The sequence below is a fragment of the Candidatus Nitrotoga arctica genome, from assembly GCF_918378365.1.
GTDB classification, from domain to species: Bacteria; Pseudomonadota; Gammaproteobacteria; order Burkholderiales; family Gallionellaceae; genus Nitrotoga; species Nitrotoga arctica.
In genome coordinates, this window is record NZ_OU912926.1 from 920180 (window position 1) to 977001 (window position 56822).

Below are 56822 nucleotides of genomic sequence, written 5' to 3' on the forward strand. Positions count from 1 at the left end.
GGATTTACGGTTTTTATTTAATTATGATTGCGGAGGGCTGTTATGGACGTGAAACGTAAAACAGTAGGGGACTTTCATCCTGAAGTATTGAAACTATTCGATAAGTATGTACATGGTGATATTTCTCGTCGAGGTTTTTTGCAATCGGTCGCCCAGTTCGCAGGTGGCGTCACAGCCTTAAGTTTGCTAGATGCGCTGAATCCACGCTTCGCCGACGCATATCAGGTTGCAAGCAATGATTCACGTATTACAACAAACTATGTGGAATATCCTTCGCCGCAGGGTTACGGGAAATTGCGAGGTTATCTGGCGCAGCCTGCCAAAGCCAAAGGTAAATTGCCTGTCGTGTTGGTGGTACATGAGAATCGCGGGCTTAATCCGCATATCGAAGATATAGCACGCCGTCTCGCGCTGGATAATTTTATCGCTTTTGCACCGGATGCGCTGTATCCATTAGGCGGTTACCCAGGAGATGAAGACAAGGCACGAGAACTCTTTTCTAAACTTGATCAGACCAAGACTAAGGAGGATTTTGTTGCTGCGTTTGGGTTTTTGAAAAAGCTTCCCGAAGGCAATGGCAAAGTTGGCGTGGTGGGTTTTTGCTACGGTGGCGGAATCGCTAATTTTCTGGCGACGCGTTTTCCCGATCTGGATGCTGCCGTACCTTTTTATGGTGGTCAGCCATCAAATGAAGATGCAATCAAGATCAGGGCACCGCTGTTGTTGCACTATGCCGAGAAAGACGACCGCATCACAGGTGGATGGCCGAAATATGAGACTGCGCTGAAGGCTGCTGGCGTCAACTATCAGGGGTTCGTCTACCCGGGTGTGCAGCATGGTTTCAACAACGACACCACGCCGCGCTACGATGAAGCAGCTGCGAAGCTGGCGTGGCAACGCACAATCACCTTTTTTGATACTCATCTGCGCAGATAATGCAGAGACATTAGAGAGATAAAAAATTTAGATTAAAAAGACTGGCGTGGTTGGACATGAGGCTAGTATAACAACCCATTAATTACAAAACATAATGTCTAGCCATTTTTGTATCTGCATCCTGCCGAGTGAACGTCCACTCAATGCCACGTTGCTCCATGTTACGGCGCAACTGCCAAGCATTCACTTCGGCGGTGAGCGTAACACGGTCTGGCAGGCGTCGATCAAGGCACTGGCGGTCAAGAATACCGATTTCGATTTCAGCCATGTTGAGCCAACTGGCATGTTTCGGCGTGTAGTGAAAGACTACACGTCGCAGCAGTGCCTTTGCTTCCTTGGCACCGAGCACTTCCTCGAAGCACTTGCGAAAGTGGGTGTTGAGATTGTCCATCACCAGATGGATACGCTGCGCCGTGACATAAACCTGCTTGTGATCACGACCGTCCGCCGACCTCCTTTTGGCTCGACCGCCACGAACAGGTTGCAAGTACCGGCGCGGACATACTCGTAATCCTGCTTCGCGGACGAGTTGGGCTGGGTTGGCAAAGGGGGCCGCGTATCCTTGAGCAGCTGCTTGCTCTTCTCGTCCAAACAGACCACGGGTTCTTCCGCCCGGAACGGACGGGCATAAAGATCGAGCAGGTCATACATTCGCTGCCGGTATTCTTCGGTCAAAGCGCCAATGCACCACATCACCTTGCACCATGGCTTGAGACAGTTTTTTTTAGCAGCCGGCGAATAGTCTCGCGGCTGATCGGACCAATATCCGCCTGCCTCTGCGCTGCCTGTTCCAGCAACTCGAGCGTCCAGCGCCTGGCACCTTCCGGCGGCTCCGAGCAGGCCAGAGCGGTAATCTTCGCCTCGACGTCGGTAGCAAACTGCCGAGGCTTGCCGGGACGCGCGACATCGCACAGTGCATATTCGGCACCATCCTCCAGATATGCGCTTCGTGTCCGCCAGATGGCGGTTCGTCCAACGCCGAGAACTGCCATGATCTGGGCTTCGGGGATCCCGCGATCAAGGGCAGATAAAATATGTGCCCGATTGACTTCTCGGGCGTGGTGCAAACCCTTTGTACGATATGTCTCGATCAACTCACGATCCTCGTCGGTAAGATACAGTTCAGTCTGTCGCATGGCAGGCTCCTCATCATGGGATGGGTATGCGACAGTATAATATATGTTTCGTTATTTATGAGTTTAGATACTAGGCTTTTTGATGGTGAGCTTGAATTCGACAAGTCTGATTATCGCTATCCTATAACGGATGAACAGGCCAGCGAGAACGTGTCTGATCATCCGGGTTAAGAGGTCATACTGGATTAATTTTTAGCTTCTATTTTTACTATAGACATCATCCATTTACTATGCTGATGACTGAGTATCAGTAACTTAAGGAGCCCAGCAGCATGAGCCGCTGTAACCAGCGGCAGGTTTAGTTTCGTTCTGCGGGGCGGGAATAGATTTGGCAGTGTCGCTTTGAATTGAAGTACTTGATTGCTTGGAGCTATCAGACATTGAAGTACCAGATTGTCTGGCGTTAGCAGGCATTGAAGTATTTGACTGTCTAGATTTATCTCGCTTTGAGGTATCGGATTGTGTTGCTCTATCAGGCATTGAGGTACGGGTTTGCCAAGAGCTGTCGGGTTTTGAAATCCCAGAACGAACCGGCTCTCCCGATTCCGATACAATGCAACCAGATCCTGAGGTTACACAATCAGCATGCGCTGACATAGCGAATGCAAAGCTGGAAGCTATAGCGAAATTAAGAACAGTTTTTAACATGTAAATCTCCTTGTATAGAATTAATAATTTGATTACTTAAAATTATTGATACGCCCAAATGATGCTTAAAGTGAAAGGTGCCATTACAATTTAACTGGCATATCACGGTCGAACCAATAGTTGCAGTCTGGTTATTTAATATCCTCGAGCCTCACTCATCTAAATAAATAGGCAGACCTTAGATAGTACTTTAACGAGCAGCATATATATTGTCTGTGCGGTCTCCCACATTTTTTAATTTAACCGATCATTAGCAGATTCCTAACTCCGGCATTTATCTAAGGCGGTTTTGGTCTCACTATTGTTTGGTTTAAATTAAAATTAATTGGCTACAATTATTCCCTGTATCTCCAGGAACAGGAACAAATGTATGAGGCTAAAGGAGCGTCCATAATTAACTAATTGCAGAGAGTTTTTATCGTAAAACGATAGGCTATACTAAGCTGGTATGAGCTGTAGCACCTCTAATTTGAATCTGCCTATAGTTGCCTATGACATACCAAAATAAATTTACCTTTCTTACTCATCATGTTGAAATTTTGCGCTCCAGCTATTTACACTGGACTGGAAAATCTTTTTTTGATAAAGGCATTACTCATGAAAATGCTGTAGAGGCCCTTTTTGTGGCTCCGTTCGCAGTTCTCTCTCACGGCATCGGGGGAGACCCAATATTCAATTATGGTAATCAACGAGCGCTGGATATATTCGAAATGAGCTGGGAAGAGTTTACCGTTCTTCCATCACGCTTATCGGCTGAAACAGTAAATCAAAAAGAGCGGGTTAAACTGCTGGATGCAGTTGGCAAACATGGATACATCAATAATTATTCTGGTATCCGTATTTCGAAGTCGGGTCGGCGTTTCATGATCCATGACGCTACGGTATGGAATTTGATGACACCAGAGGGTCAGTTTTATGGCCAAGCAGCACTCATCAGAGACTGGAAATATCTTTAATTTTTTCGATGCAACGTTAAATACTTTACAGGCTTCTTTAACATTGGCGGTCATACCTGCATTGCCACTGTGTCTTTTGTGAATTATTTCCCCGTCTTTGTGACCACATCTTAATATCAATGAGTTTTTATGAGGGATTTTCATCCGATGTGCGGCCTTGCCAAGATTATCCCGCTTACCATTCAATTCAATCGATCGTAAGAAACGAGGCAGGAGATTTTTAACTCTTATGCATAAGGGGCACTGCCTTTTAGGTAAAGTCGAAATACCCACAGCCCGATGGAGTACTGATTAGAAACTGTGACCATTGGAATTCATGGTGACCTCCATTAACAAAAAATATTTCTTAACTTTAAACACGCTAGACCGATAACAAGTTCGTGGATTTCGAACTTGAATCCACTTAAGTAAACTTTAGACAATTAAGGTGCGAGGATTGGATATGGATAGCAAAATTACATTTATCAAAACCAGTAAGGGTGAGGACGAAAGCAATAGGATAACAAATTATTTATCCAGTGAGATCAAGCGTGTTTTTTGTTTAATTGATAATAAATCCACTGTGAAAGAACTGATGAAACGGGCTGCGCCCAGTTTGCGGGAATCGCTTGAATATATGCTACAGGAACTGATCAATGGAGGCTTTATTCAAGATAAAGACAAGGTGAGTTGCGTTGCTAATATTGCGATTCCACGGGACAGACGGGTCAGCAGCGCTCCCAAGATTTATACTGGCCGAGATCGGCGGAGTGCGACACCGTTGCGAGTTACTGAGCGCCAGATAAGCTCACCGAAAATACGGCCTATTTAATTAATGCCGCAGAATCATTATGAATACGTGCCTGATCAAAGTTGTACATTTGCAAAGCCATGAAATTCATGTACTGAAAAATTCAGTGATGGCATTTGTCATGTGGAAGAGAATATTTTCTTGATAGTCAGCTATGTAGTGTGTTTGTTCGTTCAGGCGTTGCAAGTCAGTTTCAGAAACCGGCCAGAAGCAGCCGATCAAGAATCCTCACCTCAAACGAAAACTGCATGTTCTTTTAATGTTCAGGCTGAGCGTTCAATTGCAAAAGAAAGAGATACAACATGTATACGCTTATTTTCTTCGGTATCGTTGCCATAGTATTGATTTACGGCATTAGCTTGTATAACAACTTGGTGAGTGTCAAAAATGCCGTTGCCAAGGCTTGGGCCAACATCGACGTGCTATTGAAACAGCGCCATGACGAGTTGCCAAAACTGGTTGAAGTGTGCAAACAGTACAAGCAGTTTGAGCAGTCCACTCTGCAAAAAGTTATTGAGGCACGATCACAGGTGCAGTCTGCGGGGAACCGTCAAGATATCGACGCCCTGGGGCAGGCGGAAGGGATGCTACGCGCGGGACTGGGCAGAATCTTCGCCCTTGCAGAAGCTTACCCGGAGCTAAAAGCTAATGAAAGTTTCATGCAGCTGCAGAGTCGTATCAGTAATCTTGAGAATGGAATTGCTGACCGCCGTGAATTTTATAACGACGCAGTGAGCATCAATAATGTGCACATTGAAATCTTTCCCGCCAATATCCTTGCGAAGATGTTCGGCTTTGATGAAAAAACCTTGTTGGTATTCTCTGCGGAAGAAAAGATGGATGTAAATCTCCAGCAATTATTTAACTAACGATTACGGCAAATATATCTTGCCTGTTAATGAACCATCCATGCTTGTTTTCCCTGATCTCTGGTGGGTAAGATTCGTGCGAATCGCTGTGCAATATTCACGATAATCCCCATGCTGGATTGGCTACGACGCAAATATGCGCAACTTATTACCTCAGGTGCGCAGCTGTTGCTGCTGCTTGTTGGTATCAACCTGCATTCCCGCGACGGCTGGGTGTCTTGCCTTGCTGCAATTGCCTTGATTAGTTTCTATGCATGGATATCTTCGCTATATAGGCTGCGTACCTTACGCAACACACCTACATCAAAGATTGCTTCTGCCGCACAAGGTTATGTTGAATTAGTGGGAAAGGGTCAACCATTCTGTGATCCTCTATTGTTCAGCACGTTAAGACGAGTTCCTTGCTTGTGGTGCCGTTATAAAATCGAACAGCAAGAGAAAAATGGATGGAAAATAATAGATAGCGGTGAAACTGACGACTCTTTCATACTGCGCGACGACACCGGTGAATGCGTGGTTGACCCGGAGAATGCAGAGATCATCACTCAGGATTATGACCAGTGGCAAGAGGATGGCTGTCGTTACACTGAGTGGAAATTGATCAAGGGTGAAATCCTCTACGTCATCGGGCGGTTTCGTACGCTTGGTGGGAGCAATCAGGAATTTGACCTGCGCGTTGAGTTGAACGCATTGCTGACTGAATGGAAGAAAAGTATGCCCACGTTGCTTGCACGCTTTGATTTGAATAAAGATGGGGAGCTAGGCATAGAGGAATGGGAACTCGTTAGACAAGCGGCCAAGCGGGAAGTAGAGAAAATGAAGGTGGATGTTCTGGCCCAGCCCAGCACCCATATCATCAGCCGTTCTCCTGATGGACAACTCTTCCTTATCAGCAACCTCTCGGGGGATCGTCTGTCACGTCGCTACATGTTCTGGGTCTGGGGGCATCTCATGATTTTCTTTGGATCGCTTGGTGGGTTAGGATTAATGCTGCAAAATGTCAGCTTATAACGTAAAACACAATATTATGGACGGCATCCATGTTCATCAGAATTATCAATATAAAATCCATGCTCTTGGTCAACGGTCATTGATGTGATGCGTTTTAGAAAGATATATGGTCTGACTTTTTTAGAGTCATTCAGGTTTTGGGGAACTAAATATTTATTTTTATCTTTTTATTTTCGACTACTGGTTAAAAAGCTTTACAGGGGCCAAATCGGAATCGCTACTCAAATTTATCGGATAGCAATTCTCTGAAATTAGATTGTTACGTGTGCTACATAGTGGGGTACAGAGATAATGAAGACATCAAAAATGCGTTTGGTTTTAACCTTAATCATCGCCCTGTTGGTGGGGGTTTCGACTAGCGAGGCAGTGTTTGCGGCAGGCGGAGGGCGTGGTGGTGGCTGGCACGGGGGCGGTGGGTGGCATGGCGGCGGCGGGTGGCGTGGAGGTGGCTGGAACGGTGGTGGGCGCGTAGGCATCTATCTCGGTGCGCCGATTGGGTTTAATTTTGGGTATTCTCCGTACTCATACTATGGGGCATCGTACTATGGGTCGCCCTATTATTATTCGCCGGCGCCCGCGTATTACCCCCCGGTGCAGCCTGCGCCGGTAATTTACACCGAACGAAGAGACGACCCACAGATAAGAACACAAGAAGCACCGAGAAATTCGTCGCAAAATGTTCAGGGTTCTTGGTGGTATTACTGCGTAAATTCAAATTCTTATTATCCATATGTTAATAAATGTCCAGGAGGTTGGCTGCGAGTTGCGCCGCAACCTGCACCCGATTCAGATGACCAACCCGCTGTGAGTAATGTATCTGCGCCATGACACATAAATTGCGACTTTCTTTCTTGCTGTTGGCAGTTCTCGTGCTCAATGCTTGTACGTCGTTACCGACTGGTCCAGGTATGCTTGCGCTGCCGGGCACGGGAAAAAGCTTTAACCAGTTCCGATTTGACGAGGCTGATTGCAGGCGGTATGCCAGCACTCAGGTCGGTGGTCGCACGGCCAATGAAGCAGCGGCTGAGAGTGGTGTGAGAAGCGCAGTGGTAGGAACTGCAATTGGCGCCACAGCGGGCGCATTGTTAGGCGGACACAATGGCGCTGGCGTGGGCGCCGGATCTGGATTGCTCATTGGTTCCATGGTAGGAGTGGGCACGGGTGAAAGCTCAGGACTCAACCTTCAGCAGCGTTATGACTTCGCATATCACCAATGCATGTATGCGAAAGGCCATCGTGTCCCAGTATCAGGCCGTTTGGAATATTCACGGCAGCCTGTCCAAAATAGCAAATATGCACCTTCACCGGCTCCAAGCGGAACGCCATCATTGCCTTCTGTTAACTCTTTCGTGCCTCCGCCGCCGCCTCGCGGGGCTCCGCCACCACCGCCTCCGGATGTTTCCACAGCTCCGTTGACCCCTGAAGATATTCAGCAATTAGTGCCTCGTGAGGATGTCCTGCCCCTAACGACGCCTGATGACACTTCTCCACTAGTGCCTTCTGAGGATTTTCAGCCACCCATGCCTCCAAGCGGCAATCCGCCACCGCCACCTCCTGATGCTTAGACATCAACGATGATCCTGAGAGCGTCGGGCATCTAAGAGCCTGTTCACGATCTTCGCAGCAGCAGAACCAGGAAGGCAAGGTGGATGAATTGCAGGCTGGTATTGAGTTTGCGTTCGCAGTTCTTCCATAGCCGTCTGCATTTCTCCAACCAGGCGAAGCTGCGCTCAACCACCCAACGCTTTGGGATGACGGCGAAGGTGTGCAGTTCGTTGCGCTTGGCGATCTGCACCGATGCCCCCAGTATTTCATCGACTGCCAACGCAAATGGTCGACCTACATAACCACCGTCAGCCAGAATACGTTGTACCTGCGCAAGGCCTGGTTTGCACCGTGCCATCGCCTGCAAGATACCTTTCCGATCAGTGACCTCAGCGGTGGTCACCGCAACTGCATGCGGTAGTCCTTGGGTATCCACCGCAATGTGGCGCTTGATTCCAGAGATCTTCTTGCCTGCGTCATAACCCTTCTGACCCGCCGTGTCCGTGTTTTTCACGCTCTGCGCGTCCACAATCAATAGCGTCGGCTGTGCGTTGCGCCCCTGTCTCGTACGGGCCACGCCAACTTGATTTTTTTAACGCCCGCTCCAGCAGGCTCATTCCTTCCTCGTCCTGCTCACTCCACTTGGCAAAGTAGGAGTGCACCGTGCGCCATTTCGGAAACTCCCTCGGTAGCATTCGCCACTGGCAGCCGCTCTTGAGCAGGTACAGTACCGCGCTCCAGACCTCATATAAGTCCACCGTGCGGGGCTTGGTACGCTTGCGCGCCCCTTCCAGCAAGGGCCTAATTTGCTCGAACTGCTCGCGGCTGATGTCGCTTGGGTATTTTTTCTTGCGCATTCGGACATTGTCTCGGATTTCAGCAAGATCGTGAACAGGCTCTTAGTGCATCGTCTGGTTTTACGATAGTCCAGGAACTTGAACTTCGTGAAACGGGTGAATGTGATTTGAGCCAGATTTCGCATTGGCGCACCCAAAAATCAATGAGGCTCACCCACGGTTAGCGAAAGTCCATTATCTTTCGGGCCAAGTCCGAGCAGCCACGGTACCGCAGTTTTAGCCCATCTCTCTGCGTTAGGATAATCCCGTGCTTGCGAACCAAAGGTACTGCGCAGCATGTCCGTATTAATGATTCCAGGATTCAAAGGGGTCGCCGCCATTCCCTGTGGCAGTTCCTGAGCTAATGCTTTGGTCAGACCTTCGATTGCCCACTTGGTCGCGCAATAAGGGGCGACTTCCGCATCGGTTGAGCGGCCCCAGCCAGAGCTGAGATTAACAATGACTCCGCTCCGCTTGGCTATCATGGCCGGTACGAAATGTCGGATAACATTGGCTACTCCCTTTATGTTCACATCAACGACCATGGAGAATTCACTGGCAGGCACTTTCCAAAGCGGTGCATTACGGTTGACGAGTGCGGCGTTATTTATCAGCAGGTCGGGCGAACCGGCCAAGCTCAGGCAATGTTTTGCCCAATCACGCACAGCCTCATCGTTTGTGACGTCTAGCACCTCGAAGCAACTGTCTGGCCCATGAAGGTTATTCAGTTCATGAATCGCAACTTCTGATCGTCCACAACCTAAAACTCGGTGGCCGAGACGAATAAATCCATCGGTCATAACACGTCCCAATCCACGGCTTACGCCAGTAATGACAATCACTTTGGAAGTCATAAGATCACCAGTTTATTCATTTTGCTTGTCTTCCCGTTACGTAGTGTTCAAGTGAATGAGAGCGATAATTTAGCTCGTTGATATTGCGGGGGCCAATGGGCACCGTATCCGTTTGTTCCGTGCCAAGGATATGTTCGGCTTGCATAGCTCGCAGATTAAATTCTAGCTTGTGATAATCAGGTTTCATACATTGACACAGTTGATAGACGGTTTAGTTGTGCTCGCGTTTCTTGATGTGTGCCGCATTGTCTATTCGAAATGAGCACAAACCTGTTATTTAACAACAGGCAGAAACTCAGAGGGTATCGCCCAGAGATGTGCTGCTACTAAAGCGCGCCAAGGCGAAAACTCAGCCAGCCAGCGCTCTGTGAAGTTCTCAGTAACTTTTTCCGTGGGACCAAGTAACAGTTGTAATTTGCGCCGAACGGCCGCATCTCCATGTAGCGAGCCATCGAGCCAGCCGAAACCACGAAGCAGCGCGTAATTGACGGTCCAAGGGCCTATGCCGCGTAAGCTTAGCAGTTGCTTGTGAATTTCCTCAACGGGTATCGTGGTCATCCATGTCTCCAGCGGCAGACGGTTTGCTGCAACCTCGCGGCTCAACATGATCAGCGTTTGAGCCTTGGTTTGCGAGAATCCTGCTTGGCGCAGTTCCGTTTCGCTCAAGTTTGCAACTTTATCTGCATCTGGATAACACGCCAGCCCAGAGGAATCTTTCACGCCAGTCAGCTGAATGAACTTGCGGCGCAGGGAAACCGCTGCACCAATGCTGATCTGCTGTCCGGTAATTGCCCAAGTCAGTGCTTCGAAAGGCGTTGCTGAAAGGGGCACCCGCAACCCGGGTTGCCGGGCAATGAGTAGTCCTAGTTGTGGATGGGTGCGATAGATGGACTCGAAGTCCTCGATTCGTTGCGTCAGGCCAAGCATGCGCCGCACTATCTGTACGAGCGTATCTTGATTGGCGTTCGTTACTCCATCAATGGCCAGTTCCACGTCGGCATGCCCAATCTCCAAGCGAATCGTCAAGGAAGCTGCCTGTCCCTCCCACATCAAGCCTTTTTGCAGACAATGCCCGTCAATTCGTTCAGCTACTGCCAACGTATCGCGGCCGTGGAAATCAAGCACATCATCAACTCGAAAATCATCGGCCAACGGAATCGAACACGATAGGTGTGTTCGCATTACCCGTTCCATTCCTTGACTCTGTACGTCGCATCGTGAAAGATTCGGTCAGTACAAATTCGCCGCTGGCGAAATGCCGTCCGGACTATTGAGCAGCGCGTGGCGATATTCACCGTATTTTCTCGAGCACACATGCCTGCTGCGCCTCTCGGTCAAGTAATGCGCGTTTTCGTTCGACGCCCCAGCGGTAACCGGACAAACCGCCATCGATACGCACTACGCGATGGCAGGGAATCGCCACCGCCAGCGCGTTGGCGGCACAAGCCCCGGCCACGGCACGGACAGCCTTGGGTGCTCCGATGCGTTGGGCGACGTTGGTGTAGCTGACGGTTTCGCCGGCAGGAATTTCTTGCAGGGCCTGCCAGACGCGCTGCTGGAAAGCTGTGCCCCGCACATCCAATGGTAGATCTAGGCCTATCCCCGGCGCTTCGACGAATCCGACTACCTTAGCTACGAGTTGCTCAAATTCTGCATCACTGCCCACCATAATGGCGTGAGGAAAACGGTCCTGCAGGTTACGCACCAACGTATCGGGTTCATCACCCAGGAGAATGGCACAGACACCGCGTTTGCTGGCTGCCACCAGTATCGCCCCGAGCGAACACTGACCGATGGCGAAGCGTATCTCAGTATTGGTCCCCCCGGCTCGGTAGTTGGTCGGTGTCATGCCCAAGATCTGATTCGATTTTTCGTAAAAGTGCCCGTTGGAGTTGTAGCCCGCATCATAGATCGCCTCGGTGACTGTGTTGCTCCGTTTCAGCCCGGTGTGGACGCGAGAAGCCCGATGGGCTGCCGCATAAGCTTTTGGGGTCATGCCGATGACGGACTTGAAGATACGATGTAAGTGGTAAGTGCTGAGTCCGGCATATTTCGCCAATTCATAAAGGCTGGGTGTCTGTTCGGCCGTCTCGATGAATCGACACAATTTGGTCACTAAGGTGGTGTGCGGCTCGGCCATCTGCGGTTGATCCGGCTGGCATCGTTTGCAGGGGCGAAAACCGGCTTGTTCGGCATGGGCGGCAGTAAGATGGAATTGTACGTTTTCGGGCCGGGCAGGACGAGATGGGCAAGAAGGACGACAATAGATCCCGGTCGTTTTGACTGAGTAGAAGAATGTTCCTTCCGCCGCAGGATCGCGAGCGACCACGGCGGACCAACGTGGGTCATTCAGCGTTGCTGCGGCGAGTCGTTCAGTCTTGGTGGCCATGTTCATTGTGTATTTTCAACGGTTTCAGGATGAAGAATTCTAGTCTAGCCATCGCTTGAAAAGGCTGCACTCCGAATCTTGCTTTTGAATTCGACGTGTCAATTGATCGCATAGGGCCACTAACCGTCTTAATGAAGGGACGCTCATTATCTAATAATGCAATTTTGGCTGCACCCGGCCTCGCTGGTACCAACCCCGTGCAGAATGCGAGCATCAATATTTTCCTCGATCACCCTTTCTCCATAAACTGCTCAAGATGTGCAAGAAAGGCGCGTGTCTTGACGGGCAGGTAGCGGCGCATGGGCATCACGGCCCAGGCGGGCACGGCGGGAAGGCGCCACTTCGGCAATATCCGCACCAAACGTTGGTGATGTACATCTTCTACTACGAAACGATCCGGTAACGCACCGATGCCCGCACCATCCAGTAAAAGCTGCTGGATCATGTCAGGTGAATTCAAGGTGAGACGTCCGGGGGGAACCCCTTCCCAAACAATCTTGCCATTTGTGAGTTTCCAAGGGACTGCGCTTCCTCGCGCCGAGAGTAAACGAACCGCCGTATGACGTTCTAACTCATCAGGATGCTGCGGTGCAGAATGAAGCGCGAGATAGATGGGGCTGGCGTACAGGCCGAAACCAAGCGCGTCGATCTTGCGCGCCACCAGCGTGGAGTCGCTTTCCAGCACCCCCATGCGAATGGCAAGATCGAAGCGTTCGCCGATCAGATCAACGCGCCTCGAAGACAGATCAAGATCAAGCTGTATCTCAGGATAGGTTTCGATGAAAGTGGCGATGGCGCGCGAGAAATGTTGCTTGGCATAGTCGCCCGGCATGGAAACGCGTAGTCGTCCGCGCGGCTGCACATCCTGACTGCGCACGAAATCTTGTGTGATAGCAACCTCTTCTGCAACGCGTCGGCAATGATCAAGGAATTCCTGACCAAAGTCGGTGAGTGTGAGTCGACGAGTCGTGCGCAACAGTAGCCGCTGCCCCAGTGCTGCTTCAAGATTCGTCAAGCGGCGAGAGACCGTGGCTTTGGGCATGGCGAGATGTTCGGCTGCACGCACCAAACTTTCTTGTTCGACGATGGTAGCGAACAGAATGTAGTCGTCAGCGGAGATATTCTTTTGTTCCATTTGTGGAACAGCTTATCCCATCTTCATGGCTTTATCTATCTTTTCGAGCCGTCTAAGATGTAGTCACATTAATTTAATGGAGAAATGAATATGAATACCATCAATCAAACAACGCTGCATCAATCGCGTGGCGTCGAGCGCATCATCGAAGGAGTTGCCACCTCGGACGGCGCCGGCGTGAAGCTCACTCGCGTACTGACGGGCAAACTGCAGCACCGCCTTGATCCATTTTTGATGCTGGATGCATTCGGCAGCGATAACCCGGACGACTACATCGCGGGTTTCCCGGATCACCCGCATCGGGGTTTCGAGACAGTAACCTATATGCTGTCCGGACGGATGCGGCATCGTGACAATGCAGGACACGAGGGGCTGCTGGAACAGGGTGGCGTTCAGTGGATGACCGCTGGGCGCGGCATTATTCATTCTGAAATTCCCGAGCAAAAAGACGGCGTGATGGAAGGTTTTCAGCTGTGGCTCAACCTGCCCGCGAAGGCCAAGATGGGCGAGCCGTGGTATCGCGACATTTCAAGTAAGGAGATTCCAGAATACATAACGGCAGAGAACGTTACCGTGCGTGTCATTGCCGGAATGAGTAACGGTGTGACAGGCGTCGTTACACGCGAAGAGACCGAACCCATGTATCTGGACATTCACTTGCCTGTGGGCGCTTCATTCTCGACGACATTGCCTGCCACGCATAACGCGTTCATTTACGTCTATCGCGGCACGGTAAAGGTGGGTGACACGCTGGTGGAGTCTCACCGCATGGGTATTTTGAGCAACACACCGCAAGCCGATGGCGTGACGCTCACAGCGACAGACGATGCGCGCCTGATTCTGATCGCCGGCCGGCCGCTCAACGAACCCATCGTGCAGTACGGGCCGTTCGTGATGAATACCCAGGAAGAGATTCATCAGGCGATGGACGATTTTAGGAATGGGCACTTTGCCTGAATCAAATAATTTCAAACCAACAAGGAGCATGACATGACTACCAACAATATTTTCAGGCAGATCAATGGCAATATCGTGAAATTGGTATTAATACCCGCGGTCAGCGCGTCGCTTGCGCTCGCCGCCAGACTTTTAGCGTCGGCAATCTTCATTGGTGCAGGATTCAGCAAACTGGGAGCGGGTTATGCGGGAGCGCAAGCCTATATGGCATCTGTCGGTCTCCCCGGTGAGCTTCTTCTCTTGGTGATCTCGCTGGAAATTGGGGGTGGACTGGCGTTGTTGCTTGGGTTTCAGACCCGCTTGGTGGCATTCGCGCTGTCGGTTTTTTGCATCGTTTCCGCTGTGTTGTTTCACTCTGGCGCAGACCCGATGCAACAGATCATGTTTATGAAAAATCTCGCGATGGGAGGCGGATTACTGGCCTTCACTTTATTTGGTGCGGGTCGTATGAGTCTGGATGGGGAAACACAGGTTCGAGTTTCTTAACATGGGGTCACTGGTGCGTATCAAGAGTACGCGCACCCATACCGGTTTGCTGGCACAGGCCAATCGTAAATGCGCTTACTTTTGGATAGGTAGGGTGGCATGATGTTGACTTTGTGCACCTTGCTTGGTGTCGCCAGCAGTTTATCAAGATGGCCTTTCCAGCGTGCAGGGATTACTCTCACTTGTGATGATATCCTTGGACGGATTGCCCAATCCAGCATCGACTTAATGCGGTCACGCAGATGGCTTATCGATGAGGCGACCCTCTCTGGAAGTACGATCGTTTTTGTGCCAAGATTCACTGCGGTCTCCCGAGTTGTTTTGACTGTTTGCAAGAAAATGATCGTGACACTCTTTGTTATATGATTTTTGTTATTTTTATAAAATTATTAAGTGTATTTTAAGGTGGGGGTTTCAACTCCGAAATTTTAGTTATGACAAAACAATTCATTCTCGGTACTCCACTTAGCTCCTCTGCTATCAAAGTTATGTTGCTGGGTAGCGGTGAACTCGGTAAGGAAGTTATCATCGCATTGCAACGCTTGGGTGTGGAGACTATTGCCGTGGATCGTTATCCCAATGCACCGGGACATCAGGTGGCACATCGCGCATATGTCATTAACATGACGGATGCTGCGGCATTGCGTAATCTGGTAGAGCTCGAACAGCCGCACCTTATCGTGCCGGAGATCGAAGCTATTGCCACCGATATGCTGGTCGAAATTGAGCGGGAGGGATTGGCGCGGGTCATTCCCACCGCACGCGCCGCTCAACTCACCATGCACCGTGAGGGAATTCGCCGCCTTGCGGCAGAAACATTGGGGCTGCCCACGTCTCCTTATGCCTTTGCCAATAGTCTGGAAGAATTACGTGCGGCGATTGATGACGGCATTGGCTATCCCTGCGTGGTGAAACCGGTGATGTCCTCCTCCGGCAAGGGACAGTCTAAAATCGACAGCGCAGCGGAGGTGGAGCAGGCTTGGAATTATGCCGCCAGCGGCAGTCGGGTGAACCAGGGGCGAGTAATCGTCGAGGGTTTTATTAATTTCGAATACGAAATTACCCAGCTCACCGTGCGTGCGATGGGCAGTAATGGCGAAGTCGAAACGCATTTCTGCGAACCAATCGGGCATGTCCAAATTCATGGTGACTATGTTGAAAGCTGGCAGCCGCAAGCTATGTCTGAACTGGCTTTAAAGCGCACACGCGATATCTCCAGGAAAGTTACGGACAATCTCGGAGGCTTAGGCATCTTCGGCGTCGAACTGTTCGTCAATGGTGATGATGTGTGGTTCAGTGAAGTCAGTCCGCGCCCGCACGACACGGGCATGGTTACGATGTGCAGTCAGATTCAGAATGAATTTGAGCTGCATGCGCGCGCCATACTCGGTCTGCCCGTGAACATTGCTTTGCGTGCGCCGGGCGCGAGTGCAGTGATTTATGGGCAACTGGAAGAATCGGCTATCGCTTTTACGGGTATTGATGAAGCGTTACGTGTCCCGGAAAGCGATTTGCGCTTATTTGGTAAACCGGAATCGTTTTCCAAACGGCGTATGGGCGTGGCGTTGGCAAACGGGGTAGATACCGACGAAGCGAGAATACGTGCCAAACTGGCCGCCAGTAAAGTGGTGCCAGTCAAGAGTTAGTCGTTCCTACCCGATCAAAGACAGCATTTACTTACTTATTGAAAGGGCGTGATCCAGATATTTAAAACACTGGACCACCCCGAGGCAGGAAAATAATTACTGTTACTGTCGAGAATTGGGATTACTGAGTTACCAGCTCGCGCAGCACATAAGGCAGGATGCCGCCATGGCGGTAGTAATCCACTTCGACGGGCGTGTCGATTCGTAGCAGCAGCGCAACTTGTTGCGTGCTACCGTCGCGGCGCTTGATGGTGAGCATTACATCCTGTTGTGGCTTAATGAAATTTGCGATGCCGGTGAGATTGAATGTTTCTTCGCCGGTTAGTTTGAGCGAAGCCACGCTGTCGTTGCCCTTGAACTGTAAAGGCAGCACGCCCATCCCCACCAGATTACTGCGATGAATGCGCTCGAAGCTCTTCGCTACTACCGCTTTTACGCCCAGCAATTGCGTGCCTTTCGCCGCCCAATCTCGAGATGAGCCAGTGCCGTATTCTTCTCCGGCGAAAATAACAGTTGGTGTGCCTTCAGCGATGTATTTCATCGCTGCGTCGTAGATCGCAATCTGTTCGCCGTTGTAAAGTGTGTAGCCGCCTTCAACGCGACTGCCGTCGGCATTGGGAGGCAGCATCAGATTCTTGATGCGCACGTTGGCGAAAGTACCGCGTATCATGACCTCATGATTGCCGCGGCGTGCGCCGTAGCTGTTGAAATCCTTGATAGCCACGCCTTTGCTTTGCAGGTATTTGCCAGCAGGGGTGGAAGATTTAAAACTGCCAGCCGGACTGATGTGATCGGTGGTAACTGAGTCACCGAAAATGCCCAGCGGCTTGGCATTGAGGATGTCGGAAACGCTACCGACGGTCATGGAAAAATCGTCGAAGAACGGCGGACGCGCGATGTAGGTGGAATCGTCCCAATGGTACTGGTTGCCGGTGGGGGCTGAAATGGCGTTCCATAGCGGCAGGTCGCGAGTAAGGTCACTATATAGCCTGCGATATACCATTGGGTCAGCGGCAAATTTCATTGCTGCATGGATTTCCGCACTGCTCGGCCAGATATCTTTCAGATAGACTGATTGACCGTTACGGCCGGTGCCAAGGGGTTCACTTTCCAGATTGATATTTACTCTGCCAGCCAGCGCGAACGCAACTACCAGCGGGGGGCTGGCGAGGAAGTTGGCCTTGATGTTGGCATGGACGCGTGCTTCAAAGTTGCGGTTGCCGGATAATACTGCTGCGGCGATCAGATCGTGGACGAGTATGGCATCTTCGATTTGTGCGCTCAGCGGGCCGGAGTTGCCGATACAAGTGGTGCAACCATAGCCTACCAGGCGGAAACCGAGTTGTTCCAGATAGGGCAGCAGACCAGAATGGGTCAAGTAATCCGTCACTACGCGCGAGCCGGGGGCTAGCGATGTTTTGATATGCGGTTGCACGCGCAGGCCTGCTTCTACTGCTTTTTTCGCGAGCAAACCTGCCGCCAGCATCACACCGGGGTTGGAGGTGTTGGTACAGGAAGTGATGGCAGCTATCAATACGTCGCCATGGCGGAGCTGTACTGCCGGCATCATTTGACCGCTTGTTTCGCAGCGCACGCTGGGTGTCGGGCGGTTGTCCATCATCTCGATTTCAGTCACGGTGCTGGTGTTATGCTTGCTTTGTGTGCCGGTGCCAGCCGGTGCGGTTTCCTGATCCTGCAGGCCACCACCGGCGATGGGTATACACACGTTTCCGCTAAGGTCAGCCAAGTCAGTAAGATAACGTTTTCCCAAATTTTCAGCGGGTTGGTTGAAACCGTTCTCTGCCACTGACTTGCTGAACAAGGTATTAAAATTCTCCTTCATCTCGGAGAGCGGTACGCGGTCCTGCGGGCGTTTTGGCCCGGCCAGAGAAGGCTGGATACTGTTCAAATCCAGCTCTATTACGCTGCTGTAATCGATTGCGCCTGCCTCAGGTATGCCATACAGCCCTTGCGCTTTGAAGTAGGCCTGGAAGGCATCCACTTCTTCATCGTTCCGTCCAGTATTACGCAGGTAGTCTAATGTGACGTCGTCCACCGGAAAGAAACCCATTGTTGCGCCATATTCCGGCGCCATGTTGGCGAGGGTGGCGCGATCCGGCAGGGTAAGCGCAGCGGTGCCTGCACCGAAAAATTCCACAAACTTCCCTACTACTTTATGCTTGCGCAGTAGTTCGGTGACGGTCAATACCAGGTCGGTCGCGGTGATTCCTTCGCGCAGCTTGCCCGTGAGATGAACGCCCACCACATCCGGCGTAAGGAAATATACCGGCTGGCCGAGCATGCCCGCTTCCGCTTCGATGCCGCCCACCCCCCATCCGACCACGCCGATACCATTAATCATAGTGGTGTGGCTGTCGGTACCTACCAGCGTATCGGGATAATAAACGCCGTCTTTTTGCAGTACGCCGCGCGCCAGATATTCCAGATTCACTTGATGCACGATGCCGATGCCGGGCGGCACCACCTTGAACGTATCAAATGCCTGCATGCCCCATTTCATGAATTTGTAGCGCTCATTATTGCGTTCAAACTCCAGTTCCATGTTGAGTCGCAGTGCATCCGGACTATTGTAATAATCCACCTGCACCGAATGATCCACCACCAGATCCACTGGTACCAGCGGTTCAATGATCATCGGATTCCTGCCCATCTTCGCAGCGGCATCGCGCATGGTGGCGAGGTCAACTAGCAGCGGGATGCCGGTAAAATCTTGCAACACAATACGTGCCACTACGAACGGAATTTCTTCGGTGCGCGGTGAATTCTGCTGCCAGTTCGCCAGCTGGCGGATGTGCGCTTCGCTGATCTTCTTGCCATCGTAATTGCGCAGCACCGCTTCCAGCACAATGCGAATGGAAACTGGCAAGCGTGAAATTTTGCCCAGCCCTGCTGTTTCGAGTGCTTTCAAGGAATATAGCGTGCCAGTCTTGCCGTTGGCAAGGGTGAATGTTTGACGAGTGTTGAACAGATTATGCGACATGGCAATGGCTCCGAATGAAAGCTATGAGCGAAAAGAAAGAACGCGATTATAACGCGGCAGGGGTGGATCGGGCATCGATCAGCTAAAACTGAAGGTGCTACAAGATGAACAATGCAGCATATCTGCAAAGTCTGAACAGTTAACAAAAAATGTTTTTAAGTGAGACAGGTCGCGAAATAAATGGATTTTTTATTAAGAATAAGCAGTTTGCTTATTCTCTTTTTTTTGGTGTCGCTCCACTATTAAAACCGTAATCAGATTCTTATGTGGCTGGTGGGAGGTTTTCTCCAGGAAAATCGTGACAAGTTAGCTAAAGCACGGAGTTAATTTATGAGCACTGATAACAGCGACAAAACAAACGGCCTGCTTGCCAACCCATTGCCCATTGTGATGTTAGTACTACTGACGGCAGGTGTGGTGGTCAAAAATGTGAATCTGAATAGCGCGCGCCCAATTGATCCAGAAAAATTCATTGTACAGAGCAAAAACATACAGGATATTGAGGCGCGGCTGTGGCAGGATCCGTTCGCAGCAATAGTGAAGCATGAAAAGAATTTTCCTAAGGGTAAAGGTAAAGATGAGTCGGACCATAAGATTTCAGTGCTGAAAGCTCCCATTTCAGAATATTTGAAACGCGATAAATCCAATCCCAATGAGTTGTTGACTGTTGTCGCAGTTAGTGTTTTTGGTAATTCATACGTCGAAGCGGCCGAATATCGGCGTCGCTCACGTTTCGCAGTGGTCTCGGCACTAAGTAGGAATCACTTCTATCCCCAAAACCCCGACGCGATAGGCTACTTTAAAACCACTGTAAATGGCCAGAGTTTGAATGTACCTTTCGAGTGGTATGAGCGGGAAAAATCCCCAAAATCTAGTGTGTTGGTGCTCTGGTTGGACGAGGAAAAATTTAACGATAAACCGTTAACGGAGCTGAAATTGTTGTTTGGTGATTTGTCTAAATTCAAAGGGACCAGTAATAAACTCAACTTCAAGCTGGTCGGGCCGGCGGGTTCAAGGATGTATGCGGCGCTAAAAAAGGAAGCAAAGAATCAACCAAAGAATCAACCAAAGTATGGTCAGCCGGCACGTCAGTTTGAACTGGAAAAAAACGTTACGCTCCAAGTGTTCTCACCCGGCGCGACTATTTCCGACTGCAGTGTTAGCGAACCAGATAAAAAGAGTGTAGCGAAATGCATATTCAAAGATCAACCAACATCCGATTCTCAGAAAAACCCTGATGTTAAGAAAAAACCATCTGAAGTAGTACCACCCTGGATCGTCCGCACGATTGGCACCGACGATGTGCTATCGGTCGCTTTGCTGTGGGAGCTATGGCAGCGCGGCGTCAATCGTGAGTCATGGTCAGATTTTACATGGGCACAGCCTGTGGATAATAGTAAAACTGAAAGTCCTTCGAGTACTTGCAGGGATGGTTTGATTTTGATCAGCGAGCAGGACACCAAATATGCTCGCACTCTATCTCTGAATATCACCCATAATTTCTCGTTTTTGTGCGATACCAAGAGCGATCTCAGTGTGCCAAAACTGGTGCGCAGATTTACCTACCTGCGCGGGTTGGACGGCGTTCTACCTGATAGAGACAAGTCGGATACTAATGCATCGCACAAGGAGGATGGGGAAAAATCAAAGGATCCGCTCGCGCAACTCAAAGATGCGCCGAAAGAGCACGCCGAAGGACGTAGCCAATATGACTACCTCCGGCGGCTTGCCGACGAGATTGCAGAGCTTGATAAGGACAGCAAGTTTGCAAAAAACGGCATTAAGGCAATCGGTATCGTCGGTTCTGACGTATACGACAAACTCCTGATCCTCCAGGCGCTTAAAAGCCGTTTTAAGGACAAGGTATTCTTTACTACTGATCTCGACGCGCGTTACCTGCATGCTGATCAGAAGGATTGGGCGCGCAACCTCGTGGTCGCATCCAACTTTGGCTTATCGCTGAGCCCAGAATTGCAGAATCGGACTTTACCGTTCCGAGATGGCTACCAGACCGCAACTTATCTTGCTACGTTGATGGCGCTCTACCCTGAGGTGATCGACAGTAAGGTGATGGTCGATTGGCCCACCAAAATGAAAAAGTGGCTGCATCCGCAGATATTCGAGATAGGCCGGACTAAGGCGGTACATGTCGCTACGCTGACTAATGATGATCTCTACAATTGGTACCTCCGCGGGATTAACGGCTCTGAATCCAAAATTATTCCCCAAGACATTATCCCCCCTAAACCACCCTGTAAACCCGAGGATTCGGCTGAGGTGGAGTGTATGAAACCCTGTGAAATTGATAAGTTTGCGGTGTGCACTACGGGCATTGAGCCGATCTGGCCTCTGCTTAGGCCATCATTTAAGCATGCGACTGAAATTTTCTTAATGGTCATTTTTGGATTTGCTTTGATCGCCATGGCAAGCCGTTATGTTCATAAGATGTTGCGCACCGCGATAAATTTGCTGATATTTCCTGCGAATGCGAAAGCCGCAATATTCTGGAAGTGGGGCGCGGTTTTGCTCGTTTCTGTAGTGCTTTATATCTCCATGTGTATCTGGAATATTATAAGAGAGATGAATGATTCACTTAAGCATGGAATCGGTGAGCCTTTCTTGTGGTTGGAGGGAATCAGCGTTTGGCCGAGTCTGATATTAAGCTTCATCGGCCTCGCGCTCACGCTTTTGCTCGCGCTCGCGCTGTGGATTTGGATCAGGCGAGAGGCGCGTCTCATTTCCACGCGTTTCAAATTTGGCCTGCCGCAGACCTGGAAGCGGAAGCGCAGATGGTACTCCGCAATGTTCGCCGGCCCATATGTCGATCTGACCTTATTCAATAGAGAAGATAAGGTCGACCTGAAGACAGTGTATTCAGGGGTCGAGATCGCAACCTTGTGGCAGAACTACTTATGTGCCACCGGCATGCGCGAGATGAAGGGCTGGATCTTATTTTCCACTGCGATTGTAGTTTTACTTGGCTATGCGGCGTTCCAGGTTTTCGGCATGCCAATATTTCCTCATCGCGGCCAGCTTGTGGAGAAACTGGACTTCTTTCTTGTATCCCTCAATGCGCTGGTGCTGTGGCTCGTCATCTTCTGGGTCGTCTTTCAGACGCGCGCTTGCGAGCAGTTTATCAAGATGCTGAGCAATATGCGCAGCTTGTGGCCGGAGGAGTTGCTCGAGCAAGAGGAGGGCGAGACCGGAGTTCCACGGGCATTTCTCGCGGACTACCTTGATTTTAAGTTGGTTATGAGCGTTGCTCAACGCGTCCACTGGCTTATCTACCTGCCATTCATTCCGATCTTTTTCATGGCAATCGCGCGGAACGAACTCTTTGATGCGATGTATTTTCCGCTTGTGCTAGCCTTTTTCATCGGACTCGTGCTGGTCTATGCGTTATGCTGCGAGGTATTACTGCGTCGAGCCGCCGTAATGGCGCGCAACAAGGCGCTCGACTACTACGAAATGCTATTGTGGCGGACACTGGCCTCGCGCCCGCCGAAAAGCAATGCTAAAAAAAATCCTGAAGACGGGAGCTCCGGACCTGGCACGGTCAATGGTGTGGTTGCTAGCCCGGCTTCGAAGGATGACTCGGCGTCGACCGCAACCAACAACAAGGATTCAGACTCCACTGAGCCGCCCATTAGAGCGGAACAGATCAAACTGTTGATGGAGCGTATTCGTAGTAATCGTGAAGGCGTGTTTGCCCCCATCACTGAACAGCCAGCACTACGCGCTCTACTTATGCCCTTCGGTGGTTTTGGCGGCGTGCAGCTCTTTGAGTATTTGATGAACCTCACACCGTGAGGTTGGCTCGTCCAAGGTTACAGGATAGGTTTAGCCATGGCTAAACGTTTCTATATTCGAGATGGGCCAGCGCTCCCAAGCCCGCAGTACGTCCGCTTGCAAAACAGGCGGTGAGAAGATAGCCGCCGGTGGGCGCTTCCCAGTCCAGCATTTCGCCCGCACAGAATACGCCGGGCATGGCGCGCACCATCAAGCATTCATCCAGCGCCTCGAAGGCGACGCCCCCCGCGCTGCTGATGGCTTCATCCAGTGGACGAGGTGCGATGAGTCGTAACGGCAATGATTTAATCGCAGCCGCAAGGCGCTCGGGGTTCGCGAAGTCTGAGGGCGGCGCCAGTTCGCGCAGCAGGCCAGTTTTTACCCCCTTGATGTTTGCTCGGCTCTGCAAATGGCTGGCCATCGAGCGAGAACCGCGCGGATGCGCTATCTCGGCGATGACGCGCGGCAAATCTTTTCCGGGCGTCAGATCGAGGTAAATGACCGCCGCGCCTGTCGCTGCAATCGCATCGCGCAGGAGTGCAGACAACGCGTAGATAAGTCCGCCTTCAATCCCGGTCGCCGTCACCATGAGGTCACCCTGTTGACGGTGGATCCCTCCCGCTGCATCGATAAAGGTCACAGTCACCGCTTTTATTGGATGCCCAGCGAAACGGGAGCTAAGGTACTCGCTCCAGCTGACATCGAACCCGCAGTTTGCGGGCCGTAATGGCACAACGGGAATACCGCGCTGTTCGAGCAGCGGCACCCATGCGCCATCGGAACCGAGTCGTGCCCAACTGCCGCCACCCAGTGCCAGCACCACTGCATCGGCATTCGCGGTGTGCTCGCCCTGTGGTGTGGCAAAACGAAGCGCACCATTTTCATTCCACCCATACCAGCGATGGCGCATATGAAAATGCACGCCTGCATCACGTAAGCGGTGCAGCCAGGCGCGCAAGAGCGGCGCTGCTTTCATGTCAGTCGGAAATACGCGCCCGGACGTGCCGACGAATGTCGCTATGCCAAGGTCGTGCACCCACTCTCGCAGAGCCTCCGGCCCGAAGGAGTCAAGCAGCGGCTTGACTTGGACGCGGCGTGCACCGTAGCGTGAGAGGAATGGTTCCATTGGCTCGGAATGCGTGATATTCATGCCACCTTTGCCAGCCATCAGAAACTTCCGCCCCACGGATGGCATGGCATCGTAAAGATCGACCCGCACGCCACCCCGAATCAATACCTCTGCAGCCATCAGTCCGGCAGGTCCGCCGCCGATGACGGCAACCGACCAGGCGTTTAGCTTATTCTTCATCCAGCAACTGTCCTGCAATCGCCCAGTTCTCGTCCGGCAGTTCGTCGAAGGTAATGTGGGTATAGGACTTCGGTTTGTACGCGATGCGTTCGAGGGTATCGGTGATCTCTGCTGCGATCTTGGCTTTCTGCTCGCGACTGAGGGAACCGGCGATGCGAATGTTGACGTACGGCATGGTGTTTTCCTGAGTGAATAAAAATGGAGCAATGTGAAATAGAGTGGTTAATTGCAATAAGCATTTAGAGGCCAAGCCTTCAAATAGTCAGACTAGAAGCGCTGTTATTCTACGGCGCAGGAAGCATTTGTACTTCATTCAAATCAGGATAAATTAAAAGCCAGCAAGCTACCATCTGGTCAGGTAACTTCATGTGAAAAACATATGGATCGGACAGAACGTTTTTACAAAATTGAACAACTGCTGATTTCACGTCGAGTAGTACCAATTTCTATCTTTCTGGAAGTGCTTGAAATTTCGCAGGCCACTTTTAAGCGTGACCGGGATTACCTGCGTGACCAAATGCCCCCTTTCCCAACTGATCGACCACAATGCTTGGACGTTCTCACATAAGTGGCCAAATATTTTTCTTGGCTGATACGGCTGGCATTCAGCATGATTGAACTATTGATCGGTATCCCAAGTTGATCCATCAGTTTTTTTCGCGCTATTTCTCTGCCTAATAATGAAACAGGCAAGTGCACCTTCAAAAGGTAGGCTTCATTATTTATTTCTGCATACTGAAAATCTCTACACTGATAGTTGTTAAAATATTCAACATATTTTTACCCTGCGCTACCGCCCCAAACTGCACCACTTCACCACTGCGTACGTCACTGATCGTTGCACGCTTTCCATTCACTGTGACTTTCGTACTTAAAGGGTTATACGCATACGTCACCCCTCCAATCACCATTTCGCTCTCATCTACGTGGATTTCACCCACCTGGCCACTCTGCTGGACTAGATTCACTGGCGTGGCCCAGGTACTGCTTCCCGACTGGGGTGGTTCAAGCAGCATCCTGGCATGCGCCAAGCTACTGAAAAAAATGGCTGAAACTAATATCGCAACAAGCTGCCTCATCATTCACTTCTCCTATTGAAAAATCTGTCGCCATCTTGAACGATACAGTGTGGACGGCAGTGTGTTCGAATCAATATCCCACACGCCTGCGGCGGTTAGATCAAAGTGGATAAATAGCAATCACCCACAAGCTGCTAGAGTCTATTAACTATTTCCTCCAACACTCGGCTATCGTGCCTAAGCTATTTCCCTGTATCCCGGCATCAGTCAGCGTATAGGTGCCGCACGTATCATTAGCCATGACTCCAGTAGGTACCGCACTTAGCGTAAAATCCTGGCCTGCCACTGTACTAGACGTTGGGGTGATGATGTATTTTGCAATTCCGGCTTTTGGTGAAGCTGGGTATGGCAAAACGATAATAGCTCCCGTGCTGGTTTGGTTATAGCGGTTAGCTGTAGTGTAATTCCGTTCAAGAAACTGAACGTTCTCCAGTAATATAGCGCGCGCCTCCGCCCGGTTTGCACGGAACACATACTGTGTGTAACTGGGATAAGCAATCGCAGCGAGAATGCCGATGATCGCCACCGTGACCATCAGTTCAATCAGCGTAAACCCAGGCTGGCGTTTAAGCATTGCCCGCAACGCGGGCCGTGCGGGTGTAACCATATCGGCGTGTCTCTCAATCTTATGTACTCGCATGGAACCCTCCCCGTTTATTGCAAAATTTCCCGCCAGTTAACGCGACCACCAGACAAGGAACCGAAATTAATCAATGGCGTACTTAGCATGCCGTTGGTCAGCGAGGCAATACCAATCCCGACCGAACTACCTACTGCTCCTTTGATAAACGTCGTACCTCCGATGGCGGCGCCGATCTTCATTCCACCGATGCCCGCATCTGTACTATTAAAAACACCATCCTTATTACCGTCAAATACCAGCAAACCAGGCTGAGCTCCGGTCAGACTATCCACAGCCATCAACCAACCCGTCCCCCCAGAAGCGCATGGTACCGTGGAAGGAATCAAGGTATTAAAGAAAAACTTATCGCTCTCCAGTTTGGGGACGCCGGTCAGACGCTCCCCTGAAGCAGGAAGGTCGAGGAGCCAACCCTTCTTTGTTGTCCAATCAATCAACGTGCCTGATATCGTACGCTTCCCAAGTGGATCAAGCATGGTACGCACTTCCAACGCGCTCGCCAGCACCGTACCCGAACCACTGTCGCGTACACCATATATCGTTTGCGTGGCGGTGGTCGCGTTGTCTGTCAGTTCCAGATATTTGCCCGTTCCAAATAACACCATGTTACCGCCCGATGGATGAGAGAACACTCCGGGGGGAGTCGTAATCGGCTTGGTTGTCCCGCTACTGAACAAGAGTGAGGCGACGGGGGTGGAGGGGGTGCTGATATCGAACCGCCACATATTACCCAGTAGATCGCCCGCGTAGGCAACATCTACCATGCCATCGCCATCACTATCGTAAGGTACGGGTGTCGACAAACCGTTGTTAGGTCCACCATCCGCCACCACTTTAAAGTAATCGCCCAAGGTAACCCAACTGCCATCTATCCCCTTTTCAATGTTCAGCAGATACAACGCCGCCTTGCCACTCGTGCTGTTGTAACCATTGCCGACGACTGCTGCCCAATTGCCGTTTTGCAGCTTGACGATCTGCTTGGCCTGACTATTACCCGAATCCTGTGGGGGCAGGTTATACGCGTACCCCATATCCGTGTCATCGGCATCAGTGAATTCCCATAACAACAAATCAGCCGCATTGCCAGCGCTGAAGGTGGGCGCAGACATGCTGGTCAGATTGGGGTTGGTGATATCGAGCGCAAAATAACCCTTGCCGCCGCTGTTCATATTGCCGATCAACACGGTGCGCCACTTGTCTACGCTACTGCCTGTCAGTGATGGCAAATACACATCGGCTGACATGGGTGTGCCATCTACCATGTAGCGATGGTTCTGGTTATAGTTTTGAGCAGTGAGCTGGCTCAGGGAGCCAAACATTTGCGATGGTACATAGGCGATCACCTCATTTCCCCCGGTGGAAACCGGGTTTCCGCTGCTATCAAGCTGCGCATCGAAGCCATGCAACATGCCATCGTTTGCCCCTACGTATACCACCGGTTTACGACTCAAATACCTCACGCGAAAAGCAGCATAGCCAGGGTTATCGACATCCGAATAACCGGCTTTGGGTGCACCTACATAAAGCGGGCCGGAGTTGACGATATCGCCAAGGATGCTGCCATTCACCGTTGACGCGTTGCGAGCACGGAACTGTCCCGGCGAAGTACCTTCGTTGGTTGCCTCACCACGCAGGTAATCCAGGCGAGCGGAACCCAGTCCATCGTTGACATTCAGATTGTTAGTGTTGAGCAAGGTTTGCTGGCTAGTGGGTGTACCAAACGTCAGGTTTGCCCATTCGAAACTCACTCCGTCAGCCGCCCCCTTGGTCAAGATGACCCGGCTAGCGGGTACCATAGCATCAAGCTTGGGGGCGGCATCCCATTTCTCCGTCAGAACCACCGAGCCACTGCCGGTGTTGAGGCGGAGCGAAACCAGTTGCCCGCTCCAGTCTGCCGTTTGAAATTTAGCCTGGAATATATAATTGTCGATCTGAAGATTTGCCGTGTTGGTGGCAACGGCAGCTGCGGATCCGGTTTTCGCAAGTATGTCGCTGAAGATTGTGCTAAATGTGGAATTCAGCGAAATAAGGTCGTTCGCAAAAAAAGCAGAGGTCGTGCCGCCCGCGACCGCCATTTGATTGAGCGGATTGGGCGGATTGCTGACGAAATAATTATTGGTAAATTCCGGCAAGGCAAAACCGATGACGTATGTTTCGACTGGACGCGCACCACTGTTCAAATTAGTCACTGCGGTAACTGCGTTTACCACCTCACTCGCCGAAAATGGCTGCCCGACGCCATATGTAACGGCTCCGCCGGACGCAGTTTGGCTAGGTAATCCATTGGTCAATAATACGGCGAAATCGTGACCACACGCAGCTATCGGTGCCGCCTGCGCCCCGCCTTGAGCCGCATTAAAGTTCGTGGTGGCGCCATTATAGTAATCCTTGGCTGTCCTGAATGTTCCGGTAATGGGAGACAAACCCGAATTTATCAGGGGCGCGTTAGGATTCGTAGGTGTATTTCCCCCTGATATGGCGGTAGGGTTGTCGTTCCAAACACCTCCGACAAGAGTGGGCACAACACTTGTTGCCAGCTTCACGTTAAGCTTACCTGCTTGAACCGTATCCAGGCTTACGATCGGCACATGCAAATAGCCCAAACCGGGGCTACCATTGGCAAACCAAGTCGGCCCTTGATCAGAAGAGGTTAGTATTTGGCCAAAGTCGTCAATGTTCTGTGCAAAATCACTCTCTGTCGGACCAAAATTTGCACTGAATTGATACGCTAACGCATCATATCCTGCACCGGTCACACCTGGTGCAGCATTCGAAATACCTGTCTTGGTACTGTAGCAAGCGTAGCTGGTATGGTCACCCACAAAGGTGGGCGTGGTTCCCCCTACCGGAACTGAATAACAAAAACTGTTACCCCCCGGCGTTGGCGAGTAATAAGGTAAATTTACGTTGTAATATACGCAATCAACCTTACCACCGCCGCTCGCCGTACATGCCCCGGCCACATTAGGACTGCTGGAGTTAGGAATTTTAAATTTCTTATGGGTTACGCTATCTCTTGCACCCGTCCAGGCCGGATCATAAGTGGCGGGATCAAAGCTGGCATCGTAAGGGCTTTGATTCAGCCACTGATGCACCACACTACTTTGCTGGTATGCCATCAAACCCATATTGATCCGGCCGGTGTAATTCGCCACCAGCGTCCGGGCTGCGATACGGGCGATCTCTGATTTACTGGTTGGGTTGTTGCTACCCACAGCCAAGCCTGTGGGGTCTTCATCCATGGCGTTAGAGTTACTGAAAATCAGCAGCACATTGGCTTTTGTCGCGGAAAGGACAAACAGAGGGGTCTGGCTTATGAGTAATGCGCCACTTGCCACCCCGTAATACCCCACCGAAAAAGTGACCAACAGCGTCAGCGTCAATAGTTTTCGTTTGAAAGCCTTCATAAAATGCACTCCTTTGAATAAGCTGTTAAGGGCGCCTCTAAAAATTCAAGTTTCCAGGCAAGACAAGGCACGAGTAAAAATTTTAGCGCTGCCTGCGATTGATATGTAAGCGATACTTTTTTAAAGTAACGCCACATGGTGACTAAAGCGGATAAGTAGGCAAGCCGCAAAGTGGCTACGCCAAAAATTGGATTTTTAGAGATGTCCTTAACAACAACTTGTACAGTTGTCCGAGCTTGTCCAGTAATTCCCAGCCACATGCAGTAATACGGAATGGAATCTGCGCCCCGATACACCATCACTGCTGCTCGACATATTTTGTCCAGGAAGCGGGACGGAAGGTTGAATAAGCTCGATGATGTAATGTGGTTGCAGATAGTTTTCATGGCTCTACTTTTCGATTAAACAACACTGCTATGGCCTGTAAACTTCCTGCAACCACACCACCGTATTGGCGTTCGCGCCTTGCGCGCGCACGGTGATGCGGTAGTAATAAACAGTTGTACCTGATCCGTTTTTCTCGATGCCTTCGATGATGTAACGGGGCTGCGCCGAAAGTCCGGCAATACCTGTCGCGCCCGTATAGGTGCCATATGCAACGCTGGGCGCAGCCGTCATACTGACCACGCTCCAGACTGGAGTGGTAATCCAATTTGTTCCATTAGCATTCCCTGCGGGTCCGTTGTAACACAGGCCAGCAGTACAGGCTGAGTCGAAGTTGGTCAGCCCGGAAATAGCCGGTACTCGAGTGGTGCCTGCACCCCCGCGAATATCACGCTCGGCATCACGCAACGCCATTTCGGCTGCCTGCATGGCTAGGGATCGATCCCGCATATTGCCCGACATGCGTTCTTCAAGGCTGGACATGCGCGCTGCCGTGACGGAAATCAAAGTCAACACCACCAGGAAAATCAGCCCGGTAATCAAGGCGACACCATGCTGACGATTAACTGGTCGAGTATTGCAGCGTTGATTTATCATGATTTTAAGGCGCAGCAGCAACGCGGTTACGCAGGTTGTAGGTAGCCACAAAGCTGCGATGCAGGCGCAGATCCCCGGCAGATGCTGTGGTAAAGCCCGTCGCCGAGGTATCGACACCTAGCGCACCTGCACAGTTCAGATATCTTTGCGGAGAGGTGGTCAGACCATTATTGGCCGATCTAATCTGCACACAAACGCGCGCGGTCACGACACTTGGCAACTGTGCTACAGTGGGCGCTGACACATATAAATCAGCTGACCGATAGTTTGGGCTTCCGGAAACATCGGTATCATCAATGCCGTACACCACCTGAAGGTCTTCGACATTTTCAACCAGTGGCTGCACGCCTCCTCCACTGACCGTACATCGCAGATCAGTACCGGTGATGCTAAATGTGTTGGTAACCACTTGGCCTACTGTAGCTATACCACTAATACAATCACGGGCTATCCAACTAGGGGAAATAAATTCTTCACTCCCCGCATAAAATTGCACAGTTAGCGCATCAGTGGTGGCACCATTAACTCCCCCAATAGCGTCACATACACCCGGTACATTACATTGCAACGCGGTTGCCGTTTTGTTGAAATTCATTTCCGCATTCGCGCCTGCCTGCCGGATGCTGCGGCCAATCACTTCCAGCGCATATCTACCTGCTTCCTGAAGGCGGGCGTTATCTTCCTGAACCCGGTAGGTCTGCCGACTGCCGATGAAAATCGAACCAACGGCCAGCAGCACAATCAGACCCAGCGTAATCGCAATCATGAGTTCCACTAGCGAAAAACCTTCCTGATGCCTAGGCATACCAAGTTGAGGCATTGCTTTGTGGGGCGAAGACAACATGCTTCTCATGGGGTGATACTCGTCACAAAGCAACGCATGTTGGCTGGCGACCCGACCGGACAGCTCGGATCGGCGACCCCTCCCATACTCTTTTCAGTCCACATAACGGTGATGTTGAATACCCAGTTGCCCGTGGCTGCGGTACATCCCGCTGCAGCAGGGCCATCTGCACACACGACGGTTCCATTGCCGCTAGGCAACAAGGTTGCATTGGCCGTGTTCCACTGACGATGGTCGGAAATGGCCATATTTTCGGGGGTGCAGGCCGCTGCGAAGCAGTCGGGGTTTCCAACCGGGAGGCCTGCCGTCAAATTGTTGTAACTAAAACCATGAAGCGAACCCGCGCCAGCCAGATTGGCGCGCAACCGATCGGCGATGTCGTACGCCTGTTGGGTGGCAATGCCGCGATAATAGGCAGTCTGATTGTTGCTTAGGCTGGCGGCTTGCAATCCCGCCAGCCCGATCAAGCCAAGTGACAGCACCACGATTGCCACAAGGACTTCGAGCAGAGTGAAGCCGGATTGTGTTTTGGTCAGGGGCATGCTGAGGTTCCTGTGTTAGTCGTTACCCGCCCTTGCAAACTCACCATAATGGCCCGCCCACTTGCTGGTCCACGACCGTCGCAAAGACGGAAAGTGTCACCGTTGGGGGAAAAACCGGAGCTTTGATACGTTACACGTTGTCTCACCGCCGTGCGTAGCGTATTGCCATTTTCTAGCGGTTGCCGCACTTGCAGCACTGTTTCGCCTGCATCCACCATTGCATCGCCATTGGGATTAATAAATACCAGCCAGCCCGCATCCCAATTAAATACAGTCGCACCTGAACAGGTAGCATTGTCCAAACGGCTACATACTGAAACCCGAACACCGCGCTTGATGGCTTCACTTCTGGCGTAATTGAGTGCGGTGACCAGGTCATTCGTTTGCCCGACCAGGCGACTGTTCTGCACAAACGTAATGAAGTTGGGCACAGCGATTGACAGCAAAATTGCCAAAATTGCGATCGTGACCAGCAATTCGATTAGCGTGAGCCCCGTTTGCCCACGCAATGTATCGACTCTTTGCTTACCTAATAATGGGAGTTTGTTTTCCATAGCTCATTCTATCGATAGGCTTGAAACAAATACCACTTTGCTCAGACCAATGGTCACCTTGCCAGAATATACGGACAGCTCATTGGGTTTACTTTGGCGTAGCTCACCACATACTTGTTATCGGCACTGACATCGTTAACTTTAATACAGACCAAGCCTAATTGCAGACTTCCACAATCCCATAGCCCGTTTGTTAGAATAAGCAGCTATTTCAAGCCTTTTCATAGACTCATAATATTGTTGTAGGCATTGGCGTCTCAGGCTGCGGCACGGGAGCAAGACACGTTCCACCGGCATTCCCATCGGCAAATGCCCTGCCTCGTAGCTAAATGGGGTGTCGAGCTAAATCTGCATAGGTAACGTGCATCAGGCGGTGTGGATGGGGTAAAAGGTGTGTGCCAAACCAACGCGGCGGACAGTGTGACGTAGGTGCTGCGGGTAATCTGTGTCGGCCTTCGGTGCATCCGTAGTTGTGTATGATGCTGACTTGCGATCTCCCTTGGTGACATTCCGGACGCTTTCCGCGTCCTGAGTGGTGAAAATCAGCTCTAGCATCGCGGTGCGATGCGTACATGGGTATGCCGCCATGCCTCGTACGATTTTCCATCATGCTATAACCATAATACTTACCATATGAGTTGCGACTGCTTGGCGAGCCAAAGTTTAGAGTGTGTCGTCCAGGATTTTTCGTGAGTATTTAATTCAATTTGTCGAAGTCATTGGAGTTTCATACATAACTGAAGTTCGTTGGAGTGAAAGCACAAGTGTGATGACAGCTTAATTAGCACAGTGGAGCCGGGAGGGGTTGTCGGTTCAACTGATGCCTTGTTAATATAGAAATATGCGGCTGACGATATGAATGGCATTGTTCAGTACAGTACGTTAGATTCTTGGTGAGAAAAACTCTATAAGATTAAATAAATATGTTTCATTCAATCCGTCAATCAAATTTTTCATTGCCAGTGCGGGTGTTTTTCCAAGACACCGATGCAGGAGGAGTGGTATATCATGGTAGCTATGTGAACTTTTTGGAGCGCGCGCGGACTGAGTGGTTACGGGAGTGTTATGGTTACAGTAATAAGGGGTTGATGAGCGAATTTGGTATGGTGTTTGTGGTTCGTTCACTAAGGCTGGATTATCTCAAGCCCGCTTTGCTTGATGATTTACTTGCTGTCAGCGCGCAACTGAAGGATCTCGGGCGTAGTCGTGTGACCTTGTGTCAGCAAGTGTTGCGCGGCGAGGATGTACTGGTTGAGGCGGAAATAGATCTTGTATGCGTGACAATGGATAATTTCAAGCCGGTGAGTGTGCCGGAAGCATTGCGAGAGCAATGGAAAAATTAAAGGATATTGTAAATATGGATGTAACACAGAATTTATCGTTTATCCATTTGATTCAGAACGCCAGCGTACTTGTTCAATTGGTAATGGGTTTGTTATTACTTGTTTCATTGATGTCATGGTGGTTCATATTTCTTAAGATGTTTACTGTCAGGCAGGCGGTGAAGCAAAGTGAGGAATTTGAAGAATCATTCTGGAATAATGATGACCTCAATAGGTTGTATCAAAATACTTCTGTAATGCGCGGTGATTCGGGCAGTATGGGACGAATTTTTGCATCTGGCTTTACTGAGTTCCTTAAGCTCAAAAAGAAACATGATATGGACAACAATGCGGTGATGGATGGCACGCGTCGTGCCATGCGCGCCACTTATCAGCGCGAAATGGATATTCTTGAATCGCATTTGGCCTTCTTAGCTACAGTTGGCTCGGTGAGTCCTTATGTCGGATTATTCGGTACGGTGTGGGGAATTATGAATGCATTCCGTGGCTTGGCCAATGTTGGCCAAGCCACGTTAGCGCACGTTGCGCCCGGCATAGCCGAGGCATTGATAGCTACTGCGATGGGTTTGTTTGCCGCTATTCCCGCCGTGGTTGCTTACAATCGTTATTCACATGATATTACGCGTTTGTCATCACGTTTTGAAATTTTTATGGAAGAATTCTCTAACGTACTGCAACGTCAGCCATGATCCCACGCCGTTCTGCTATGCGTCCAATGAGCGATATTAACGTCGTGCCTTACATAGACGTGATGTTGGTGTTGCTAGTGATATTTATGATTACCGCGCCACTGATGAACCCTGGGCAGATCGATCTGCCCAGCGTGGGTAAATCACTCGCTCCACCTGTTGCGCCATTAGAAGTGATTATTAAGAAAGACACTACGCTGGCGCTGAATGATCGAAGTAAGAAGGGTCAGGAGCAGAGTGTCACACGCGAAGAATTAATTGAACTCCTCAAGCAGAAGCAGGCACTGAATGTGGATCAGCCAGTTGTGATTTCTGCCGATAAGAATGTGCGCTATGAAGAAGTGATCAGCATTATGGACGTGTTGCAACGGCAACAGATTAAGAAGGTTGGTCTGTTGGCGCAAACCACGGGGCGATGAGCGCGATCGTGTATGCCAAACCCTACAAGCTTCGTGCTGGGGCATTGGCATTGGCTGTTCACTGCGTATTCTTCGCACTGTTATATTTTGGTGCCAGCTGGAAGGTGCAGCCTCCACAGGGCATGGTGGTGGATATTTGGGATAGTTTACCTGGAATGGAGACAGCTCCAGTTCCAGTTAAAGTTGAGCCTCCTAAACTACCGATTGAGCGGCCCAAGTTGGATAAGCCTGTGCAGCCTGTGGCGCCACCTAAGGCTGATATAGCATTATCTGAAAAGAAAAGGCCTCAGGAAAAATCCAAGCTGATGAAAACAGAGCCTAAGCGGCAAATAGAAAAAGTGAATGTGCAGGCTGAGCAAAAGAGACAGGAAAAGTTGAGGGTACAGGCTGAGCAGAAGGTGCTAGCGGAGCAGAGGGCGCACGCTGAGCAGAAGATGATTGAAGAACAGAAGGTGCGGGCTGAACATGAGCGAGCTCGTGCCGAGCAGGCTAATATTGTTGCCAAGATACGTCGTAATCTCAAGGCTCAATTGGAGAAAGTCGAGCCAACCAAAGTGATTGAACCGGTGAAGTCTGCGGCGTCACTTAAAGCCGATTTCGAATTGGCTGAAAAGAAACGGTTGCAGGAAAAATTTCAGGAAGCTGTGAAGTCTGAGGCTAAGCGCCAAATAGAAAAGGCGGATGTTCAGTCTAAACTGAAGGCCCAGGCCGAACATAAGATTGAGGCAGAGCAGAAGGCTGAAGCGGAGCAGAAGGTCCAGGCGGAGCAGAAGGCCCAGGCCGAGCAGAAGATCTTGGCTAAACAAAAGGCACAGGCGGAACGAAGAGCTGAGGCGGAGCGAAGAGTTGAGGCCGAACGAAAAGCTGAGATGGAACAAAAAGTTGAGGTCGAACGAAAAGCTGAGGCCGAACGAAAAGCTGAAATGGAACAAAAAGCTGAGACCGAACGAAAGATGCAGGCGAATCAGAAAGCTCTAGCTGAGAAGAAAGAGCAGGCCGAGGAGAAAGAGCGGGCGAAACAGAGGGTGCAGGCCGAGCAAAAGCTGCTAGCGGAACAGAAGCTGCTGGCTGAGCAGAAGGCGCAAGCTGATCAAAAAGCGAAGATTGAACAGGAGCGCGCGCGCGCCGAGCAGAAAGCGCAAGCTGAGCAAGAGCGCGCTCGTGCTGCTCAAGCCGCAGCCATAGGCAAGGAGGTGGCTGAATATAAGGCCAAGATTATCGCTAAAATACGTCGCAACATCGTGATGCTGCCGGATATACCGTATAATGCGCGTGCGGAATTTGACGTAACCTTACTGCCTGGCGGTATGGTGTTGAATGCAATATTGGTTAAGCCGAGTGGGAGCGCGGCGTATGACAGCGCTGTGGAACGCGCCATTAAGAAAGCGGAGCCGTTGCCCTTGCCGCCAGATGCGGCGTTATTCAACAATTTTCGTGAATTGCATCTCAAATTTAGTCCAAAGGAATAGTTAATGAGAGGAGTGAATATGTTACGTTATTGGATTTGGCTGGTTTTGCTTTGCACCGCTCTACCTGCTCGCGCTGTGTTGACCATCGATATTGTAGGGGCAGGAGAACGCCAGATTCCGGTTGCTATCGTGCCGTTTGCCAACGAAGAGAAACTTGCTCAGAGCATTACTGAAGTAGTGTCCCTTGACTTGAAGCGCAGTGGATTGTTCCGGTTGGTTAACCCGACAAGCAAGACACCGCATGAGCCATCCGAGGTTGTATATGCCGACTGGCGTGGTGTGGAAGCTTTAGCCATTGGTAGTGTAGAGACGCAGCAGGATGGTCGTGTCACGGTTAAATTCCGTTTGCTAGATGCAGTTAAGCAAACTGAGTTGTTTGGCCAAGCTGTAACCGCCAAAGGTGATCAAATGCGTGCCATAGGTCATCGCATTGCCGACCTAATATATGAAAAGCTCACGGGCAATCCTGGGGTATTCAGCACGCGTATTGCATATGTAAATCGGCAAGGTAAGAATAACCGCCTGGTGGTGGCGGACAGTGATGGTTATAACGATCGAGTTGTGCTGTCGATCAATGAGCCTATTATGTCGCCAGCGTGGTCGCCGGACGGCAGCCAGCTTACTTATGTGACATTAGAACAGGGTCATGCGGTTGTATATGTACAGTCGTTAGTGACTAATCAACGAACGGTGCTTTCTAATGCACGGGGAAGTAATAGCGCCCCTGTATGGGCACCGGATGGCAAGCATCTCGCCGTCGTGCTGACGCGCGATGGTAGTCCGCAGATATACCTGGTTCGTCCGGATGGCACCGATTTGCGTCGCCTTACGTTTAGCGGTGCGATCGATACAGAGCCTAGTTTTTCTCCGGATGGGCAGTATTTGTTGTTTACATCTGATCGCGGAGGCAGCGCGCAAATTTATAGGATGCCAGTAGAAGGGAAGACGGCGGAGCGGTTGACCTTTGAGGGTGGCAATAACTTCTCCCCCCGATATAGTCCGGATGGCAAGAGTTTTGTTTTTGCGCATCAGGCGAGTGGGCGATTTAATATTGCCGTTCAGGATTTTCAGACCAGGCAGATGCAGTTATTGACCGAAGGTGGATGGGAAAAAAGACCAAGTTTTTCACCCAACGGAAAGCTGATCCTGTTTGCAACTGAGGCGCAGGGCCGTGGTATACTGGCAATCGTTTCCAGCGATGGCAGGGTTAAGCAGAAGTTGTCCTCACAGGCAGGGGATGTTCGTGAGCCGATTTGGGGGCCTTTTTTGAAGCAGTAACATTATTTAATTAGGGATAAGGGATAGAGGATGAAAAACATAGTGATTGGAGTATTGTTGGCGAGCCTATTAGTTGCTTGTGCCAGCGACGAGCCGCCTGTGGGTGACCTCAAAAAGAGGGGGCGGGCAGCTAATGCGCCCATGTCAGCAGCGGTGGATTCTGCTCCTGGTGCATCTGTGGCGGTTGACGCCTTAAATGATCAGAATAGCGCGCCTCAACTTTCTAATTCAGCTTCTATTTCTAACGAGGCAGCAGATCAAGAGGCAGCGGCAAAAGCAGTGGCTGAAGAGGTAGAAGCAAAGGCTGTAGCTGAAGAGGCAGCAGCAAAGGTAGCAGCTGAAGAAACAGCAGCAAAGGTAGCAGCTGAAGAAACAGCAGTAAAGGTAGCAGCTGAAGAAACAGCAGCAAAGGTAGCAGCTGAAGAAACAGCAGCAAAGGTAGCAGCTGAAGAAACAGCAGTAAAGGTAGCAGCTGAAGAAACAGCAGCAAAGGTAGCAGCTGAAGAAACAGCAGCAAAGGTAGCAGCTGAAGAAACAGCAGCAAAGGCTGTAGCTGAAGAGTCAGCATTAGCAGAGGCTCGTGCTGCTGAGGTTCAAAATGCGGAACTGGAAGCTGCCAAAGCAGCTGCTGCAAAGGCTGCGGCTGAAGAGGCAGCATTGGCTGAGGCACGTGCTGCTGAGGTTCAAAACGCTGCACTGGAAGCTGCCAAAGCAGCTGCTGCAAAGGCTGCGGCTGAAGAGGCCGCATTGTTAGCAGCGGCTCATGCAGCTGAGGTACAAAATGCTGCACTGGAAGCAGCTAAGGCGGCTGCAGCGCAGGCAGCTGCTGATGCGGTAGCAGCACGCGAAGCAGCTAGTGCCGCGGCTGAGCGAGAAACGGCTAATACCGCCAAGGCTGCGGCGGAACTTGAAGCCGCCAAGGCGTCTGCTGCACAGGCAGCTGCTGATGCGGCAGAAGCACGCGAAGCAGCTAGTGCGGCTGTTGCGCGGGAAGCAGCTAACGCAGCTAAGGCTGCGGCGGAACTTGAAGCCGCCAAGGCTGCTGCTGCACAGGCAGCTGCTGATGCGGCAGCGGCACGCGAAGCAGCTAGTGCGGCCGCTGCGCGGGAAACAGCCAACACAGCCAAGGCTGCGGCGGAACTTGAAGCCACCAAGAAGGCTGCTGCTGCACAGGCAGCTGCTGATGTGGCAGTGGCACGCGAAGCGGCTAATGCGGCTGCTGCGCAGAATGCCGCTAAGGCGAATGCTGCACGAGATGCTGCTAAGGCGGCTGCAGCACGGGAATCAGTCGTTGATGATTCTCTGGGTATCCCGAGTAGCTTGCTGGCTAAGCGCAGTATCTTTTATCCAAACGATACTGATGCCGTACCAGAACAGGATAAGCGCACTGTGCAAGCTCATGCCAAGTATTTAGTTGAACATCAAAATCGATCAGTGCGTTTAGAAGGTCATGCCGATGAACGAGGGAGTAGTGAGTACAATTTGGCCTTGGGTCAACGTCGTGCCGATGGTGTGAAGAAGATGTTGTTAGTGGGTGGTGTAAAAGAAGGTCAGGTTGAGTCGACTAGTTATGGTGAAGAAAAGCCGATGTCTACTGCACATAATGAGGCTGCCTGGGCACAAAATCGCCGCACCGACTTAAACTATAACGTCAAGTAAGTCAGGCATGAAGTTTCAAGCTTTGCTGTTTGCAGGACTGTGTGTTGTTATAGGCCAGGCTCAAGCTGCACTATTCAGCGATGATGAGGCGCACAATCAGATCCGGCAACTAGGAGAGCGCCTAACCACTCTGGAAGGTACTGGCAAACAGCAAGTTGAAACCATTAAGCAACAATTCCAATTGTTTAATGAGCTGCAAACACAGATCGAGGCCCAAAAAACGGAATTGCGCAAGTTGAATGGGCAGAACGAAGAACGTGTTCACAATTTACAGGATACGGAAAAGCGACAGACAAATCTCTATAAGGATCATGAAAAAGAGTTGCTCAATTTACGCGTCCAATATGAAAAGTTGTTGCACAATTTGCAGGATATTGAGAAGCGGCAGGCGGAAGCTAATAAAAAACAGGCCAGCTCTTTATTAGATCAACAAGCGCAGGTGAAGGCGCGCATTTCTCAGTTAGAAGAAAGCAGCAAACAACAGATCGAAATCACAAAACAACTTGAGACATTGAAACAACGTGCTGGTGCTATGCTGGATCAGCAGACGCAGTTGAAGGTGCATATTTCTCAGATAGAAGACAGAAGTAAGCAACAAGCCGAAACCAGTCAAAAACAAGTTGAAACATATAAACAACAAGCTAGTTCCCTTTTCGGTCAGCAAACGCAGCTCACCGAACGCCTTTCTCATCTTGAAGAAACCGGCAAACAACAATTAAGCTCTTTGCTCGGTCAGCAAACGCAGTTTAATGAGCGCATTTCTTATTTAGAAGAAACCAGCAAGCAGCAAATTGAAGCTAGCAAACAACAAGCCAGCGCTCTACTTGGTCAACAAGCGCAGCTCAATGAGCGTATGGCAAAGGTCGAAGAAACCAGCAAGCAACAAGTTAATGCCATGCTTGATCAGCAGCAAGCCCAATTCAAAATACGTATTTCTCAGCTGGAGGAAATCAGTAAGCAACAAATTAATTCCATTGTCGACCAGCAGCAAGCAGAATTTAAGATAAACACCTCCCAGCTGGAAGAAAGCGGCAAGCAACAAACTCAAGCTATGCTGGATCTCCAAGTGCAGATCGAGGCTCAAAACGCAGAATTTCGTAAGTTGCAGGGTCTGAATGAAGATTTGGATCACAGATTACAGGATGCGAATCAACGTCAGAAAGATGTTTATACCGATCTGGATACTCGCATGCGCCATTTTGAAACGGTATCTCCACTTGAACTACAAAAGCAGATCCAGGTTCTGAATGAAGAATTACCTAAGTTACGCAGTCACAACGAAGAAATATTAACGCATAGTTTACAGGATATGGAAAAGCGGCAGGTAGAAGCCAATAAGCAACAAATCAGTTCCACACATGATTTACAAGGAAATATTGAAGCACAGAACGCTGAATTACGAATTCAGAATGAAGAGCTTATGCACAATTTGCAGGAAATAGAAAAAAAACAAAAAAGTTTCAACAGTGATTTAAATAGCCGTTTGCGCCATGTTGAAACGGTAGCTGTTCTTGATCTGAAAAAAAAGATTGGGACCCAAGATGATGAAGCAACCATGCTACGAGATCAGAACGAAGAGTTGTTGCATAACGTGCAGGAAGTGGAAAAGCGGCAGGCAGAAATTAGCAAGCAACAAACAAGTTCTATACGCAAGCTGCAAGCGCAGGTTGATTCACTGAATATAGAATTACACAAGTTGGGTAGTCAGAACGAGGATTTACTACACAACTTGCAGGAATCGAAACAGCGGCAGGGAGAAGCTAACAAGCAGCAAAATAATTCAATGCTTGACCTGCAAACGAAGATTGATGATGCACAAAACACAGAGTTACGCAGGTTGCGCAACCAGAACGAAGATCTCTTGCGCAACTTGCAGGATGCTGAGAAACGGCAGAAAGATTTCTATATTGATATGGATGCCAGTCTGCGTCATTTTGAATCGATAGTTGCTGGGACATCATCAGTGCCGTCTACCTCTCAGCCTGCCAAAGCAGCTGGAGGTGGGAATACACCTCCACCATCTTCGTCTATCAAGGCAGCTAATGGAAATGGCTTGGAAACAGATACTATCAACATTGAAAATCGTGCTTATGAATTGGCACATGGCCATGTTAAAGCCGGTAACCATCAGAATGCCATTAATGTTTTTCAGGAATTTCTAAAAAAATATCCTGAATCGAAGCACGCGGCTAATATCCACTATGAGATGGGTAATGCCTATTTTGCGTTGAAAGATTACAAGAGTGCATTGGACAGCTATCAATTGTTGGTGAGCAAGTATTCATCCAGCCCTAATGTGCCAGACGCTATGTTAAATATTGCTGATAGTCAACATCAACTTAAGGCTATAGTTGGGGCCAAGAAAACGCTCAATCAAATAATCGTTAAATACCCCGCAAGCAAAATAGCTGATCAGGCCAAGAAACGCCTTGACACCCTCAAGTAAGTGCGTCCTTGTCCGATATTTCGCAGTGAGTGTGCCTATAATATCCTTGGTATTTTGTCAGTTAGCATTCGAGCGCAACCATATGTTAGCGATGACAGAATGAATAAGATATATTCTTAAAATAAAAGATGTATGCGGATAACGTTAGGGCTTTTTTTAAAAGTAGCAACTTTGCGAGAGCTGATATGATGAATACAATGAAAAATTTTAAAAAATTAGTGATGAGCATATTACTAATACACTTTCTAGTTGCTTGCGCTAAACCTCCTGCAGCGAGTATAAAAAAAGACGGTAATAATGATCCATCCATGGATGCAACCACTCTTCCTAATACATCAGTAACTGGCGATCATCCAGTTACAAGTGCTTCTGGTGTGACAATTTACCCTGGTTCTGGCTCTGGCTCTGGCTCTGGTTCTGGTTCTGGCTCTGGCTCTGGCTCTGGCTCTGGCTCTGGCTCTGGCTCTGGCTCTGGCTCTGCTGAATCTGAAGCGAATGATCCCTTTAATAATCCGAACAGCTTACTGGCTAAGCGTGTTATTTATTATCCAACCGATGTAGATACCATATCAGAGCAAGATAAGCCCATTGTGCAAGCACATGCTGAATACCTAGCCGAGCATCCAAGCCGTACAGTGCGTCTGGAAGGAAATTCGGATGAGCGTGGGAGTAGCGAATATAATTTGGCTTTGGGGCAGCGTCGCGCCGATGGAGTAAAAAAGAGGTTGCTAATGGGAGGTGCTAGAGAAGGCCAGATTGAGTCGATCAGTTATGGCGAAGAAAAACCTAAAGATAAAACGCATGACGAGTCGTCCTGGGCTCAAAATCGCCGTACTGATTTGAATTACACCTCAAAGTAGGTCGGCATGAAACTTCACGTTTTATTATTTGCTGGATGGAGTACCGTTGCAGCATGTTCTGCACATGCTGCCTTCTTCACCGATGAAGAGGCTCATAATCAAATCCGTCAACTAAAAGAGCGTGTGTCTAATCTGGAAGGTAGCGGCAAGCTGCACACTGAAACAATCAAGCAGCAAGCTGATACTATAAAGCAACAGATTGAGACTCGTAAGCAGCAAACCCGTGAGATACTCGACCTTCAAGCGCAGATCGAGACACAGAAAGCTGAATTGCGCAGGTTACGGGGGCAGAACGAAGAGCTAGCGCATAGTTTACAAGATGCGGAGAAGCGGCAGAGAGATTCTTATATTGATTTGGATACTCGCGTACGCCGTTTTGAAAAGCTTGAAGCTGCCGTGCCACCTCGGTCGATAAAGCCATGAAACATGCTGGCATGTCTTAAATAGAGCAGATTTCCATGATTACGTGCTCCGTCAGCGAGCAGTTGCGCATCACCGAAATTTTTTATTCCTTACAAGGCGAAACGAGCCGCGTCGGCTTGCCAACCGTCTTCGTGCGTCTGACTGGCTGTCCGCTACGTTGCTCATATTGTGATACTGCTTACGCTTTTAGCGGCGGACAGAATATGACAGTTGCGGAAATACTCACTGCCGTGGCACGGCATCATACGCGCTATGTTACGGTTACTGGGGGTGAGCCTCTGGCGCAGAAAAACTCCTTGCTTTTGCTAAGTGCCTTGTGCGATGCAGGTTACGAGGTGTCATTGGAAACAAGCGGGGCGCTGGATGTGTCTAGTGTCGATGTGCGTGTGATGAAGGTTCTGGACATCAAGACCCCAGCATCAGGCGAAGTGAAAAAGAACTTGTGGAGCAATCTTACTGCGTTGCATGCACACGACGAAATCAAATTTGTCTTATGCAATGAGTCCGATTATATATGGGCCAAGCAGGTGCTGCGTGAACGTGATTTGGTTGATAAATGTACCGTACTATTTTCGCCTGCACAAGATCAATTGTCACCTACAGTATTGGCCGATTGGATTCTGCGCGATAGCTTGCCGGTGCGGCTGCAAGTACAATTGCACAAGTTATTGTGGGGAAACCAGCAGGGAAAATGAAGAATGCAGTAGTGTTGTTGTCAGGCGGTCTGGATTCAGCCACTGTGATGGCCATGGCGAAACAGCAGGGCTACATTTGCCATGCATTGAGTGTGGACTATGGGCAGCGCCATTATGCTGAACTTGCAGCAGCAGAGCATGTGGCACAGGCGCTCGGTGCGATTGAACAGCGAGTTATCAGCGTTGACCTAACTGGATTTGGTGGCTCTGCCTTGACGGATAAGCGCATTGCAGTGCCGGAACAGACAACGACAGGCATTCCGCTGACCTATGTACCTGCGCGCAACACCATCATGCTGTCACTTGCTTTGGCTTGGGCGGAGGTATTGCAGGTGCAGGACATATTCATTGGGGTGAACGCAGTTGACTTTTCTGGCTATCCCGACTGTCGGCCAGAATATATAGCGGCCTTCGAAAGCATGGCAAATCTCGCCACCAAGGCAGCGGTAGAGGGCAAATTTTTGACATTGCACGCGCCTTTGTTGCGTCTATCCAAGGCCGACATAGTCAAACTAGGTACGGGACTTGGTGTGGATTACAGCCTGACAGTGTCCTGCTACCAAGCCGATTCGGATGGTCGCGCATGCGCTGTGTGTGATTCCTGCCAACTGCGCCGAGCCGGCTTTAAAACCGCTGGAATAGTTGATCCGACACGCTATCGCATTGCAGGATGATGCATTCTGTCGCGTTGACAGGGCAGGTAAAGTCCGTATAATGCGCCCTTCTTTAGGGATATGGGTCGTTAGCTCAGCCGGTAGAGCAGCGGACTTTTAATCCGTTGGTCGCCAGTTCGAATCTGGCACGACCTACCAGTTTCAGTGTGCGGTTCGGTTGAATTAGAATATCTGAATGGCACATCAATAGTTTTATCGCCGCTTTAGCTCAGTTGGTAGAGCAACCGCCTTGTAAGCGGTAGGTCGTCAGTTCGAATCCGACAAGCGGCACCAGATAAACAAAGACTTGCGGCTATGCAGGTTTTTCATATCCAGCGATTTATTAAAATGTAACCAGTTTGTAATCGGATTTGCTCAATAGCACGGGTTCTAATTAGTTCATAAAATATTTATCGGCTAGGCTCAAAATATCCTAACGTTAGTCACGAACTCCATACTCAGGATGCTGAGCATATAACCTCAAATCAGAGGGGGTTCTATCATGCGTTCAGGATGCTGATAATTACCACAGGGTACGAGAGTGCAATGCTAGGCAGTATGCCCAATGCCAAGGTGGTTGAAGTGATGATGAAATACAATGAATCATTGCACCAGGCTGGTGTGCCGCTCTCACTTGATGGTGTCTTCACCTGCCATTAATGGGCATTCGGGTTACGTTCTCCGGGGGCAAGCCGAAAATCACTGATGGACTCTTTCCCGAAGTGAAAGAGGTGCTCGGCGGCTATTGGATGATTCAAGTGAGGTCCAAGGAAGAGGCGGTTAAGTGGGCGTCACCCTGCCCAGCTTCGGACAATGAAATCATCGCGGTTCGGCAAGTACATGAATTATCTAATTTTAATGCGGGCGTTCAGGCGGCTGCGGCGAGTTAGCGGGATGGCTAACTTATTGCTCCAATTTGCTGCGCTTAAGAATACCTTAGGAAATCACCTAATTCACAATTAAAGCTCGGACCAAAATAGCCGATGTCCTAACAGTATCATGTTCAAGTGTTCGGTCGGTTACCTATGTAAACGTAGGTTTTGATACCGTATTTAAAATTTTTGCAGGTTGCTGCGATGTTTTACTTTAAGTAAGTAAAAGGCTGTTTTACATCATTGAGGGATATCTAACAGTGAAAATGCTGCTTGTTGCAATCGTTCTTATAGCACTTGTTGCTATTATTCTTGTCATTATCAAAAGACGCGGGGCTTCCGATGGAAGTAATGTACCGTGGCCATTTTATGCAAAAAAACCACTCACTCAACCAGAGCAAATTCTTTATCATCGTCTGGTCGCTGCCATGCCACAGTGCATTGTATTAGCGCAAGTGCAGCTATCTCAGGTACTCGGAGTGCAGAAGGGATTTAATTTCCGCGAGTGGAACAACCGCATCAATCGTATGAGTCTCGATTTTATTGTATGCCTAAAGGATTCAACTATTATTGCCGCTGTAGAACTTGATGACAAAACCCACGAGAAGGCATCACGTATTGAGGCTGATGCCAAGAAAGGAAAGGCGTTGTCGGCTGCTGGAATAGAGCTCATACGTTGGCATGTTAGCGCGTTACCTGATGAACCCGCTATTCGTCAAGCATTTACCAAATAAACCGTTACGTTATCTTGAGACATTTTCTATTTTAATGGTCTTACGGTTATCCGTTATGCTAGTTTAGCAATCTCGTATGGTTGACATATTCAAACAGTTCAACAAGACTGGTATCATCAATTAGGTGTTGTTCCAAATCAGCCAGCAAGCGCCGCTTTATTAATTCACTGAGGTAAACCATCGGTCCTGCCGGGGACTCACAAAGGTTTGACCTATACCTCGGTGAGAATGAATCCGTAATCTCGACTAAGAGATAGAGATTCATGATGAAAGAGTGCTAGAGTTTAAGCTACATGAGGTGGGGCTGTAAGTACCACGTAGTATTTATCCTGAAGAAACGCAAGAAAAGCAACGCGGCTCGCACAATAATTTCTCGAAGCATCATGTTTTCTTGTGCTCTGTAACTCCCTAGTCTGTAACCACTAGCAAGTCGCGATCAAGGCCGTAAGAATAGCTTCTGTCACGCTTCCCAGAAACAATTCGTTTAATCCTGGACGGCTATGTTTGCCCATCAAGATCAGGTCGACGTGCAATGTGTGCGCTTCGTCAAGAATGACACGGGAAGGGTGGCCGTATCGCACGATTGGTAATGTCGCGCCGTGCTGTCCCGGCCTCAATAGAAATTCATGCATCATGCGCGATGCTTCTATATCCGCCGCCTCGCGATATTGCTGGATCACGCCTTCGTCCACACCGGCGTAACGCATCTTGCCTTCGAATAGGACATCATAGACATGCAGCGCATGGATGACAGCTCCCGGCGCAATCTTTGCCGCGCTGTCAATTGCAGTGCGGGATATGTCCGAAAAATCTACCGCAACCAGCACTGTGCGATACGGTGCACGTGGCAAAGTTTTGGCAATCAGCGCCGGATGGGTGCCTTCATGCAAAAATCTGAGTGCAGTGGAACCGATGAACAAGTCACGCGCGAAGTTGTCGGCATGAGAACCCAATATCGTCAGGTTGATTGCGTGCCAGCGTGCATAGTTGGCGATATGTTCATGCGGCTTGCCGACCTCTACATGGAATTGAACCGGTATGGCGTAACGCTTCCGGCAGGCGTCAGCTACGTCGCTCAAGCGTGCATTGGCTGCTTGATATAGTTATTTTTCCGTCACCAGCGGATGCTCAGAGAGCATCTGTCCAAACATTTTCCATGAGATTGTAGGTAGCACATGCAGTAAGTGCAAAGTGGCCTTGTGTTGTTGAGCAAGAAGCGCCGCGCGTGCGACAGCTTGCTCCGCGTGAGGAGAGAAGTCGGTAGCTGCCAGAATAGCTTGGATGTCCACCATCATCCCTTTCGTTCATGACGCGGTATCTTCAATCTTTACGCATCAATTTAGATTATTTAAAACGAGTTAAAAGTTAACATTGCCAGCAACCGTTTACAACTGCTTTTTATCGTCGTTGCTAAAATATAACGAACAAACGATACCAGCTCATACTTAAAGTTTGTCCATCGCCGATTAGCAAAACTGGTTGCAATCCATGTGTAATGTCCAAGGAGTGTATGCTGAACGTTAAGGATCAAAGTTTTGATACAATCAAGAAAATTTTTGCATGGCTGTCATAGTGATGCGAGAGCGGAGTCGAAAGTCAAAAAATTACCTATAAATCAATATTATAGAATGTTATTATAAGGTGGAAACCATGTTAATTCTTACGGCCGTGGAAACAGATTCGGGTTATCCTGCAGTTCATATCGGGCTTGCGACGGTCTGAGTGAATAGGTTCGCATTTCCCCTTCAAGCAATGTCTGAAATTTTCGCACTTGTCCCCGCCGCTGGTTGTGGTTCTCGCATGGGTAGTGAGTTACCAAAACAATACCTACAGCTGGCCGGACAGCCGATGATTTATCACGCACTGTTAACGTTGTGTGCCAGCTCGGACGTCAAGACTGTCTTTGTAGTGCTCGCACCGCATGACATGTACTGGCATGGTTATGACTGGTCGCTATTCGGAGATAAGTTGCAGCCGCTATTTTGTGGTGGCGCAACGCGCGCGGAAAGCGTGCTGAATGGACTAATGGCCGCAGAACTTGAACTCGATGACTGGCTGCTGGTACATGATGCTGCACGGCCTTGTTTGAGCCATAAGCAGCTTGCACACTTGATTGAAGTATCGCGCGACGACGAGGTTGGCGGCATTCTTGCTGTGCCGGTGGCGGATACTTTGAAGAGAGCCGATGCTGAATGCCGAATTGTGCAGACCGAGAATCGTGAGGGAGTATGGCAGGCGCAGACTCCGCAGATGTTTCGCACTGGACTATTGTTGCAGGCGCTACGAAGTGCCCCGAATGTAACGGATGACGCCTCTGCAGTCGAGGCGCTGGGGTTTCATCCCAAGCTCGTGACAAGCAGTGCCAGTAATTTTAAGGTAACTTATCCGCAAGATATTGAGTTGGCGGAATTGCTGTTAGCTAATAGAAAATAAATATGAGAATCGGACAGGGTTTTGACGTTCATCAATTGGTGGAGGGGCGCAAGTTAATTATTGGTGGCGTGGAGATATTTTATGACAAGGGGCTGCTCGGCCATTCCGATGCTGACGTGTTGTTGCATGCCATTTGTGATGCCTTGTTGGGTGCAGCAGCACTGGGTGATATCGGGCGTCACTTTTCAGATACCGATGCAAAGTTTAAAAATATTGATAGCCGCATTTTATTGCGCGAAGTAGCGCGTATGGTGACCAATGCGGGTTTCCGCATAGGCAATTTGGATGCCACTATCATTGCACAAGCACCCAAGATGGCACCGCACATTCCGCGCATGATAGAAAATATTGCCGCTGATTTGGGTGTGGCTGTGAATGCTGTAAATGTGAAAGCGACCACCACTGAAAAGCTGGGCTTTAGCGGGCGCGGGGAAGGGATCGCGGCGCAGGCTGTCGCGCTATTGTTAGTTTGAATCAACATAAAGTATGACAATGTCATTTCATCATTTTAATTTTTCCCAATTAAATTGGAATGATAAAGTACATATCATTCCATGGGCTAATTATTAATAATGATGCGTATATTGGCGCTGGAAACGTCCACTGAATACTGCTCCGTCGCCCTATGGCAGGACGGCAATGTCGTCAATCGGTGCGAGCTGGTTGGGCAGCGCCATTCCGAATTGCTGATAGGAATACTGGATAGTTTATTGCATGAAGCGGGCGTTAAACTTACGGAATTAGATGGTATTGCATTTGGCGCCGGGCCGGGTTCATTCACCGGTGTGCGTATCGCTTGTGGGGTGACGCAAGGATTGGCGCTAGGAGCGGATTTGCCGGTGGTGGGAGTGTGTACGTTGCAAGCATTAGCACAAGCCGCTGGTCACGATAAAGTGATCGCCGCACTGGATGCACGCATGGGCGAGATTTATCATGCTGTATATGAAAAACGGGCGGGGTCATGGGTGACGGTTTGCGAGCCGAATTTGTGTTTGCCGCAACAGGCTCCGCAGGTTCAAGGCTCTGGATGGTTTGGCACAGGCAGTGGTTTTGCTATGTATGGTGCTGTATTGGGTAATCGTTATGCCGGGCAAATTTTTGGCAGCGATATTCAGGCCGTGCCACAGGCCAGCGCTATTGCAGAATTTGCCGCGCCATTATTTGCTGCTGGTCAAGGTATGGACGCGGCGCAAGCCATGCCGTTTTATTTACGCGACAAGGTGGCGTTGAAAACCAGCGAGCGATGAAATTTTCCCCATTGCATACCCACACCGTCTTGCGTGATATGAATCTAGCAGACGTGGCCGAGATAGTGTGCATTGAGCAACGCGTGCATGCTTGTCCGTGGTCTAGCGGGAATTTTACCGATGCGCTTAAAAGTAATTGTGTATGCAAGGTGTATAAAGCAGAGGGTGAGATATTAGGCTATGTTGTGTTTATGTTTGCAGTAGATGAAGTTCACTTACTTAATATCAGTATCGTTGCCGAATATCAACGCAAGGGGCTGGGCCGTAGGCTGTTAGGTGCAACCATAGAAATGGCAAGCGGTTGTAGCATGCGGCGCATGTTGCTGGAGGTGCGTCATTCCAACGCGGCTGCGCTGGGGCTATATCGTGATGTCGGGTTTCGCCAAATTGGCCTGCGTCATGGCTATTATTCAGCAGGCAATGAGCGCGAAGACGGAATCGTGATGGAATATTTACTGTGATTCGAGAAGAAGCAATACTACGTGAGCTCAATCTCTACCCGCTGTGGCAACGGCGCGAACAAGCCAAGTCTGTACTTGAGCAAGTAACAGTGGCTGCTGAACCTATGACAGAGCAAGTGGCAAGCAAATCTGTCGAGGAAAAAGCAGACATACAGAATCTGGACAGTCACAACTGGCCTGAGTTGCAAGCATTGGTGAAAAATTGCACGGCGTGTAAGCTACGTACAAGTTGTACACAGACGGTTTTTGGTACGGGTGATGTGCGGGCAGATTGGTTGTTCGTGGGCGAATGGCCGGGCGCAGACGAAGATGTTCAAGGTGAGCCATTCGTGGGGCAATCCGGCAAGTTGCTTGATAATATGCTGGCTGCAATTAAGTTGAAGCGCGGCCACAATGTTTATATTACCAACATCGTTAAATGCTACCCACCCGGCAATCGCACGCCAGAAGCCAATGAGATTGCTCAATGCGTGCCTTATCTGGAACGCCAGATTCAACTCATCCAGCCCAAGCTGATCGTGGCCTTGGGTGAAACCGCCGCATTATTATTGGGGCATGGTGCCACGTTGCCTGGCCTACGGGGCAAACTGCACGAATATCGCGGTTCATCCGCTCATGCTTTGGTGAAAGGTATTCCACTCATCATCACATACCATCCCACCTATCTGCTGCAGACCCCGTTGAAAAAAGCCGAAGCATGGGACGATCTGTGCCTGGCAGTTGCTACGATGCAGGGGTTGGTTTGAAATTAAAGACTACATCTGCCCCGCATCCTGATCATGACTGTGCTTTTTATACAATACCGTCATGATGCCTGCGAGCAATAGGCCGAATATTAAAGTAATAGTCTGAATGTTTAATTCCAATTTTTGCATTAAGGCAAATAATGCGAGCATGGCGAAAATGCTGATATTTTCATTAAAATTTTGTACAGCGATTGATCTGCCGGCGCCCATAAGCAGGTGACCGCGATGTTGTAGGAGGGCATTCATGGGTACCAAGAGATAGCCGCCCATTGCGCCAATAATGATGAGCAGTGCAATGGCAAGGGGTGTGCTGGTAACCGGGATCATGGCCAGTACCATTAGCCCCATGGCGATGCCTATGGGCAACACTTTCACCGAGTGTTCCAGTTTGACGAATTTAGCCGCTAGTACAGAGCCGATGGCAATGCCGATGGCGACCCAAGCGGTGAGCTTGGCGGCCTCGCCCATGTCATAGTGAAGTACAGTGGCGGCCCATGCCAACACGATTAAACGTAACGTGGCGCCTGCCCCCCAGAAAAGTGTGGTGACACTCAGCGATACTTGTCCTAGCGGATCTTTCCATAGCAGTTTGAAGCAATGCGCGAATTCACTTACTAAGAACCCTGGGTTGCGGCTTAACGGCTTGTGCTCGATTGGTACGCGCGGGATGTAGAGATTGAACAACGCCGCGATGAGATAAATAACAGTAATGATGGAGATAGCCAGCTCCGGCGCCGAGTCGATGCCGGTTTCTATGATCGGTACATCCCACCATTGCAGCATCTGGCCTGAAATATTTGGGCCGATGAGTATCCCACCCACTACTGCGCCAAGCACGATGGCGGCAACAGTCAATCCCTCTATCCAACTATTTGCCAGTACCAATTTGTTGGGCGGTAAATATTCGGTAAGGATACCGTATTTTGCCGGGGAATAAGCCGCCGCGCCCAAACCTGCCACAGCATAGGCGAGGAGCGGGTTTACCCCGGCCAGCATGGCGATACAGCCGAACAGCTTAATGCTGTTGCTGATGAACATCACGCGCCCCTTGGGCAGCGAATCAGCGAAGGCGCCTACAAAAGGCGCCAGCACGATATAGGACACCACAAATGCTGCTTGCAGTATCGGGGTATGCCATTCTGGCGCATGTACTTCGTGAAGTAATGCGATGGCGGCAAAGAGTAGAGCGTTGTCTGCGAGTGCGGAAAAGAACTGCGCCGCAAGTATTATATAAAATCCGCGATTCATTGGGAGGCGCAATTTTTAAGAGCGCGTTTTATATCACGAAAATAGGATGCCTGCTATCATTAACAGCAACCTATTTTATCCTCTAATCTTGCATTCATGCCCCGTCCGATCCAAGCTCACATTGATCTTTCCGCGTTAGAGTGCAATCTGCAAGTCGTACGTCGCGCGAGCAGTGCGCGCATTATGGCGGTGATCAAGGCCAATGCGTATGGCCATGGTTTATTACGTGCCGCTGAAGCGTTAAATGAGGCGGAAGGTTTCGCACTGCTGGATATCCGTGATGCGATATGCCTGCGCGATGCGGGGTTCAGTCAGACTATCCTGCTGCTGGAAGGATTTTTTACTCCGGACGATTTGCCGCTGGTGGCCGAATATGACCTCGCCTGTGTGATTCACACCCAGCAGCAGATTGACATGCTGGAGGCTTACCCCAAGCGTCGCAGTTTGGAGGCGTGGCTCAAGGTTAGCAGTGGGATGAACCGTCTGGGTTTTGCTCCGGACAAATTCTCCGCTGCACTGCAAATTCTTAAGAAGCATCCTGCCGTACGCGATATCACGCTGATGACGCATTTTGCCCATGCGGATGAATCGACAGGGGTAGCTGCACAATTAAATATGTTTAATGAACTGGCCGCTCCGTACCGAATGGCACGCTCGCTGGCTAACTCTGCTGCTCTATTGCGTTATCCTGCAACCCATGCAGATTGGGTGCGCCCCGGCATCATGCTGTATGGTGCATCGCCGTTCGTGGAAAACAGTTCGCAGCAACTGGGCTTGCGACCGGTGATGACACTGCAAAGCCGCATCATTGCGGTGCAAGAGTTGAGTCCGGGCGAAGGTATTGGCTATGGCGGGCTCTTTCGCGCCGAGTCTCCCATGCGTGTTGGCGTGGTCGCTTGCGGCTATGCAGACGGTTACCCGCGCCATGCTCCAACAGGTACCCCAGTGCTGGTAGAAGGCCAGCGTACGCGCACCTTGGGACGCATTTCGATGGACATGCTGACTGTGGATTTAAGTGCATTGCCGGCTGCAGATGTAGGCAGCAGCGTCACGTTGTGGGGAGAGGGGTTGCCGGTGGAACAGGTAGCTCATGCGGCAGGTACTATCAGTTATGAACTGTTGTGCGCGCTGACCGAACGGGTACCAATCGTCACTGTCTAGATTGAATTCCTTGAACTACTGATCAAAGATACTGGAAAAAAACAAGGAAGAATGGAATGCTTTTACTTGCCCAACGATAGTTCTGAATTGAATCCGAAAGAGCGGTTAAATTCAGACCTGAAGCAGGCATCGGATCGAAAGTACAGGTGCGTACCAAGGAGAAATGGTGTGCCTGCTGCTAACGATCACATGACGATGCTCGAGAGCAATACAGAATGTGTCGCTACTATTTTCAAGACCCACACGTAAATATGCCGCTTAAAATCATTTAATGGGCGAGTCAATAAAAGAAAATATTCTCACACACTTTATCTTGAAATATATATTAAAAAATAGTCTGCAGGCTACTGTTTTTTATAGAAAAATAAATAAGTAATGAGTTCAGACATATTGATAGAATGAACTGGTTATTTCAACGGAAGATAAACATCTGTCCTCAGTTCGTGTTCTGGTGTATCTGAATTCAGATTCAGGTAGTGAAAAAACAAGGGAAAATCGCGCAACTCTTCGCCACTGCCGGGTAACCAATCTCTGTACAAGTAACAGGCTGCTTCTCCAATGTTGTCATACGGACCCACATGGCAAACGACAGCACAGCGACCCTCAGGTATCTGTTTGTTGATGATGCCCTGCTGGTTTTCCGGAACCACTTCCGTTACTGAGCCGCAGATATCGAAACGGAATTGATCAGGCGCGGTAGTTTCAGGGTTGTCGTAGACGATGCCCATGGTTTTGCTTGAAGTGATAGGTGACAAGCCACATTCCTTGCGCCATTCAATAAATGTTTTGACCGAGTTGTTGACTAACTTTGGGTCGCCACGATGCTCAAGCGCAGCCACTTTCGTGTGTTCGAAATTGATGATTTTGACTTCCATATTTGCATTCCTTTTTTTGTTGGGGAATTGATAGCGTTCAATCCACGGTTCCCATTCCGGTTTCTTTCTGAAGTCAGACGGGGTTTGTCCTATCGTGTTTTTGAACGCACGTGAAAACGATTCCGGGTTTTCAAATCCAGCATCTAGCGCTATGTCGATAATCCGTTCAAGAGGGTTGAACGCCAGCCTGTAGGAGGCACGCTTGAGCCGCATTAACTGGATATATCTAATGACGCTGATGCCGCAGTATTCGGAAAATTGGCGGTGAAAATGAAATTTCGAGAAATTTGCAAACTGACTTAGCAAATCTACGCTCAGTTCTTCTTCAAGGTGTTTGTCGATGTAGTCGAATACCCTGTGAAACCTCTCAGCATATATCTGTTTTCTCATAGTTTTCACCGTTACTTCTCCTTGAGAGGAAATATACGTGTTTGAGCCGTGTGCGTCTTGACTGAAATTGCTTTCATGAATAATAAGCAGGTATGCTATTTCTATTAAAAATAAAGGCAAAACTAAAGAGGTTAAACAGTAAATTGGGTCACACTCGATTTAATCTCCTCATTCAACTTCCCGCGACCAAGTAAGCTCCGTCGGGCAGCGACTAGGCATGAGCATGGCTCGCCAAACGATCAGCACCAGGCCAAGCAGTATATTTGTTTGTATTCAGCTGCTAATTCCGGTCACGTAAGCCGCAGTCAAGTTATGACTAGGTGAGTCGAATAACGATTGGCAGCGTCCGAATTCGATCAGTTTCCCAATACGCTCTGTCCTCCAAAAAAACGCCGCGTAATTGGCAACTCGGCGCGCCTGCGCAAGATTGTGAGTCACGATCACGACCGTGCGCGCGCTCTACAAAGATGTCCGATGTATAAACCGGCAAAAAGACTGATGATAAAAGCGGGTAATAATGTGGCCCAGGTGCGGCGGGTAGAAAAAAATTCCTATTTGAAACAATAGGGTGCTACGACAGCTTTTCTATTTAAGCTTCTCGCCAAAATGATTGCAATGCTGTAGCCTGTTTTTTCTGATTTTTGAACTGCGAGACCTTATGAAACCCAATATCGGTTACATCGGCCTGGGCGTGATGGGACATGCCTGCGCCAATAACTTGCTCAAAGCGGATTATCCGCTGTGGGTGTATGCGCGTCGCTCCGAACAAATGCAGCAATTGATGCAGGCCGGTGCGCAGGCATGCAACACCCCGCAAGCACTGGCAAAACATTGCGACCTGATCTTTACCAATGTCTCCGATACCGAAGATGTACGGGAAGTTATCCTCGGCGAACAGGGCATCATTCACGGCGCACAAACCGGCAGCACGGTAATCGACATGAGCACCATCTCACCTTCAGTCACCCGTCAAATAGCATCAGCGCTGGCGCAGAAAAAAATCAATATGCTTGATGCACCGGTTTCGGGTGGCAGCCAGGGAGCTATCGATGGCACGCTCTCCATCATGGTGGGTGGTAAGGCCGACGTATTCCAGCAAGCATTGGTTGTGCTGCAAGTGATGGGAAAAAACATTGTTCATATCGGCGATCATGGTGCTGGGCAAGTGAGCAAAGCGTGCAATCAGGTTGTGATAACACAAACGCTTGCCGCGATTGCCGAAGCCTTTGCACTGGCTGTTGCATCCGGTGTGGACCGTGCAAAAGTAAGGCAAGCTTTGCTGGGAGGATCTGCAGGCAGCCGAATACTTGAAGTGCAGGGACAACGCATGCTTACGTATAATTTCACGCCTGGTTTCAAAGCCAAGCTGCATCAGAAAGACCTGTGCATCGTGCGGCAATTTGCAGATGAACTAGCTATTGAATTGCCGGGCACCAAGATGGCGACTACTTATATCAATGCCCTTGTTGAGGCGGGAATGGGTGAAGAGGATTCATCCGCCATCGTTACCCTGTTTGAACAGAGGTTGGGTGAGAGATTTTAAAATGTTTTTTTGATGGATCTTCTTACAGAATTTTCAAAGCGCGAGTAGTGATGCGTGGGTTGGGCTACGAATTTCCGGGTTATCAGCCGAAGCGCCGTTGCGCCTCTACCGCAAGACCGGCGCCAACGCTGCCGTACAAGTCGCCTTCCATGCGCCGGGCCATAGGTAAGATTGCGGCAATGTGTTCGCGCAGCATGGGCACGCCGCTAGCACCGCCGGTGAAAAATATCGTATTCACCGCCTCGCTACGCACGACAGCCTTTGCGAGCAAGGTGCTCAGAGTGTTGCCGATCTGTTCTACCAGCTCCGCCGACGCTTTTTCAAACTCGATGCGGGTCAGCGTGTGGCGCATGCCGGGTGCAAGTCTATCCAGATGTAGGGCTGCGCTATTGCCGGCGGACAGGGCAATCTTGGCTTCCTCCACCTGCACGGCCAGCCAATGGCCGGCGCGGTCGCGGATTAGCTTGAGCAGCCGGTCCATGGCTTCAGGCGCTTGGGTGTCCAGATACAGCTCCTGCAGATCGGCCCAGGTGCGGCTGGTATAGGCCTGGTTGATGGTGTGCCAGGTGGCAAGATTCATGTAGTAGCTGGAGGGCATGGTCAGGCCGCGCTTGAGCAGACTGCCATAGCCAAGCAGGGGCATCACGCCTTCCAGGCTCAGTTGTCGGTCGAAGTTGGTGCCGCCGATATGCACGCCGCTGTTGGCCAACAGATCGTCACGCCTGTCGGCTGTCAGTGCGCGTTGCGGCGAGAGCCGGATCAGGGAGAAGTCGGAGGTGCCGCCGCCGATGTCAGCGATCAGCACCAGTTCCTCGTGGTTAATCTGGCGTTCGTAGTG

At 50.0% G+C, this 56822-nt stretch carries 56 protein-coding genes, 2 tRNA genes and 2 pseudogenes (1 of these 60 cut by a window edge); 35 read left to right on the top strand and 25 right to left on the bottom strand.

Features of this window, described 5'->3' with window-relative positions:
• The first annotated feature begins 42 nt into the window (after positions 1-42).
• A complete protein-coding gene (locus MKZ32_RS04145; RefSeq protein ID WP_239796106.1) occupies positions 43-936 on the top strand; it encodes a dienelactone hydrolase family protein in 894 nt (297 codons plus the stop codon).
• 82 nt (positions 937-1018) lie between these two features.
• On the opposite strand, the gene MKZ32_RS04150 is transcribed toward MKZ32_RS04145, so the two are convergent.
• From MKZ32_RS04150 to MKZ32_RS04160, 3 genes are all read right to left on the bottom strand, one after another.
• On the bottom strand, positions 1019-1423 hold the full coding sequence (locus MKZ32_RS04150; RefSeq protein ID WP_239795974.1) for a transposase: 405 nt from the start codon (positions 1421-1423) through the stop codon (positions 1019-1021).
• Between the two features lie 205 nt (positions 1424-1628).
• Positions 1629-2072 carry a helix-turn-helix domain-containing protein gene (locus MKZ32_RS04155; RefSeq protein ID WP_239795975.1) on the bottom strand — a complete coding sequence of 148 codons (444 nt, stop codon included), beginning with the start codon at positions 2070-2072 and terminating at the stop codon, positions 1629-1631.
• Between the two features lie 255 nt (positions 2073-2327).
• Positions 2328-2720 (bottom strand): hypothetical protein, encoded by a 393-nt coding sequence (locus MKZ32_RS04160; protein ID WP_239796107.1) that lies wholly within the window; start codon positions 2718-2720, stop codon positions 2328-2330.
• 491 nt (positions 2721-3211) lie between these two features.
• Here MKZ32_RS04160 and MKZ32_RS04165 point away from each other — a divergent pair, with 491 nt between their 5' ends.
• The 6 genes from MKZ32_RS04165 (at position 3212) to MKZ32_RS04190 (ending at position 7911) form a co-directional block, all read left to right on the top strand.
• The gene (locus MKZ32_RS04165) at positions 3212-3676 is read left to right on the top strand and encodes an MEKHLA domain-containing protein (protein WP_239796108.1); all 465 of its coding nucleotides are present in this window, start codon (positions 3212-3214) and stop codon (positions 3674-3676) included.
• 442 nt (positions 3677-4118) lie between these two features.
• Positions 4119-4487 (top strand): hypothetical protein, encoded by a 369-nt coding sequence (locus MKZ32_RS04170; protein WP_239796109.1) that lies wholly within the window; start codon positions 4119-4121, stop codon positions 4485-4487.
• 281 nt (positions 4488-4768) lie between these two features.
• Positions 4769-5335, top strand: a complete 567-nt coding sequence (locus tag MKZ32_RS04175) for a LemA family protein (RefSeq protein ID WP_239796110.1) — start codon at positions 4769-4771, stop codon at positions 5333-5335.
• 111 nt (positions 5336-5446) lie between these two features.
• Positions 5447-6346 (top strand): E3 ubiquitin ligase family protein, encoded by a 900-nt coding sequence (locus tag MKZ32_RS04180; protein WP_239796111.1) that lies wholly within the window; start codon positions 5447-5449, stop codon positions 6344-6346.
• Positions 6347-6637: 291 nt separating this feature from the next.
• Positions 6638-7174, top strand: coding sequence for a hypothetical protein (locus MKZ32_RS04185; protein ID WP_239796112.1), 537 nt, complete (start codon positions 6638-6640; stop codon positions 7172-7174).
• The gene (locus tag MKZ32_RS04190) at positions 7171-7911 is read left to right on the top strand and encodes a glycine zipper family protein (protein ID WP_320412260.1); all 741 of its coding nucleotides are present in this window, start codon (positions 7171-7173) and stop codon (positions 7909-7911) included. Before MKZ32_RS04185 ends, MKZ32_RS04190 begins: the two co-directional genes overlap by 4 nt.
• Positions 7912-7955: 44 nt before the next feature.
• Here the strand turns inward: MKZ32_RS04190 and MKZ32_RS04195 are convergent.
• The 5 genes from MKZ32_RS04195 to MKZ32_RS04215 all read right to left on the bottom strand — a co-directional run bounded on the left by MKZ32_RS04195 (position 7956) and on the right by MKZ32_RS04215 (position 13105).
• A protein-coding gene (locus MKZ32_RS04195; RefSeq protein ID WP_239796113.1) for an IS5 family transposase occupies positions 7956-8748 on the bottom strand; the annotation gives its coding sequence in 2 pieces (ribosomal slippage) (positions 7956-8478 and positions 8477-8748; 795 coding nt in all).
• Between the two features lie 140 nt (positions 8749-8888).
• Entirely contained in the window at positions 8889-9581 is a 693-nt protein-coding gene (locus tag MKZ32_RS04200) for an SDR family oxidoreductase (protein WP_239796114.1), read from the bottom strand.
• Positions 9582-9854: 273 nt separating this feature from the next.
• Positions 9855-10763 carry a DNA-3-methyladenine glycosylase family protein gene (locus MKZ32_RS04205; protein WP_239796115.1) on the bottom strand — a complete coding sequence of 303 codons (909 nt, stop codon included), beginning with the start codon at positions 10761-10763 and terminating at the stop codon, positions 9855-9857.
• Positions 10764-10872: 109 nt separating this feature from the next.
• Positions 10873-11976 (bottom strand): bifunctional DNA-binding transcriptional regulator/O6-methylguanine-DNA methyltransferase Ada, encoded by a 1104-nt coding sequence (gene ada, locus MKZ32_RS04210; RefSeq protein WP_239796116.1) that lies wholly within the window; start codon positions 11974-11976, stop codon positions 10873-10875.
• Between the two features lie 223 nt (positions 11977-12199).
• Positions 12200-13105, bottom strand: coding sequence for a LysR family transcriptional regulator (locus MKZ32_RS04215; protein WP_239796117.1), 906 nt, complete (start codon positions 13103-13105; stop codon positions 12200-12202).
• 90 nt (positions 13106-13195) lie between these two features.
• On the opposite strand from MKZ32_RS04215, the gene MKZ32_RS04220 reads away from it, so the two are divergent.
• The 3 genes from MKZ32_RS04220 to purT all read left to right on the top strand — a co-directional run bounded on the left by MKZ32_RS04220 (position 13196) and on the right by purT (position 16194).
• Positions 13196-14062 carry a pirin family protein gene (locus tag MKZ32_RS04220; RefSeq protein WP_239796118.1) on the top strand — a complete coding sequence of 289 codons (867 nt, stop codon included), beginning with the start codon at positions 13196-13198 and terminating at the stop codon, positions 14060-14062.
• Positions 14063-14095: 33 nt separating this feature from the next.
• On the top strand, positions 14096-14548 hold the full coding sequence (locus tag MKZ32_RS04225; protein WP_239796119.1) for a DoxX family protein: 453 nt from the start codon (positions 14096-14098) through the stop codon (positions 14546-14548).
• A gap of 434 nt (positions 14549-14982) precedes the next feature.
• Entirely contained in the window at positions 14983-16194 is a 1212-nt protein-coding gene (purT, locus tag MKZ32_RS04230) for a formate-dependent phosphoribosylglycinamide formyltransferase (RefSeq protein ID WP_239796120.1), read from the top strand.
• 121 nt (positions 16195-16315) lie between these two features.
• On the opposite strand, the gene MKZ32_RS04235 is transcribed toward purT, so the two are convergent.
• Entirely contained in the window at positions 16316-19195 is a 2880-nt protein-coding gene (locus MKZ32_RS04235) for an aconitate hydratase (RefSeq protein ID WP_275584248.1), read from the bottom strand.
• Positions 19196-19525: 330 nt separating this feature from the next.
• On the opposite strand from MKZ32_RS04235, the gene MKZ32_RS04240 reads away from it, so the two are divergent.
• Positions 19526-23005 (top strand): hypothetical protein, encoded by a 3480-nt coding sequence (locus MKZ32_RS04240; protein ID WP_239796121.1) that lies wholly within the window; start codon positions 19526-19528, stop codon positions 23003-23005.
• A 40-nt stretch (positions 23006-23045) separates the two neighbouring features.
• Here MKZ32_RS04240 and MKZ32_RS04245 read toward each other — a convergent pair whose 3' ends face one another.
• The 11 genes from MKZ32_RS04245 to MKZ32_RS04300 form a co-directional block, all read right to left on the bottom strand.
• On the bottom strand, positions 23046-24293 hold the full coding sequence (locus MKZ32_RS04245; RefSeq protein ID WP_239796122.1) for a TIGR03862 family flavoprotein: 1248 nt from the start codon (positions 24291-24293) through the stop codon (positions 23046-23048).
• Positions 24283-24468 (bottom strand): tautomerase family protein, encoded by a 186-nt coding sequence (locus tag MKZ32_RS04250; protein ID WP_239798093.1) that lies wholly within the window; start codon positions 24466-24468, stop codon positions 24283-24285. The genes MKZ32_RS04245 and MKZ32_RS04250 overlap by 11 nt, the downstream gene beginning before the upstream one ends.
• 547 nt (positions 24469-25015) lie before the next feature.
• Positions 25016-25375 (bottom strand): hypothetical protein, encoded by a 360-nt coding sequence (locus MKZ32_RS04255; RefSeq protein WP_239796123.1) that lies wholly within the window; start codon positions 25373-25375, stop codon positions 25016-25018.
• A gap of 145 nt (positions 25376-25520) precedes the next feature.
• A complete protein-coding gene (locus MKZ32_RS04260; RefSeq protein WP_275584249.1) occupies positions 25521-26012 on the bottom strand; it encodes a type IV pilin protein in 492 nt (163 codons plus the stop codon).
• Positions 26013-26026: 14 nt separating this feature from the next.
• Complete coding sequence (locus tag MKZ32_RS04270; RefSeq protein ID WP_239796124.1) at positions 26027-29419, bottom strand: pilus assembly protein; 3393 nt, start codon at positions 29417-29419, stop codon at positions 26027-26029.
• Positions 29416-29805, bottom strand: coding sequence for a hypothetical protein (locus MKZ32_RS04275; protein ID WP_239796125.1), 390 nt, complete (start codon positions 29803-29805; stop codon positions 29416-29418). The genes MKZ32_RS04270 and MKZ32_RS04275 overlap by 4 nt, the downstream gene beginning before the upstream one ends.
• A 28-nt stretch (positions 29806-29833) precedes the next feature.
• Positions 29834-30400 carry a pilus assembly PilX family protein gene (locus MKZ32_RS04280; protein WP_239796126.1) on the bottom strand — a complete coding sequence of 189 codons (567 nt, stop codon included), beginning with the start codon at positions 30398-30400 and terminating at the stop codon, positions 29834-29836.
• A 4-nt stretch (positions 30401-30404) separates the two neighbouring features.
• Complete coding sequence (locus MKZ32_RS04285; protein WP_239796127.1) at positions 30405-31205, bottom strand: PilW family protein; 801 nt, start codon at positions 31203-31205, stop codon at positions 30405-30407.
• 44 nt (positions 31206-31249) lie between these two features.
• Positions 31250-31786 carry a type IV pilus modification protein PilV gene (gene pilV / locus MKZ32_RS04290; RefSeq protein WP_239796128.1) on the bottom strand — a complete coding sequence of 179 codons (537 nt, stop codon included), beginning with the start codon at positions 31784-31786 and terminating at the stop codon, positions 31250-31252.
• Positions 31777-32340 (bottom strand): GspH/FimT family pseudopilin, encoded by a 564-nt coding sequence (locus MKZ32_RS04295; RefSeq protein WP_239796129.1) that lies wholly within the window; start codon positions 32338-32340, stop codon positions 31777-31779. The genes pilV and MKZ32_RS04295 overlap by 10 nt, the downstream gene beginning before the upstream one ends.
• Positions 32341-32706: 366 nt before the next feature.
• On the bottom strand, positions 32707-32928 hold the full coding sequence (locus MKZ32_RS04300) for a hypothetical protein (protein WP_239796130.1): 222 nt from the start codon (positions 32926-32928) through the stop codon (positions 32707-32709).
• A 335-nt stretch (positions 32929-33263) separates the two neighbouring features.
• Between MKZ32_RS04300 and ybgC the strand changes: the two genes are divergently transcribed.
• From ybgC to MKZ32_RS04380, 16 genes are all read left to right on the top strand, one after another.
• The gene (gene ybgC / locus MKZ32_RS04305; protein ID WP_239796131.1) at positions 33264-33683 is read left to right on the top strand and encodes a tol-pal system-associated acyl-CoA thioesterase; all 420 of its coding nucleotides are present in this window, start codon (positions 33264-33266) and stop codon (positions 33681-33683) included.
• A 14-nt stretch (positions 33684-33697) separates the two neighbouring features.
• Positions 33698-34372: a protein TolQ gene (gene tolQ, locus MKZ32_RS04310; RefSeq protein ID WP_239798095.1), complete on the top strand. Its 675-nt coding sequence runs from the start codon at positions 33698-33700 to the stop codon at positions 34370-34372.
• Positions 34369-34791: a protein TolR gene (gene tolR, locus MKZ32_RS04315; protein WP_239796132.1), complete on the top strand. Its 423-nt coding sequence runs from the start codon at positions 34369-34371 to the stop codon at positions 34789-34791. The genes tolQ and tolR overlap by 4 nt, the downstream gene beginning before the upstream one ends.
• Positions 34788-36260 carry a cell envelope integrity protein TolA gene (gene tolA / locus MKZ32_RS04320; protein ID WP_239796133.1) on the top strand — a complete coding sequence of 491 codons (1473 nt, stop codon included), beginning with the start codon at positions 34788-34790 and terminating at the stop codon, positions 36258-36260. The genes tolR and tolA overlap by 4 nt, the downstream gene beginning before the upstream one ends.
• Positions 36261-36278: 18 nt before the next feature.
• Positions 36279-37538 (top strand): Tol-Pal system beta propeller repeat protein TolB, encoded by a 1260-nt coding sequence (gene tolB / locus MKZ32_RS04325; RefSeq protein ID WP_239796134.1) that lies wholly within the window; start codon positions 36279-36281, stop codon positions 37536-37538.
• Between the two features lie 30 nt (positions 37539-37568).
• Positions 37569-39197, top strand: coding sequence for an OmpA family protein (locus tag MKZ32_RS04330; protein WP_239796135.1), 1629 nt, complete (start codon positions 37569-37571; stop codon positions 39195-39197).
• Between the two features lie 7 nt (positions 39198-39204).
• Complete coding sequence (gene ybgF, locus MKZ32_RS04335) at positions 39205-41643, top strand: tol-pal system protein YbgF (protein ID WP_239796136.1); 2439 nt, start codon at positions 39205-39207, stop codon at positions 41641-41643.
• Between the two features lie 185 nt (positions 41644-41828).
• Positions 41829-42503 (top strand): peptidoglycan-associated lipoprotein Pal, encoded by a 675-nt coding sequence (pal, locus tag MKZ32_RS04340; protein ID WP_239796137.1) that lies wholly within the window; start codon positions 41829-41831, stop codon positions 42501-42503.
• A 6-nt stretch (positions 42504-42509) separates the two neighbouring features.
• Positions 42510-42926, top strand: a complete 417-nt coding sequence (locus MKZ32_RS04345) for a YbgF trimerization domain-containing protein (protein ID WP_239796138.1) — start codon at positions 42510-42512, stop codon at positions 42924-42926.
• A 35-nt stretch (positions 42927-42961) separates the two neighbouring features.
• Positions 42962-43621, top strand: a complete 660-nt coding sequence (queE, locus tag MKZ32_RS04350) for a 7-carboxy-7-deazaguanine synthase QueE (protein WP_239796139.1) — start codon at positions 42962-42964, stop codon at positions 43619-43621.
• Positions 43618-44295, top strand: a complete 678-nt coding sequence (gene queC, locus MKZ32_RS04355; RefSeq protein WP_239796140.1) for a 7-cyano-7-deazaguanine synthase QueC — start codon at positions 43618-43620, stop codon at positions 44293-44295. Before queE ends, queC begins: the two co-directional genes overlap by 4 nt.
• Before the next feature lie 62 nt (positions 44296-44357).
• Positions 44358-44433, top strand: a tRNA-Lys gene (locus tag MKZ32_RS04360).
• Between the two features lie 59 nt (positions 44434-44492).
• Positions 44493-44568, top strand: a tRNA-Thr gene (locus MKZ32_RS04365).
• A gap of 219 nt (positions 44569-44787) precedes the next feature.
• Positions 44788-44934: a hypothetical protein gene (locus tag MKZ32_RS04370; RefSeq protein WP_239796141.1), complete on the top strand. Its 147-nt coding sequence runs from the start codon at positions 44788-44790 to the stop codon at positions 44932-44934.
• Entirely contained in the window at positions 44934-45164 is a 231-nt protein-coding gene (locus MKZ32_RS04375; RefSeq protein ID WP_239796142.1) for a YciI family protein, read from the top strand. The genes MKZ32_RS04370 and MKZ32_RS04375 overlap by 1 nt, the downstream gene beginning before the upstream one ends.
• 248 nt (positions 45165-45412) lie before the next feature.
• The gene (locus MKZ32_RS04380; RefSeq protein WP_239798096.1) at positions 45413-45880 is read left to right on the top strand and encodes a DUF2726 domain-containing protein; all 468 of its coding nucleotides are present in this window, start codon (positions 45413-45415) and stop codon (positions 45878-45880) included.
• A 422-nt stretch (positions 45881-46302) separates the two neighbouring features.
• Here MKZ32_RS04380 and MKZ32_RS04385 read toward each other — a convergent pair whose 3' ends face one another.
• Positions 46303-46707: a universal stress protein gene (locus MKZ32_RS04385; RefSeq protein ID WP_420887754.1), complete on the bottom strand. Its 405-nt coding sequence runs from the start codon at positions 46705-46707 to the stop codon at positions 46303-46305.
• Positions 46708-46746: 39 nt separating this feature from the next.
• A pseudogene (locus MKZ32_RS04390) lies at positions 46747-47175 on the bottom strand (universal stress protein); the annotation flags it as partial.
• Between the two features lie 457 nt (positions 47176-47632).
• Between MKZ32_RS04390 and ispD the strand changes: the two are divergent.
• From ispD to MKZ32_RS04415, 5 genes are all read left to right on the top strand, one after another.
• Positions 47633-48313, top strand: a complete 681-nt coding sequence (gene ispD / locus MKZ32_RS04395) for a 2-C-methyl-D-erythritol 4-phosphate cytidylyltransferase (protein ID WP_239796143.1) — start codon at positions 47633-47635, stop codon at positions 48311-48313.
• A gap of 2 nt (positions 48314-48315) precedes the next feature.
• Positions 48316-48786 (top strand): 2-C-methyl-D-erythritol 2,4-cyclodiphosphate synthase, encoded by a 471-nt coding sequence (ispF, locus tag MKZ32_RS04400; protein WP_239796144.1) that lies wholly within the window; start codon positions 48316-48318, stop codon positions 48784-48786.
• Positions 48787-48888: 102 nt separating this feature from the next.
• Positions 48889-49560, top strand: coding sequence for a tRNA (adenosine(37)-N6)-threonylcarbamoyltransferase complex dimerization subunit type 1 TsaB (gene tsaB / locus MKZ32_RS04405; protein WP_239798098.1), 672 nt, complete (start codon positions 48889-48891; stop codon positions 49558-49560).
• Positions 49557-50021, top strand: coding sequence for a ribosomal protein S18-alanine N-acetyltransferase (gene rimI / locus MKZ32_RS04410; RefSeq protein WP_239796145.1), 465 nt, complete (start codon positions 49557-49559; stop codon positions 50019-50021). The genes tsaB and rimI overlap by 4 nt, the downstream gene beginning before the upstream one ends.
• Complete coding sequence (locus tag MKZ32_RS04415; RefSeq protein ID WP_239796146.1) at positions 50018-50767, top strand: uracil-DNA glycosylase; 750 nt, start codon at positions 50018-50020, stop codon at positions 50765-50767. Before rimI ends, MKZ32_RS04415 begins: the two co-directional genes overlap by 4 nt.
• 9 nt (positions 50768-50776) lie before the next feature.
• Here MKZ32_RS04415 and lplT read toward each other — a convergent pair whose 3' ends face one another.
• Positions 50777-52015, bottom strand: a complete 1239-nt coding sequence (gene lplT / locus MKZ32_RS04420; protein WP_239796147.1) for a lysophospholipid transporter LplT — start codon at positions 52013-52015, stop codon at positions 50777-50779.
• A 96-nt stretch (positions 52016-52111) separates the two neighbouring features.
• On the opposite strand from lplT, the gene alr reads away from it, so the two are divergent.
• Both alr and MKZ32_RS15640 read left to right on the top strand, forming a co-directional pair.
• Positions 52112-53176 (top strand): alanine racemase, encoded by a 1065-nt coding sequence (alr, locus tag MKZ32_RS04425; protein WP_239796148.1) that lies wholly within the window; start codon positions 52112-52114, stop codon positions 53174-53176.
• Positions 53177-53448 (top strand): annotated as a pseudogene (locus MKZ32_RS15640) (IS630 family transposase); the annotation flags it as partial. It abuts the gene before it with no gap.
• A 135-nt stretch (positions 53449-53583) separates the two neighbouring features.
• Here MKZ32_RS15640 and MKZ32_RS04430 read toward each other — a convergent pair.
• On the bottom strand, positions 53584-54441 hold the full coding sequence (locus tag MKZ32_RS04430) for an AraC family transcriptional regulator (protein ID WP_239798099.1): 858 nt from the start codon (positions 54439-54441) through the stop codon (positions 53584-53586).
• A gap of 658 nt (positions 54442-55099) precedes the next feature.
• On the opposite strand from MKZ32_RS04430, the gene MKZ32_RS04435 reads away from it, so the two are divergent.
• Positions 55100-55984, top strand: a complete 885-nt coding sequence (locus tag MKZ32_RS04435; RefSeq protein WP_239796149.1) for an NAD(P)-dependent oxidoreductase — start codon at positions 55100-55102, stop codon at positions 55982-55984.
• 82 nt (positions 55985-56066) lie between these two features.
• On the opposite strand, the gene MKZ32_RS04440 is transcribed toward MKZ32_RS04435, so the two are convergent.
• Positions 56067-56822: the 3' portion of an Hsp70 family protein gene (locus MKZ32_RS04440; RefSeq protein WP_239796150.1), read on the bottom strand. The gene runs 606 nt beyond the window's last position; the window shows 756 of its 1362 coding nt (coding positions 607-1362); the start codon falls outside the window, past its right edge; the stop codon is at positions 56067-56069.

Coding starts and splice junctions, on each gene's coding strand:
- pilV (WP_239796128.1), bottom strand. CDS start 31,786: ATGCCCCTGACCAAAACACAATCCGGCTTCACTCTGCTCGAAGTCCTT.
- rimI (WP_239796145.1), top strand. CDS start 49,557: ATGAAATTTTCCCCATTGCATACCCACACCGTCTTGCGTGATATGAAT.
- MKZ32_RS04430 (WP_239798099.1), bottom strand. CDS start 54,441: ATGAGAAAACAGATATATGCTGAGAGGTTTCACAGGGTATTCGACTAC.
- tolQ (WP_239798095.1), top strand. CDS start 33,698: ATGGATGTAACACAGAATTTATCGTTTATCCATTTGATTCAGAACGCC.
- ispF (WP_239796144.1), top strand. CDS start 48,316: ATGAGAATCGGACAGGGTTTTGACGTTCATCAATTGGTGGAGGGGCGC.
- ybgF (WP_239796136.1), top strand. CDS start 39,205: ATGAAGTTTCAAGCTTTGCTGTTTGCAGGACTGTGTGTTGTTATAGGC.
- MKZ32_RS04345 (WP_239796138.1), top strand. CDS start 42,510: ATGAAACTTCACGTTTTATTATTTGCTGGATGGAGTACCGTTGCAGCA.
- ada (WP_239796116.1), bottom strand. CDS start 11,976: ATGAACATGGCCACCAAGACTGAACGACTCGCCGCAGCAACGCTGAAT.
- MKZ32_RS04160 (WP_239796107.1), bottom strand. CDS start 2,720: ATGTTAAAAACTGTTCTTAATTTCGCTATAGCTTCCAGCTTTGCATTC.
- MKZ32_RS04205 (WP_239796115.1), bottom strand. CDS start 10,763: ATGCGAACACACCTATCGTGTTCGATTCCGTTGGCCGATGATTTTCGA.
- MKZ32_RS04200 (WP_239796114.1), bottom strand. CDS start 9,581: ATGACTTCCAAAGTGATTGTCATTACTGGCGTAAGCCGTGGATTGGGA.
- MKZ32_RS04280 (WP_239796126.1), bottom strand. CDS start 30,400: ATGATAAATCAACGCTGCAATACTCGACCAGTTAATCGTCAGCATGGT.
- MKZ32_RS04240 (WP_239796121.1), top strand. CDS start 19,526: ATGAGCACTGATAACAGCGACAAAACAAACGGCCTGCTTGCCAACCCA.
- MKZ32_RS04245 (WP_239796122.1), bottom strand. CDS start 24,293: ATGAAGAATAAGCTAAACGCCTGGTCGGTTGCCGTCATCGGCGGCGGA.
- MKZ32_RS04155 (WP_239795975.1), bottom strand. CDS start 2,072: ATGCGACAGACTGAACTGTATCTTACCGACGAGGATCGTGAGTTGATC.
- queC (WP_239796140.1), top strand. CDS start 43,618: ATGAAGAATGCAGTAGTGTTGTTGTCAGGCGGTCTGGATTCAGCCACT.
- MKZ32_RS04250 (WP_239798093.1), bottom strand. CDS start 24,468: ATGCCGTACGTCAACATTCGCATCGCCGGTTCCCTCAGTCGCGAGCAG.
- MKZ32_RS04190 (WP_320412260.1), top strand. CDS start 7,171: ATGACACATAAATTGCGACTTTCTTTCTTGCTGTTGGCAGTTCTCGTG.
- queE (WP_239796139.1), top strand. CDS start 42,962: ATGATTACGTGCTCCGTCAGCGAGCAGTTGCGCATCACCGAAATTTTT.
- MKZ32_RS04435 (WP_239796149.1), top strand. CDS start 55,100: ATGAAACCCAATATCGGTTACATCGGCCTGGGCGTGATGGGACATGCC.
- MKZ32_RS04300 (WP_239796130.1), bottom strand. CDS start 32,928: ATGGCGGCATACCCATGTACGCATCGCACCGCGATGCTAGAGCTGATT.
- MKZ32_RS04170 (WP_239796109.1), top strand. CDS start 4,119: ATGGATAGCAAAATTACATTTATCAAAACCAGTAAGGGTGAGGACGAA.
- MKZ32_RS04175 (WP_239796110.1), top strand. CDS start 4,769: ATGTATACGCTTATTTTCTTCGGTATCGTTGCCATAGTATTGATTTAC.
- MKZ32_RS04145 (WP_239796106.1), top strand. CDS start 43: ATGGACGTGAAACGTAAAACAGTAGGGGACTTTCATCCTGAAGTATTG.
- MKZ32_RS04295 (WP_239796129.1), bottom strand. CDS start 32,340: ATGGAAAACAAACTCCCATTATTAGGTAAGCAAAGAGTCGATACATTG.
- MKZ32_RS04185 (WP_239796112.1), top strand. CDS start 6,638: ATGAAGACATCAAAAATGCGTTTGGTTTTAACCTTAATCATCGCCCTG.
- MKZ32_RS04215 (WP_239796117.1), bottom strand. CDS start 13,105: ATGGAACAAAAGAATATCTCCGCTGACGACTACATTCTGTTCGCTACC.
- MKZ32_RS04270 (WP_239796124.1), bottom strand. CDS start 29,419: ATGAAGGCTTTCAAACGAAAACTATTGACGCTGACGCTGTTGGTCACT.
- MKZ32_RS04380 (WP_239798096.1), top strand. CDS start 45,413: ATGCTGCTTGTTGCAATCGTTCTTATAGCACTTGTTGCTATTATTCTT.
- MKZ32_RS04275 (WP_239796125.1), bottom strand. CDS start 29,805: ATGAAAACTATCTGCAACCACATTACATCATCGAGCTTATTCAACCTT.
- tolR (WP_239796132.1), top strand. CDS start 34,369: ATGATCCCACGCCGTTCTGCTATGCGTCCAATGAGCGATATTAACGTC.
- MKZ32_RS04330 (WP_239796135.1), top strand. CDS start 37,569: ATGAAAAACATAGTGATTGGAGTATTGTTGGCGAGCCTATTAGTTGCT.
- MKZ32_RS04225 (WP_239796119.1), top strand. CDS start 14,096: ATGACTACCAACAATATTTTCAGGCAGATCAATGGCAATATCGTGAAA.
- lplT (WP_239796147.1), bottom strand. CDS start 52,015: ATGAATCGCGGATTTTATATAATACTTGCGGCGCAGTTCTTTTCCGCA.
- MKZ32_RS04375 (WP_239796142.1), top strand. CDS start 44,934: ATGGGCATTCGGGTTACGTTCTCCGGGGGCAAGCCGAAAATCACTGAT.
- tolB (WP_239796134.1), top strand. CDS start 36,279: ATGTTACGTTATTGGATTTGGCTGGTTTTGCTTTGCACCGCTCTACCT.
- MKZ32_RS04165 (WP_239796108.1), top strand. CDS start 3,212: ATGACATACCAAAATAAATTTACCTTTCTTACTCATCATGTTGAAATT.
- MKZ32_RS04370 (WP_239796141.1), top strand. CDS start 44,788: ATGCTGATAATTACCACAGGGTACGAGAGTGCAATGCTAGGCAGTATG.
- tolA (WP_239796133.1), top strand. CDS start 34,788: ATGAGCGCGATCGTGTATGCCAAACCCTACAAGCTTCGTGCTGGGGCA.
- MKZ32_RS04235 (WP_275584248.1), bottom strand. CDS start 19,195: ATGTCGCATAATCTGTTCAACACTCGTCAAACATTCACCCTTGCCAAC.
- MKZ32_RS04260 (WP_275584249.1), bottom strand. CDS start 26,012: ATGCGAGTACATAAGATTGAGAGACACGCCGATATGGTTACACCCGCA.
- MKZ32_RS04285 (WP_239796127.1), bottom strand. CDS start 31,205: ATGCCTAGGCATCAGGAAGGTTTTTCGCTAGTGGAACTCATGATTGCG.
- tsaB (WP_239798098.1), top strand. CDS start 48,889: ATGCGTATATTGGCGCTGGAAACGTCCACTGAATACTGCTCCGTCGCC.
- MKZ32_RS04180 (WP_239796111.1), top strand. CDS start 5,447: ATGCTGGATTGGCTACGACGCAAATATGCGCAACTTATTACCTCAGGT.
- MKZ32_RS04255 (WP_239796123.1), bottom strand. CDS start 25,375: ATGATGAGGCAGCTTGTTGCGATATTAGTTTCAGCCATTTTTTTCAGT.
- ybgC (WP_239796131.1), top strand. CDS start 33,264: ATGTTTCATTCAATCCGTCAATCAAATTTTTCATTGCCAGTGCGGGTG.
- MKZ32_RS04220 (WP_239796118.1), top strand. CDS start 13,196: ATGAATACCATCAATCAAACAACGCTGCATCAATCGCGTGGCGTCGAG.
- pal (WP_239796137.1), top strand. CDS start 41,829: ATGATGAATACAATGAAAAATTTTAAAAAATTAGTGATGAGCATATTA.
- ispD (WP_239796143.1), top strand. CDS start 47,633: ATGTCTGAAATTTTCGCACTTGTCCCCGCCGCTGGTTGTGGTTCTCGC.
- alr (WP_239796148.1), top strand. CDS start 52,112: ATGCCCCGTCCGATCCAAGCTCACATTGATCTTTCCGCGTTAGAGTGC.
- purT (WP_239796120.1), top strand. CDS start 14,983: ATGACAAAACAATTCATTCTCGGTACTCCACTTAGCTCCTCTGCTATC.